Raw genomic sequence first — 57,671 nt, 5'->3', positions numbered from 1 at the left:
ACCGGCCCACCAGATCGCGAAGTCGACCAGTGTCCACTCGTAGCGGGTGCGCGAGAGGATGCCGACGCGATCGCCGGGCTCGATCCCCGCCGCCACCAGTCCCTTGGCCACGGCCCGGACCTCGTCGCGGAAGGCGCTCGCGGTCACCTCGACGGATCCGTGCGCGTGGAGGCGCTCGTAGAGCACAGGGTCCTGCGGGGAGTCCGCGCGCTGGACGAGCAGGTCCGTGATCCGCTGGGCCTGCAGCTCGGCGACGACGGCGGGCTCGGTTTCGATGGTCAAGGTCATCCTCCTGGGCTCGTGCGCGTTCGTGATCTCGTCGATGGGGGAGTCAGGTGCCGCGGATCAGACCTGGGCGCCGTCGTCGTAGTCGCTGCGATCCTCGGGCAGAGCCTGGAACAGCGAGACCAGGCTGCCGAGGATCAGCGCCAGACCGGGGACCCACAGCCACCAGGGGAGGCCGTCGAGCAGGAACCCCAGGACCAGCAGCGCTGCGGCGACGCCGAGCAGCACGGCCCAGGCCATGATCGTGCCCGGGCGCATGCCTGCCGTCACCGGCCCGGGGTCCTGCGGCTGCCAGTCGTCGTCGAGGAGCTCCGGCTCGTCCGTCTCCGGAGCCAGCTCGAAGTCGCGGGGTCCGCGGGCCCGGTCCTCGAGCTCGATCGGAGCCTCGTGGCTGCGGACCTCCTCAACGGGCGCGCCGTGGGCCGGGGCTGCCTCGGCAGCCGCGCTGTCGGCGGGGGCGTCGTCTTCCTGGAGCCGGCGGACGAGGTCGTCCCAGGCGCGGGCGTCGCTGTCCGGATCTCGCTCGGGCGGGGTCATGGCGTCATCCTCTCACTGTCTGCGCGCCCGATCCCCATCGGGTGCGCGCCGACCGCTCGCACGGCTGTCCTTCATGCGACAATCACTGCGCGGCGGGGCTCACCGCCGCTGCAGGGGTCCGTCGAGCACCGCGCACGGGCCGTTCCAGATCCAGCCACGATGCCCGCGAACCGGGCCACGAGGAGAGCAATACGCCATGGTCTACATGTTCCTGAAGGACTGGATCGTGACCCCGCTGGTCAACGCCGCCTTCCGGCCGGAGGTCGAAGGCGCCCACCATGTCCCGGACCAGGGGGCGGCGATCCTGGCGAGCAACCACCTCTCCGCCGCAGATCACATCTTCATGCCGATCGCGGTGCAGCGGCAGATCTTCTTCCTGGCGAAGTCCGACTACTTCACGGGCCGCACGCTCAAGGGCCGGGCGATCGCCGCGTTCTTCCGCGCGATCAACCAGATCCCCATGGACCGCTCCGGCGGGCGCAAGTCCGCTGCCTCCCTGTCGGCCGGCGGTCGCAAGCTGGCCGAGGGCGAGCTGCTCGGCATCTACCCGGAGGGCACGCGCTCCCACGACGGCCGCCTGTACCGCGCCAAGATCGGTGTGGCCCGCCTGGTCATGGAGTCCGGCGCACCGGTCATCCCGATCGCCATGATCAACACGGACGTCGTCCAGCCCCTGGGCACGCCCTTCCCCGCTCCGTGGCGGCAGAAGGGCAAGCGCGTGAAGACGATCTTCGGCGAGCCGCTGGACTTCTCCGAGTACAAGGGCCGCACCGGCGACCGCGTGGCCGCCCGGGAGATCTCCGACCGCATCATCCAGGCGATCCAGGAGCTGTCCCACCAGGAGTACGTGGACGTCTACGCCGCCGACGCCCGCCGCGACCTCGAGCGCGGGGCCTCCTGAGCCGAGGACCCCGATCACAGGGAATCTCCCGCCCTGCGATAGCGTTGCCTGCGGTGGCCGCAGTCGGTGCGGTGCCCTGCAGCCACGCTGCTGGCGCCTGTCCGGCTGTCCTTGCCGCACCCGCGCAAGCCCGGGCCGCCGCCGACCTGATCTAGACGAGGGACGATCACCGTGACCCAGCCGCTGTCCGCCGACGAGCCCACCCCCTTCATGCCCGGCCCCAAGCCGAGCACGAAGGACTATCAGGGCCTGGACGACTGGCGCAGCCTCAGCGCCGACCAGCAGCCGGACTGGGCTCAGCACCCCGAGTTCGAGCGCGTCATGGGCGAGCTGAACACCGTGCCGCCCCTGGTCTTCGCCGGCGAGGTCGACACCCTCAAGCTCCGCCTGGCCGAGGTGGCCGAGGGCCGAGCCTTCCTGCTGCAGGGCGGCGACTGCGCCGAGACCTTCGAGGGCGCCACCGCCGACCGCATCTCCGCGCGGGTGAAGACGCTGCTGCAGATGGCCGCCGTGCTCACCTACGGCGCCTCCATGCCCGTCGTGAAGATGGGGCGCATGGCCGGTCAGTTCTCCAAGCCGCGCTCCTCGAACGACGAGACCCGCGGCGACGTCACGCTGCCGAGCTTCCGCGGCGAGATGGTCAACGGATTCGACTTCACCGCCGAGTCCCGCGCCCACAACCCCGAGCGGATGCTTCGCGGCTACCACACCTCCGCGTCCACGCTGAACCTGATCCGGGCCTTCACCGGCGGCGGCTTCGCCGATCTGCGCCACGTCCACTCGTGGAACATGGGCTTCGCCTCCAACCCGGCCCACGCCCGCTACGAGAAGCTCGCCAAGGAGATCGACCGCGCCGTGAAGTTCATGGCGGCCTGCGGCGCCGACTTCGACGCCCTGTCCACCACCGAGCTGTTCACCGGCCACGAGGCGCTGGTGCTCGACTACGAGCGCGCCCTGACCCGCATCGACTCCCGCACCCACCGGCCCTACGGCACGTCGGGGCACTTCCTGTGGATCGGGGAGCGCACCCGCGGGATCGACGACGCCCACGTGGACCTGCTCTCGCGCCTGCAGAACCCCATCGGCGTGAAGCTCGGGCCCAAGACCACCGGCGAGGACGCGCTGCGCCTGATCGACAAGCTCGACCCGAACCGCGAGCCCGGCCGCCTGACGTTCATCACCCGCATGGGCGCCAAGAGCATCCGCGAGGCGCTGCCACCGGTCGTGCAGGCGGTCCAGGACTCCGGGGCCAAGGTCGTGTGGGTCACCGACCCCATGCACGGCAACACGGTCTCCACGCCGTCGGGGTTCAAGACGCGTAACTTCGACGACGTCATCGACGAGATCAACGGCTTCTTCGAGGTGCACCGCGCCATCGGCTCGCACCCCGGCGGAATCCACGTGGAGATGACCGGCGACGACGTCGCCGAGTGCCTGGGCGGGGCGGACGCGATCGAGGAGGCGCACTTCGCCGATCGCTACGAGTCGCTGTGCGATCCGCGCCTGAACCACATGCAGTCCCTCGAGGTCGCGTTCCTGGTCTCCAGCTACCTCTCCGGAGAGCAGAGCTGATCCGCTGATCCGCTGACGACGAAGGGCCCGGCTCCTGCAGGAGCCGGGCCCTTCGTCCGTGCGCCGAGGCACTGCCGGTTCAGATGACGCGCAGTGTGATCGTCGTGCCGTCCTGGCTCTGGGTGACGACGCGGTTGAGGTTCGCACCGGCGACCTCCTCGATCTCGACCGTGAAGCCGAGGTCCTCGAGCTGCTCGCGGGCGTCATCGGCATTGCTGCCGACCACGCGCGGCACTTCCTCGGGCTCGGCGCCGGCGGAGACGACCAGGTCCACGGTGCTGCCCTCCTCGACCCTGGCGCCGGGGGAGGGCGACGCGGAGACGACGCTGCCCTCCTCCGAGTCGTCGAACTGCTCGGAGACGGTGCCGACGTCGAGGCCGGCGGAGCTCAGCTGCGATTCGGCATCGGACTGCGACATGCCCTCGACCGCGGGGATCTCGACCTGCTCGGGTCCGGTGGAGACCGTCAGCACGATCTGCTCGCCCACTCGGGTCTCCGTGCCCGCGGCGGGCGAGGACTCGATGACGCTGCCCGCCGGGACCTCCGTGCTGGGCTCCTCGTGCACCGTGACGTTGGAGAAGCCCTCGGTCTCCACCGCGTCGATGGCCAGCGGCTGGGTGGTGCCCACGACCTCCGGGACCACTGCGGTGCGGAAGCTGCCGGAGCCCAGCAGCCATCCCAGGAAGCCGGCCAGCGCCACGAGCAGGGCTGCGAGGGCCACGGCGACGGCCGCCTTCAGCGGATGGGTCTGCTGCAGCCGCACCGTGGGCTTGGACGGGTCCACCGGCGCCGACTCGTGCAGCCGACCGCGACGCGGCTCGGTCTCCTGCTCGGCCGTCTCGCCGTCCGAGTCCGAAGGCTCGTCGAAGGCGGCCAGCCGGTCCACGCTGGGGCCCCTGCGCTGCAGGTCCGGATCCACCGAGGCACCGAGCGCCGTCCCTGCCCCTGCGGCACCCACGGCGGTCGAGCCGGTGCCGGGCGCCGCGGCAGCTGCCGCCGCGCCTGCGACGGCTGTCCCTGCGACGCCGGCGGCACCCGCTGCACCGGCGCCGCTGCGCATGGGCGGCAGCACCGAGGTGCGCTGATCGTCATCCTGGTCGGCGGAAGCCCCCTGCCAGCGGGGCAGCGCCTCGGTCGGGGCGGATCCGGCGGACGCGGAGTCCGATGATGCCTCGGCGAAGCGCGGCATGGCGTCCGTGGGCGCATCGGGACCCTCCGCGCCGGAGCCCGGTCCTGGCATGGCCTCGGTGGGGGCCTCGTCGACGGGATCCTCCGACTCCAGGCCCCGCCCGCCCTCGGCGCCCAGCGGAACGCGCAGCACCTGCGTGGTCGGTGGGATCTCGCCGTCGGCGGTCTCGGGGGCGTGAGCGGAGCCGTCGGGGGAGGCCTCCGCCGTGCCGTCCTGCTGATCGGAGACCGGGGCTGCGCTCGAGCCTCCTCGGCGCAGCTCGTCCACGGCCTCCAGATCGATCGGCCCGGTGGCCGGGGCGGTGCCGGGCAGGGTCGTGGCCCCCGGATCCTCGGGCCGCGGCGCGGCCGGACCCGGTCCCTGCTCCCAGCCCTCCGGGAGGTGGTCCAGGGCATCGAGGCTCAGCTCGCGACGCAGCTCGCCGATCGAGGCCAGCAGCTCAGCGCCGTCCGACGGGCGCTTCTGCGGGTCCTTGGCGGTCCAGCCGGCCACGGCCTCGGCGAGCTGGGGATCGATCCCGGGGACCGCTTCGAGCAGGGAGGGAACGGTCTTCTCGGCGTGGGCGCGGGCGACCGTCCACGGGCTGCCGTCGAAGGGGCGGCGGCCGGTGAGCATCTCCCAGGCCATGATGCCCAGCGAGTACAGATCGGAGCGGGCGTCGACACGCCGCTCGGTGACCAGCTCGGGGGAGGCATAGGCCACCGTGCCGAGCACGGCCCCGGAGGTGGTGTGCTGATCGGCGGCGCGGGAGAGGCCGAAGTCGGCAACCTTCACCGTGCCGTCCGGGCGCATGAGCACGTTCTCGGGCTTGATGTCGCGGTGGATCAGCCCAGCCTGATGTGCCGCCGAGAGCCCGGCGGCCACCGAGGAGAGGATGGTCAGCGCCTCGCCGGGGCGCAGGAACTCCTTGCGGCGCAGGACGTCGCGCAGGGTCCCGCCCTCCACGTACTCCATGACCAGGAAGACATGGCCGTCATCGGTGCGGCCCTGATCCAGCACCGCGACCACGTTCGGGTGCGACAGGCGAGCGGCCGCACGGGCCTCCCGGGCGAAGCGCTCGACGAACGAGGGGTCCTCCGTCAGGTGCGCGTGCAGGATCTTGACGGCGACGGTGCGCTCCAGGCGCTGATCGACAGCGCGATACACACCGCCGGTGCCGCCGCGCGCCAGGCGCGGTCCGACGGTGTACCGGCCTTCCAGGACCGAGCCGGTCAGATGATCATCCACGGGCTTGTGCACGAGCCCCACAGTAGGGGAGCGGACTGGACTGCGGCTGGATGACGACGGGCGTGGTTGCGATCGTGACGCCCTCGGGACCTGTGTCCGGGCGGGCTCAGCGCAGGTGCGTCCAGGCCGAGATCCGGGCCTTCACCTGGTGGACGTAGGTCTTCGTGTCGTCGTACATCCCGTACTCCTCGACGCCGTAGGCGCCCTGGTAGTACGACGCGATCCCGCGGTCGAGATCCTCCGCCGAGCGCTGGTTCGCGCGGATGATGGCCACGCCCGCCGTGACATTGTCCTGGGGGTCCAGCAGGTCGAGATCGCGCCCCACCAGGGCGGAGGCCCACTCGCCCGACGACGGCAGCACCTGCATGGTGCCCACGGCATCGGCCGGTGACACGCTGCGGTGCACGAAGCCCGACTCCTGCTCGGCATGGGCCAGGGCCAGAGCCGGATCCACGCCCATCTCCTGAGCGGTGGTGCGCACCAGACGCTGCATCTCCTCGGCCGAGGGCGACGGGCGCTCGTAGAGCTGATCGAGATGGCTCTGCGCGGAGGCCAGGGTCTCGTCGTCGTAGTCGTAGCCGGGGAAGTCGTCGCGGATCCGCGGGGCCTCGGCGGCTTCGGCGGGGGCTGCGACCGGGGCCGCGTCGTCCTGCGCGGCAGGTGCCGTCTCGGCTGCGGGGATCTGCAGCGTCTCGCCCTCGCGCAGCGGGGCGGCGACGTCCAGGTCGTTGGCCTCGATCAGGGCCTGGACCGTGATGTCGTGGCGCTGCGAGATCGCCCACAGGCTCTCACCCGCGGCTACGCGGTGCTCGGTGCTGCGCGGCGCGGTCTCTGCGGCGGCTGCCGGGGTGGCGGGGTCCTGGACGCGGGTGGCTTCGTCACCGGGCTTGGGGGAGTCATCGGCCTTGGCGGAGGGGGCCTCCTTCGCCGGAGCCGACAGGCGCAGGGTGTCGCCCGGGGCCAGCGAGGCATCGCCGGACAGCCCGTTCCACTCCATGAGGTCCTCGACCGACAGGCCGTTGGCCGTGGCCACCGACCAGATGCTGTCGCCGGGCTGGACGGTGCGCGCGGGGCCGTCGACGGCCTCGGGGCGCTCATCCGGGGCCGAGCCCTCCGGCTGGCCCACCGCGTGGGCCGCGGGCGTCCCGGAGGCGCCGAACACGGCCAGCGCGGCCAGTGCCGCGGCGGAGCGGCGGGCGCGCGAGCCGCTGGGGGCCGGATCCGAGTCCTGGGGGCGGGGATCCTGAGGGGTGTGCTGCATGCTGGCGAAGACCTCGGGCTGGGAGATGCGCTGATCAGGGGGAAGTGCTGAAGCGCTGCTGCCTGCAGGGTACCCGGTGCCTGGGCAGGGGCATCGGTGGCGGCGCATCACGGCGGTTCGTGGCACCCTGGATCCGTGAAGAAGTCTGAGATGAATCCCGCGCAGCCCACCCTCGAGCAGTTCGAGGCCCTCGACGCCCTGGTCGGCGAGTGGACCACGTTCCCGGACGTGGCCGAATCCACTGGGATGATCGTGACCCGCGTGCACTCCATGGCCGAGGACGGCACGCTCGTGGCCTTCCGCGACCCCCGCGACGGCGTCCGCCGCATCCCGGCGGAGTTCCTCATGGACGGCCAGCCGATCGATGCGCTGCGCGGGACCATGACCGTGCTGCGGGACAACCTCTATACCGACCTGGAGGCCGTGACCTGGCTGTTCACCGAGGACGAGTCCCTGCCGGGTCGGCCCATCGACTTCCTGCGCGCCGGGCGCAAGGCCGAGATCCGTCGTCGGGCGCAGACCCTGGACTGGTGACGGCGGCGCCGTGACGCGCACGAGCGCCCGTCCCCGATCGGTGGCGGGCGCTCGTCTGCCAGGCTCGGCTGCGTCCGGAAGCGGCGGCTTCGGCCCCGGGCGGCCTCCCGGTCAGCGGGAGCGGCGGACCAGGGCGTCGGCCATCTGCTGCAGACCGGCCCGCGGCAGGCCCTCGATCCGCATCTGCGCCAGAGCCTGCTCGGTGCGCTGCGACAGCTCGTCCACGATCTGCTCGGTGCGCTGGAGGGCGCCGCTGCGGCGCAGGGCTTCCCTCAGGTCCTCGATCTGAGCGTCGTCGAGCGACTGATCGCCCAGGGCCCGGGCCACGAGCTGCGCGTCCTGCGGCTCGGCGTCGCGCAGATGCTGCCCGATCAGCACGGTGCGCTTTCCCTCGCGCAGATCGTCGCCGGCCGGCTTGCCCGTGGTGACCGGATCGCCGAACACGCCCAGGACGTCGTCCCGGATCTGGAAGGCCTCGCCCAGCGGCAGGGCGAATCCGCGGCACGCCTCCACGAACGACGACGGCGCCGCCGCCAGCAGGGCCCCCAGGGCCGCCGGGTGCTCCGCCGAGTACTTGGCCGACTTGTAGCGCAGCACCTCGAAGGCGCGCTCGATGGCCTTGTCCGGCGGAAGGGTCTGCGCGGCGACCTCCGCGTGGATGTCCAGGTACTGCCCGAGCATCACCTCGGTGCGCATGCGCGTGAAGTCCGCGGCAGCGCCGGCGGGGTGCCCGGCCAGTGCGACGGCCTCGCCGAAGATCTGCTCCGACCAGGTCAGGGCCAGATCGCCTGCCAGGACGGCGGCAGAGGTGCCGAAGTGCGCGCTGTCCTGGCTCCAGCCGCTGTCGCGGTGGCGATCGGCGAACAGGACGTGGATCGAGCGCATGCCGCGACGGGTCGCCGAGCGGTCGATGATGTCGTCGTGGATCAGAGCGGCCGTCTGGAAGAGCTCGATCCCGGCTCCTGCCAGGCGCGGGATGCGGGAGTCCGCGTCTCCGCCGGCTGCCCGCCAGCTCCAGTAGAGCAGCTGGGCGCGGGTGCGCTTGCCGCCCGTGGACAGCCCGGCGATGGCTTCGACCATGGGGCCGGCCGCCTCGGAGATGCCGTCGGCCACGGTGCGCTGGTCCTGGAACCAGGACTGCAGGACGGCGTCGACGTCGTAGCGGAAGGCCTCGGACTCGGCGGCCGCCACGCGTGAGAGCTCGGGGCTCGAGCTGTCGGAGTCGGGTGCGAAGCTGGGGTCGGTCAAGGGGCTCCTGACGGTGGCGGTTCTCGCGGCGCGGCCGGTGGGACAGCGCCTCCGGTCAGGGTAGCCCGCGGCCTTCCGGACGGCGGACCAGCACCCGGTCCGCGATCATTCGCAGCGGCTTCTTCAGGAGAGGGGATGAGCATGAGCGGCGAGCAGCTCGAGCAGTGGCGAAGCGCGGCCATCATGCACGTCGATCTCGACATGTTCTTCGTGGCCGTCGGGCTGCTGGAGCGCCCGGATCTGGTGGGCAAGCCGGTGATCGTGGCCCGGGATTCCGGGCGCTCGGTGGTCCTGTCCGCCTCCTACGAGGCGCGCGCCTTCGGGGTGCGCTCCGGCATGCCGGTCTCCCGCGCCCGAGCCATGTGCCCGCAGGGGATCCTGCTGGATCCGTCGTATGCGGACTACCCGGGCTACTCCGAGCAGGTGATGGCCATGTTCCACGACCTCACGCACCTGGTGGAGCAGATCAGCGTGGACGAGGCCTTCCTGGACGTCTCCGGAGCCATCCGCAGGCTGGGCTCGCCGGTGCACATCGCTCGGCAGCTGCGCGCCCGCATCCATCGGGAGACCGGGCTGACCGCCTCGGTGGGCATCGGCGCCACCAAGACCGTCGCCAAGATCGCCTCCACCCGCTCCAAGCCGGACGGACTGCTGCTCGTGCGCGCCGAGGACACCGTGGCGTTCATGGCGGAGCTGCCCGTCGGGGCGCTGTGGGGCGTCGGCAGGCGCACGGAGGAGACGCTGCAGCGCTCGGGGATCCGCACCGTGGGGGAGATCGCCCAGCGCACGCCGCAGCAGCTGGCCCGCATCGTCGGCCCGGCTGCGGGTGCGCACCTGCATGCGCTGGCCCACGGCGTGGATCCCCGCCCGGTGACTCCGGAGCGCGAGGAGAAGAGCCTGGGGGCGGAGCAGACCTTCCAGACCGACGTCAGCGACATCGACGCCCTGCGCCGCGAGCTGCTCGGGCTGTCCCATCGCACCGCCGCGCGACTGCGCCGCCACGGGCTGCGGGCCCGGCGGGTGGGACTGAAGCTGCGGTGGGAGGACTTCACCACCATCTCTCGCTCGCGGACGGTGAGCCATCCCTTCACCTCCGGGCACGACCTCTACACGCATGCCGAGGAGCTGCTGACGTCGGAGCTGCCGCTGCCCAGCGCCGTGCGCCTGATCGGAGTGCGCGCCGAGTCCCTCGAGGACGCCGATTCCGCCATGCAGCTGAGCATCGACGGCCGCGAGGAGGAGTGGGCCACCGCCGAGTCGGCCATGGACCGGGCGCGCGAGCGATTCGGCGGCGCCGTCCTGGGGCCGGCCTCCATGCTGAGGCCTCCGCGAGGCACGGTGGGGCGCAGCGAGCTGCGCGCCGGCCACCGCGATGATCCTGCGCCGGGAGGCGCAGGGCGGGCCCGGTCGCAGCCGCGCAGATGAGCGGCGGATCGTCATGTGACGACCGGGTGCTCCGCAAGGGGCCTTGCGGGTAGACTGGAGCAACCGCAGGGACGCGGCACGTGTCCCTGAACTTTGAAGCAGACCCCCCCAGGAGGGACGTCGTGGCCCTTTCGGAGCGCGAGCAGCAGCTGCTGGCTCAGCTGGAGCAGCAGCTCAATGCGGAGGATCCGAGGTTCGTGAGCCAGATGGACTCACGACCCGTGAAGCCCACGTTCTCCACGCGCGCGCTCGTGCTCGGAGCCGTGATCGGCGTGGTCGGCCTGGGCATCGTGGTCGGAGGTGTGGCCCTGGACTCGATCCTGGTGGGCGTCCTCGGCTTCCTGATCATGTCGTTCGGCGTCTACTGGGCCTCCACCCGCTCCTCGGGCGCCAAGGAGGCGGGGGAGTCGAGCTCTTCCCGCGGCGGTGCCAAGGCCAAGCCGGCCGCTGCCAAGAAGCCGCAGTCCAGCTTCATGCGCAATCTCGAGAACCGCTGGGACGAGCGCCGCAACGGCAGCTGATCCCACCGCACCGACGTCAACGAGGCCCCCGCTCCGTCAGGACGGGGGCCTTCGTCATGCCCGCGTGCCGCCTTGCTCCGCTTCCGCCCGCGGGGAGTCTCGTGCGCCGGTCTTCGCGCGTGGATGGTTCGCACCGGCGACTCCTCGCGAGCATGAGCGAGGACTGCGGGCGGCCTCCACTTCGCTCCCCACTCCTCTCCCCGGGGACGCACCACTTCCCTCCACGGTCAACGCCGGCTACCTCGAGGCGTCGCTGAGAAGCGGACGGATCCCCGTGATCATGGGGATCTCCGTGCCCGATCAGCGCGGCGGCGGTCCGTGGGCCTGTCGCGTGACCACGCGAAGGGCGAGGGCTCCGGCAGCGGTCAGAGAAATCCCCTCCCCATCGCCCCACTTCGCCTCCCGGGTCGCCTCCACCTCGCAATGACAAGGGCGAACGCGGCTGATCCTGTGGGCAGGATCTCTTCGGAATCGCCTCGGAACGCGCCTGGAACCACCGACCGTGATTGACGGTGGAGGAAGGTGGAGTAAAGTGGGGGTCACGAGAGCGAATCAGAAGTCTCCGGATCCGAACGGCGGTGGGCATGTTCCTCGGAACGCACTCCCCCCGCTTGGACGAGAAGGGGCGGCTGATCCTTCCGGCCAAGTTCCGCGAGGAGCTGGCGGACGGACTGGTCCTCACCAGAGGCCAGGAGCGGTGCCTCTACGTCTTCAGCGCAGCTGAGTTCGAGAGGGTGCACGAGCAGATGAGGGCGGCCCCGCTGTCCTCCAAGCAGGCTCGCGACTACATCCGCGTGTTCCTCTCGGGTGCCTCGGACGAGGTGCCGGACAAGCAGGGTCGGGTGACCGTCCCTGTGCCGCTGCGTCAGTACGCGGGTCTGGATCGAGAGCTCGCCGTCGTCGGCGCGGGCTCCCGGGCCGAGATCTGGGACGCCGCGGCATGGCAGCAGTACCTGGAGGAGCAGGAGGCGGCCTTCTCGAACACCGAGGAGGAGGTCATCCCCGGACTCTTCTGAGACGACCTGGACCGCCGAGAGGCGGACCGCAGACGCGGCGCCAAGAGCACTGCATCGGGATCTCCCGGATGGGATCTCCACCCGCACTGCCATCACCGTCCTGACTCACCTTCCCCTGAGCCAGGCCGGATTCGAGGGATGGTCAGCGGTTGGGGTTCTCGCCCTGGAGCCGCCGATGCGGTGCTCGTCGTCGTTGCGGGCCCGATCGCACGGTGCGCCGATCGGGCGCACCGTGGCGGCGCGGGTCATGGCCGTCCCCGGCCCCGCCGCGTCGGGGCCTGCCGCTGCGCCCGATAGGGTGGGCGGTCGTCGGGATGCCAGCACGAGCACCCGGATGAGGCGCGCCCCGCGCGCATCGCCGAGCACCAGGAGGACGAGCCATGGACGATCTCGAGCGCCCCGCCGGCGACCGGCACGTCCCCGTCCTGCTCGAAGCCTGCCTGGACCTGCTGGCCCCCGCCCTGGAGGGCCCCGCCCCCGTCGTCATCGACGCCACGCTCGGCATGGGCGGGCACAGCGAAGCGATCCTGCGCCGCTTCCCGGACGTCCGCCTGGTGGGTATCGACCGCGACCCCCAGGCCCTGCGCCTGGCCGGGCGGCGCCTGGAGCCGTGGGCCGATCGCTTCTTCCCGGTCCACACCACCTACGACCAGATCGAGCCCGCCCTCGCCCAGGCCGGCTTCGAGGCCGCCGACGGCATCCTCTTCGACCTCGGCGTCTCCTCCATGCAGCTCGATGAGCGCGAGCGCGGCTTCGCCTACTCCTACGACGCTCCGCTGGACATGCGCATGGACTCCACGGCCGAGCTCACGGCCCGGGACATCGTCATGGAGTACTCGGAGCAGGACCTGCGGCGGATCCTGCGCGACTGGGGCGAGGAGCGCTTCGCCCAGCGCATCGCCCGCGGGATCGTGCAGGCGCGCGAGCAGCGGGAGCTGACGACCACCGGGGAGCTCGTGGAGATCGTCCGGGCCGCCAAGCCAGCGGCGGCCCTGCACAAGAAGGGCCACCCGGCCAAGCAGACCTTCCAGGCGCTGCGCATCGAGGTCAACCAGGAGCTCGAGGTCCTGAGCCGCGCTGTGCCGAACGCCCTGGATGCTCTCAGGCTCGGAGGGCGAGTCGCTGCCATGAGCTACCACTCGCTCGAGGACAAGATGGTCAAGCAGGAGCTCGCCGGACGCTCGCGCTCCTCGGCGCCCAAGGGCCTCCCGGTCGAGCTGGAGGAGCACAAGCCGACCTTCCGCATGATCACGCGCGGCACGCACACGCCCACGGCCGAAGAGATCGAGGCGAACCCGCGAGCGGCCTCCGCGCGGCTGCGCGCCGCGGAGCGGATCAGATCGGACAGCAGGCACGGAAAGCACTCATGAGCACATCAGCGGGCAGGACGGCACGGGGCGGGCGGCTGCGCCTGCCGCGTCGTCGTCCCAGGGTCTCCGACCGCCAGCGCGCGTCCCGTCGGGCCATGTGGTCGCGGCTGCTCCCGGTCGCAGCGGCGGTGCTGGCGGTGCTCGGGACCTTCGCGGTGATCCTGCTGATGACCGTGCGGATCACCGACGGGCAGTACCGGCTGGTCGAGCTGCGCAACCAGGAGCAGGCCCTCGAGCTCGAGAACGAGTCGCTGACCCAGGACCTCGAGTTCCATCAGGCTCCGCAGAACCTGGCCCGCAGCGCCCAGGAGGAGGGCCTGGTGCCCGCACCGACCGAGCAGGGCGTGGTCGACCTGAGCACCGGCGAGGTGACGGGGGAGGCCGTGCCCGCTCCGAAGGCTGATGACGACGAGGTCGACACGGCCATCCCGGTGCCCATCCAGGTGGGCTCCTCGGCCGCCGAGCAGGCCCAGAAGGAGGAGCGCGCCCGTCGCGATGCACTGCCCTCCTCGGAGTCCGAGGCGGAGGACCAGCTCGACAGTGCTCGCAAGGCGGAGGCGGACGTCGAGCTGCACGGCGGCACGATCCCCGCACCGCAGCAGCGCGGCGACAGCTCGGCCGACGACGCAGCGCAGGACGAGCAGTCGAGCGGGGACGGCAATCGAGAGGCCCCCGAAGGGCACACCCCGCTGAGCGGGCCGGCGCAGACCCCGCAGACGGACTCGGCAGACGCCGCCGGAGCAGGCGCGGCCGACGACGCAGCGCAGGATGGGACCGCACAGGGCGGCACGGCACAGGAAGGAGCAGATCAGTGAGCGGCAGCACGCGCGATGACAGCGGCAGCGCAGGCGGCATGGGCCGTCGCGAGTTCGTGGGCCTGCTGATCGGCCTGCTGGCCCTGGTGCTGCTGGCGCTGCGCCTCGTGTGGGTCCAGGGACTGGATCTGCGCGGGCAGGCGGCCAGCGCCGAGGCCAGTCGTCTGCGCGTCCAAGTCATCCCGGCCCGGCGCGGCGAGATCCTCGATCGCACGGGCGCCGTGCTGGCGCGCAGCATCCAGCGCTACGACATCGCGGTGGATCAGACGATCGTGCAGGACCTGGTCGTGCAGAACCCGGACGGCTCGACCGAGGAGCTCACCGTCCTGGAGGCGATCCGCAGCCTGGCCGACATCCTGGGGATGCCGGATCAGGAGGTCAAGGACAAGCTGCAGGGGGACGCGGACGTCCCGGTGGGGGAGCGCAAGAACTTCGAGTACCTGTTCCGGGACGCGACCCCCGAGCAGTGGAGCCGCATCGAGGACCTGCGCGCGGGCTACGTGACGGGCGAGCCCGTGTCCCAGCGCAGCTACCCCAACGGCTCCCTGGCCGGTTCCGTCGTCGGGTTCGTCGGGGGAGAGGGCGAGGCCCTCGGCGGCATCGAGCTGACCCAGGACGAGCACCTGCGGGGCATCGACGGCGAGCGCAGCTTCGAGATCGGCGCCGACGGCGTCCGCATCCCGGTGGCGCCCCAGGACGAGACGGCCGCGCAGGACGGCTCGTCGATCGAGCTGTCCCTGGACCGCGACGTCCAGTTCTACGCCCAGCAGGCCATCGCCCGCCGCGTGGAGGAGCTCAGCGCCGAGTGGGGCACGGCGATCGTGATGCGGATCTCCGACGGCGCGGTGCTGGCGCTCGCGGATTCGTCGATGGTCGATCCCAACGACACCGGGCGCACCGAGGACGAGGGCGACTTCCAGCCGCGCAGCGTGGCCTCGGCTGTGGAGCCCGGCTCGACCCAGAAGATCCTGACGGCGGCCGCTGCGATCGACACGGGCAACGCCGACAAGCTCTCCGAGGTCGCCGTGCCCTCGGAGCTGGAGATCGACGGGCAGACGATCACCGACGCCTTCGAGCACGAGGACGAGGACCGCACCTTCGCGGGCGTCATCGCCGACTCCATGAACACCGGAACCGTGCTGGTGGGCTCGCGCCTGGATCGGCAGGGCCGCTACGACTGGATGAAGAAGTTCGGCGTGGGCGAGCTCACGGGCATCGAGCTGCCCGGTGAGTCCCCGGGGCTGCTCCCCGCGTGGGAGGACTGGGACATTCGGCAGCAGTACACGGTGCTGTTCGGGCAGGGAGTCTCCCAGTCGCCGCTGCGCACCGCCACGATCTTCCAGGCGGTCGGCAACGACGGCCTGCAGATCGAGCCGCGCCTCCTCCAGGCGATCATCGACCCCGACGGCACCCGCACCGAGATCGAGCGCCCGGAGGGCCGTCAGATCTTCTCCGCGCAGACCGCCGAGCAGCTGCGCGAGATGATGGAGTCCGTGATCACCGTCGGCGGAGCTCCGGATGCGGCCACCGACGGCTACCGCGTGGGCGGCAAGTCCGGCACGGCCGAGGCCGCCAGCGCCGACGGCGGCTACGACGGCTACACGACCTCGTTCGCGGGCATCGGTCCCATGGAGGACCCGCAGTTCGTCGTGGCCGCCACCGTCCACAAGCCGCAGGGCGCCGTCGCCGCGATCGGGGCGTCGGCGGCCTTCTCGCAGATCATGGGCCAGGTGCTGCGCCACTACGGCGTGCAGCCCTCGACCGGCGGCGCGGTCGGTCTGCCCAAGTTCTACGGGAAGGACGAGGACCGCAACGAGAAGCTGCCGGACACGCCGACCGGCATCGCCTGAGTGGACGCCGCGCGGTCGATCTCGTCCTGCTGCTTCGGTTGCCGGACTAGACTCGCCACGTCCGGAATACGGCTCTTCCCCGCCGTCCTCGAGGTCGGGCGTCCTCGGCGGGCAGGGGAAGCGCTGCCTCCGCGACCGATGGGTCCCGAACGTGGCCCGCATCGAGGGAACGGCCGGCTCCCACCGGCCGATCCGAGGAAGGATGACATGCAGAACCTGCCCGAGCCCGGTCTCGACGCGGCCCGTCTGCGGCCCCGCAGCGCTGCCTCGCTGCCGGCCGCCGAGCTGGCGCAGCTGATCGGCGCGCGACTGGAGCTCCCGGAGGCGCACGGCGGTGCGCAGGAGCCGGCTTCCGTGCGCGGCATCAGCATCGACTCCCGATCCGTGCAGCCGGGCGACCTCTACGCGGCCCTTCCCGGTGCTCGGTTCCACGGCGCGGGCTTCGCCGCTGCCGCGATCGGCTCCGGTGCGGCCGCTGTGCTCACCGACCAGGCTGGACTGCAGCTCATGCTCGACGAGGGCCCTCTCAGCGTCCCGGCGATCGTGGCGGCCGTGCCGCGCGAGCACATGGGGCAGATCTCCGCCGCTCTCTACGGCGGCAGCGAGGACGAGCGCGCCCGCATGCCGCTGTTCGGCGTGACCGGCACCAACGGCAAGACCACCACCACGTACTTCCTCAACTCGATCCAGAAGGCCCTGGGCCGCACCACTGGGCTGATCGGCACGATCGAGATCCTGGCCGGCGATCAGCGCATCCCGTCGCTGCTGACCACGCCCGAGGCGCCGTCCGTGCACGCCCTGCTGGCCGTGATGCGCGAAGCCGGCATGACCGGAGCCTCCATGGAGGTCTCCTCCCACGCGCTCGAGTTCCACCGCGTGGACGGCGTGCACTACGACGTCACCGGCTTCACCAACCTGACTCAGGACCACCTGGACCTGCACGGGTCCATGGAGGCCTACTTCGAGGTCAAGGCCCAGCTGTTCACCGCCCGGCGCACCGACCGCGCCGTGATCGTCGTGGCCGATGACCAGGACGAGTGGGGCCTGCGCATGGCCCGCCGATCCCGCGAGGAGCTCGGCGCCGAGAAGGTCGAGGTCATCGCCCTGCGCGGCGGGATCGTCGAGGATCGCGACTCCGGCCCGCAGCGCCACGGAGCCGACTGGACGCTGCGCTCGCTGGCCCGGCGCGGGGTGGGGCACCGCTTCGAGCTGGTGCACCGCGACGGCCGTCGGCTGCGCGTCTCGACCGGGCTGCCCGGAGAGTTCAACGTGGCCAACGCCGCACTGGCCGTCGTCATGGTGCTGGCCTCCGGCGTGCCGCTGCAGGTGCTGCAGGACGTGCTGGACGATCAGGACCCGCTGACCACCGATGTCCCCGGGCGCATGCAGCTGATCGCCAGCGAGCCGACCGCCGTCGTGGACTTCGCGCACAACCCGGACGCCCTGACCCGCGCCCTGGAGGCGGTCGATCCGCCCGAGGGCGACGGCCGCGTGATCGTGGTCTTCGGCGCCACCGGGCAGCGCGACACCACCAAGCGCCCGCTCATGGGCCGGATCGCTGCACAGGGTGCTGACGTGGTGATCGTCACCGACGACGACCCGCACGACGAGGACCCCGCCGGGATCCGGGCCGAGGTCATCGCCGGAGCCCGCCAGGCCCGCGACGAGGGCGCGGCGCGGGCCACCGAGATCGAGGAGATCCACCCGCGGGCCACGGCCATCCGCACGGCGGCCGCCATGGCCGGTCCGCGCGATTCGATCCTGGTCGCCGGACGAGGCCACGAGACCACGCAGGAGATCGCAGGAGTCGACCATCCCCTGGATGATCGGCAGGAGCTGCGCGACGCGCTCCACGACACGCAGGAAGGACGGTGGGGGCGCTCGTGATCCCTCTCAATGCCAGGCGCATCGCCGAGATCGTCGGAGGCGAGCTGCTGGGGCTGGATCCGCAGCAGGACGGCCCCGTCGTCGAGCACGTGACGACCGATTCTCGGGAGGCGGGGGAGGCGACCCTCTTCGTCGCCAAGCCCGGTGAGGTCACGGACGGCCACCGCTTCGTGGCCGCGGCCTTCGCCGCCGGCTCCCCGCTGGCGCTCGTGGAGCGCGAGGTCGCAGCCGACGACGGCTCCGTGCACCCCTCGGTGCGCGTGCCGGACGTCGTGGAGGCCATGGGCACGCTGGCCAGCTGGGTCGTGCGGCAGATGCGCCAGGACAACGGCCTCAAGGTCGTGGCGGTCACCGGCTCGGTCGGCAAGACGACCACCAAGGACCTGCTGCGCGCGATCTTCTCCGAGATGGGCCCCACCGTGGCCCCGCAGGGCTCCTACAACGGCGAGGTCGGCGTGCCGCTGACCGTGTTCCGCACGGATGCGACCACCGAGTACCTGGTCGTCGAGATGGGCGCCACCCACATCGGCAACATCTCGTACCTGTGCCGCATGGTCTCCCCGGACGTCGGCACCGTGCTGTGCGTGGGCTCCGCGCACGCCGGCGAGTTCGGTGGCGTGGAGAACATCGCGATCGCCAAGGGGGAGATGGTCGAGTCGCTGTCCGCCGACGGCGTGGCGATCCTCAACGACGACGACGACCGCGTGCGCCGGATGCACACGCGCACGCAGGCGCCCGTCGTGTTCTTCGGCACGGGGGAGACCAGCACGCTCCCGGAGGTCCCGGCCGCCCGCGTATGGGCAGACCGGATCTCCACCGACGACGACGGCCACCCGTCCCTGGACCTGCACTTCCCGGACGGGACCGTGCACCGGGTGGTCTCCGGGCTGATCGGCGAGCACCACGTCTCCAACATCCTGGCCGCGGCCTCGGCCGCCTTCATGGCCGGCGTCCCGTCCGAGACGATCGCCGGTGTCCTGCAGGGCCTCGGCCCGGGCAGCCGCTGGCGCATGGAGCGCACCGAGCGCCCCGACGGCGTGACGATCCTCAACGACGCCTACAACGCCAATCCGCAGTCCATGGCCGGGGCGCTGCAGACGCTGGCGCGCATGGGCGGGCCGCAGGACTCCCCGCGGCATCGCCGCACCTGGGCCGTGCTCGGCGAGATGTACGAGCTCGGGGACTCCTCGGTCGAGGAGCACAACCGCCTGGGCTCGCTCGTGGTGCGCTACAACATCTCCCGGCTGCTGGCCGTGGGCCCGCTGGCCCGCCCCACCTACGTCACGGCGCTGCTCGAGGGCTCCTGGGGCGAGGAGGCCGCCTGGGTCGAGGACCTGGAGGCCGCTGAGGCCTTCCTGGCCGAGAACCTGCGCGCCGGAGACGTCGTCCTGTTCAAGTCCTCGAACTCCGCGGGGCTCAAGACGCTCGGCGATCGGGTCGCCGCTGCGGGCCAGGGAGGTCGAGCATGATCCAGATCATCGTCGCCGCTGCACTGGGCCTGATCCTCTCGATCCTGGGCACCCCGCTGTTCATCCGCTTCCTGGCCAGCCGCGGCTACGGCCAGTTCATCCGCGAGGACGGGCCCTCGAGCCACCAGACCAAGCGCGGCACGCCCACCATGGGCGGCGTGGCCATCCTGGGCTCGGCCGTGATCGCCTACCTGGTCTCGCACACTGTCGTGGGCCTGGTCACGGGGGAGTGGACCGGTCCCACCGCCTCCGGGCTGCTGGCCGCGTTCCTCATGCTCGGCATGGGCTTCGTCGGCGGGATCGACGACGCCAAGAAGATCACCAAGAAGCAGAACCTGGGCCTGAGCCCGGGAGGGAAGATCGCCCTGCAGGGCACGATCGGCACGGTCTTCGCGCTGCTCACGCTGATGCTGCCCGATGCCAGGGGCCGCACACCCGGCTCCACCGAGGTCTCGCTCACCCGCGACACGGGGCTCGACCTGGGCCTCGGGCAGCTGGGAGGCGGGCTCGTCGAGGCCCTGACCTCCGAGCGGACCATCGTCCTCGTGATCCTGGGCCTGATCCTCTACGTCGTGTGGGTCAACCTCATCGCGACCGCCACCACCAACGCCGTCAACCTCACCGACGGGCTGGACGGGCTGGCCACGGGCGCGTCGATCCTCGTGTTCTCCGGCTATCTCCTGATCACCCTGTGGCAGTCCGACCACCTGTGCGGCGAGGGCGGGCCCGGGCTGTGCTACACCGTGCGCGACCCCTCGGACCTCACCGTCCTGGCGGCGGCGCTGGTGGGCGCGCTGATCGGCTTCCTGTGGTGGAACACCTCCCCCGCCAAGATCTTCATGGGCGACACCGGCTCGCTGGGCCTGGGCGGCGCCCTGGCGGCGTTCGCCATCCTCACCCGCACCGAGCTGCTGCTCGTGCTGATCGCCGGGCTGTTCGTGCTCATCACCGTCTCGGTGATCCTCCAGGTGGGCTGGTTCAAGCTCTCCGGCGGCAAGCGCATCTTCAAGATGGCGCCCCTGCAGCACCACTTCGAGCTCAAGGGATGGCAGGAGGTCACGATCGTCGTGCGCTTCTGGATCATCGCCGGGCTCTTCACGGCCATCGCGCTCGCGGTGTTCTACGGCGAGTGGCTCATCTCCAACGGAGGCGCGTTCCTGTGATCCATGCCAGCAATGACAACCCCATCCTGGACGATCCCCGGCTGGCGTCGCTGACCAGCTGGGACGCCGACTGGGCGGACCTGCGCGTGGTCGTGCTGGGCATCGGCATCTCGGGCTTCGCCGCCGCGGACACGCTGATCGAGCTCGGCGCCCGCGTGGTCGTGATCGACGGCCGGGACTCGGAGGCCAACCGGCAGAAGGCCGAGACGCTGGGCATCGTGGGCTCCGCCGACGTCCTGCTGGGCGCCCAGGCCGTGGCCGGGCTGCCGCAGGTCGACGGCCAGGACCCGCAGCTCGTGGTGACCTCTCCGGGCTTCCGCCCCGATGACCCCGTCCTGTCCGAGGCCGTCGCGCGCGGCATCCAGATCTGGGGCGACGTCGAGCTGGCCTGGCGCATCCGCGAGCGCGCGGGGCGCCCCGCCGCTGCGTGGGTGTGCATCACCGGCACCAACGGCAAGACCACCACCGTGCAGATGGCCGAGGCCATGCTCCAGGCCGGCGGGCTCAAGGCCCTGGCCGTGGGCAACGTGGGCACCCCGATCCTCGACGCCCTGCGCGATCCGGTGGACTACGACGTCCTGGCCGTCGAACTGTCGAGCTTCCAGCTGCACTGGGCGCACTCGCTGTCCCCGCTGGCCGCGGTGTGCCTCAACGTGGCCGAGGACCACGTGGACTGGCACGGCGGCTTCGAGAACTACGTGGCGGACAAGTCGCGGATCTACGAGAACTGCCAGGTCGCCGCCGTGTACAACGTCAGCGATCCCCGCACCCGGCAGATGGTCGAGGAGGCGGACGTCGTCGAGGGCTGCCGGGCCATCGGCTTCACCGCGGGCAACCCGGACGTCTCCATGCTGGGCGTGGTCGAGGACCTGCTCGTGGACCGGGCCTTCCTGGACGACCGCCGCAACCAGGCGCTGGAGGTCGGGCTGGTGGAGTCCATCAAGCCCGTGCCGACCCCGCACGGCGTGACCAATGCGCTGGCGGCTGCCGCCCTGGCCCGAGCCGCAGGCGTCTCCGGCGAGGACATCGCCAAGGGTCTCGCCGCATGGGAGCCTGGCGGGCACCGCATCCAGCCCGTGGCCAAGACCTTCGGGGTGGTGTGGGTCGATGACTCCAAGGCCACCAACCCGCACGCCGCCGCCGCCTCGCTGTCGGCCTTCGACCCGGTCGTGTGGATCGCCGGCGGCCTGGCCAAGGGCACGGACAGCTCCGCCCTGGTCGCCGCCCACGCGCGCCGCCTGCGGGCGGTGGTGCTGATCGGCACCGACAACGACCGGCTCGAGGCCGCTCTGGCCGCTTCTGCTCCCGACGTGCCGATCCTGCGCGCCGCCGACGGCCTCGAGGACGCCTCCGACGGCGAGGCCGTCATGCGCGCCGCCGTCGAAGCCGCCCACCGCGTGGCCGTGGACGGGGACACCGTGCTGATGGCCCCGGCCGCGGCCTCCATGGACCAGTTCCGGGACTACGCCCACCGCGGGGACGCGTTCGCGCGCAGCGTGGCCGATCTCGTGGAGCGCCTGTCGTGAGCCCGCGGACCGCAGCCGCGGCCACCCGGCTGCGGGACCGGATCGACGAGCGGTCGGGCCCGCTGCGCGGGGTCGAGCACCGTGTCCGCAGCGGCCCGCTGCTGCAGTCGTACTACGCGCTGGCCGTGTGCGCCGTGCTGCTCTTCGCGATCGGCGCCATGATGGTGCTCTCCGCCTCGGCGGTCGAGTCGATCTCCGCCGAGCAGTCGGCCTACGGACTGTTCGTGCGCCAGCTGATCTTCGGCGCGCTGGGGCTGATCGCCATGTTCGCGCTCTCGCGCGTCCCGGCCCGGGTCATGCGGCGGCTGGCGATCCTGGCGTTCTGGGTCTCGGCGGTCATCCTGGCGCTCGTGGTGCCGTTCGGCGTCGAGGTCGGCGGCAACCGGAACTGGCTGTCGGTCGGCGGCTTCACGCTGCAGCCCTCGGAGATCGCCAAGCTGACCTGCATCCTGGCCCTGGGCGTGTGGCTCGGCCGCGTGGCGGGGCGCATCCGCACGCTCAAGGACGCGCTGTGGCCCTCGGCCGTGGCCGTCGTCGTGCCGGTGCTGTTCGTGATGTACGGCCGCGACATGGGCACGGCCGGCATCTTCCTGCTGATCTACCTGGCCGCCGTGTTCTTCGCCGGCATGCCCATCCGCTGGATCCTCACGGCCTTCGCCGCCGGTGCCGCGGTGTCGGTGCTCTTCGTGATCTCCGCGCCCCACCGCATGGAGCGCGTGACCTCCTGGCTGACCGGCGACTGCGACCCCTCCGCGGGCTGCTACCAGGCCATGCACGGGCTTTCCGCGCTGGCCACCGGAGGCTGGTGGGGAGTCGGGCTGGGGCAGTCGCGCTCCAAGTACAACTACGTCCCCGAGGCCCACAACGACTTCATCTTCGCGATCATCGGCGAGGAGCTCGGACTGCTCGGCACCGTCACCATCCTGGTGCTGTTCGCCGTGATGGCCGTGGCCATGGCCCGGATCCTGATGCGCTCCACCTCGGGCTTCGAGCGCATCGTGACCGGCGGCGTCCTGGCCTGGCTGATCGGGCAGGCCTTCGTGAACATCGGCATGGTCACCGGCGTGCTGCCGGTGATCGGGGTGCCGCTGCCGTTCATCAGCTACGGCGGCTCGTCGCTGCTGATGTGCCTGTCCGCCGTGGGCGTCGTGATGTCCTTCGCCAGGCAGCCCTCGGTCGGGATGGTCGAGGCGATCCCGCAGCCGCGCTCGCGCCCCGTCGCCGCCCGACGGCCGCTGCCGGGCGACGATGCGTACGATGCCTACGACCACGAGGGCCGCTACGACGACCTCATGGACGATGAGCGCGAGCCCATCGCCGAGGTCCACGACATCCGCCGCGGAAGGGTCCTCCGCAGCCGCGGCGATTCGTGAGCCCCCAGACCCGAACGCACGTCCCGTACACCGCAGGAGCAGCCGCATGAGCGACCACGACGTCCACCCGACCGAGTCCCAGCGCCCCGTGAACGTGGTGCTGGCCGGCGGAGGCACCGCGGGGCATGTCTCGCCGCTGCTGGCGATCGCAGCGGCGGTGCGTCGCGCCGAGCCCGCAGCGCAGGTCACCGCGGTCGGCACCGCCTCGGGCATGGAGACCCGCCTGGTCCCGGCCGCCGGTCTGCCGCTGGAGACCATCGACCGCGTTCCGCTGCCCCGCCGACCCTCCGTGGATCTGCTCAAGCTGCCCGTGCGCCTGCGCGGGGCGATCGGCCAGGCCGGGCGGATCATCGACGAGAGCCGCGCCGACGTGGTGGTGGGCGTGGGCGGCTACGTCTGCACCCCCGTGTACCTGGCGGCCCGCCGTCGCGGCGTCCCTGTCGTGATCCATGAGGCCAACGCCCGCCCCGGGCTGGCCAATCGCGTCGGAGCCCGCTTTGCCGCCGTTGTGGCCACCGCCTTCCCGAACACGCCGCTGAAGGGTGCCCGCACGGTGGGGATGCCCATGCGCCGGGAGATCTCGCAGCTCGACCGCGCGGCCGCCCAGAGCGGGGCCCGGCAGCGCCTCGGCCTGGACCCGGAGCGCACCACCGTGATCGTGACCGGCGGCTCCTCCGGGGCGGTGGCCATCAACCGCACGATCCAGGGGATCGTGCCGGGGATCGCCGAGCAGGGCTACCAGCTGCTGCACATCACCGGCCGCGACAAGCCCGTGCTCACCCCGGACCTGCGCCCGCTGGAGGCCGAGGGCTATCGGCAGGTGGAGTACGTCGACGGCATGGAGGACGTCTACGCCGCCGCCGATCTGCTGATCGCCCGCGCCGGGGCCGCGACCGTCTCCGAGGTGGCCGCCGTCGGACTGCCCGCGATCTTCGTGCCGCTGCCGATCGGCAACGGCGAGCAGGCGCTCAACGCCCGCTCCCTCGTGGAGGCCGGCGCCGCCCGGCTCGTCGAGGACTCCGACTTCACCCCCGAGTGGTACCGCGCGAACGTGCTGCCTCTGCTCACGGCCCCCGAGGGCCTGGCCGAGATGACCCGTGCGGCACGAGGGGCAGGCGTGCGCGATGCGGACGCGACCATGGCTGAACTGATCCTGCAGGAGGCACGACGTGAGCACTGATCCCGGAACCGGGTCCCCGAACGAGTCCATGGGCGTGGACACCGATCCCGCCGAGCTGGGGCCCACCCACCTGATCGGCATCGGGGGCGCCGGCATGTCCGCCGTCGCCCGCCTGCTGCTGGCCCACGGGGTGAGCGTCTCCGGATCGGATGCCCAGGAGTCCCGCGGGCTCGCCGCGCTGCGCGAGCGCGGGGCCCGCATCAGCATCGGGCAGGCGGCCGAGAACATCGCCGACGCCCGGACCGTCGTCGTCTCGACCGCGATCCGCGAGACCAACCCCGAGCTGGCCGCGGCTCGGGAGGCCGGGCTGCGCGTGCTGCACCGCTCCCAGGCCCTCGGGGTGGCCATGCACGGCTCCCAGGTGGTCGCGGTCGCCGGCACGCACGGCAAGACCACCACGTCGTCCATGGCGGCAGTGGCGCTGCAGGAGTGCGGGCAGGAGCCGTCGTGGGCCATCGGCGCGCACGTGGCCGATCTGGGCACCAACGCCCACCTGGGCCGCGGCCGCTGGTTCGTGGCCGAGGCCGACGAGTCCGACGGCTCGTTCCTCTCCTACGCGCCCACGATCGCCGTGGTCACGAACATCGAGCCCGACCACTTGGATCACTACGGCTCCGAGGAGGCCTTCTTCCAGGCCTTCGAGGACTTCGCGGACACCCTCCGCCCCGGCGGCACCCTGGTGGCATGCCAGGACGATTCCGGTTCGCGCCGGCTGGCCGAGGCCGTGCGCCGCCGCGGCGGCAGCGTGGTCACCTACGGCACCGATGCCTCCGCGCAGATCCGCGTGAGCGAGATCCGCACCGAGGGCATCGGCGCCACCGCCGAGCTGAGCCTGGGGAGGGCGCCGACCTCCGCAGCCATCGCATGCGCCTGGAGGTCCCCGGCGAGCACAACGTGCTCAACGCGGCAGCGGCCTTCGCCGTCACCCAGATCGTCGGGGTCCCCGCGGAGGACGCCCTGCGGGGCCTGGCCGGTTTCCACGGCTCCGACCGCCGATTCGACCTCAAGGGAGAGGCCCGCGGCGTGCGGGTCATCGACGACTACGCCCATCACCCCACCGAGGTCCGCGCCGCGCTGACGGCCGCACGGCGCGTGGCGGGGGAGGACCGCGTCCTGGTGCTCTTCCAGCCCCACCTCTTCTCCCGCACGCAGGCCTTCGCGGGCGAGTTCGCCCAGGCCCTCGAGATCGCCGACGACGCCTGGGTCCTGCCGATCTACGCAGCGCGCGAGGACCCGGTCGAGGGCGTCTCCTCGGATCTGATCGCCGATGCCGCCGGGGACTCGGTGCGCAGCGCCTTCGATCCCCAGGAGGCGATCGCTCAGATCGCGGCCCAGGCACGGGAGGGAGATCTGGTGCTCACGGTCGGCGCCGGGGACGTCACCGCGTTCGGCCCCCGCCTGCTCAGCGCACTGGAGGACTCCGGGCAGGCCGGGGCCTCGGCCTGATGGCGGGCGGACCCCGACCCCGCCAGCCGCGCTTCGGCGGCACATCCGGCTCCTCCTCCACGCAGCGCGGACGCGAGCACGAGCCGGTCGAGACCGCCGGCGGGGCAGAGTCCCCGTCGTCCGCCGGTGCCGAGACCCCGCGCGTGCGCGTCAACAGCCGGGACAAGGTCGCAGCGCTCGACGAGCAGCGCGAGTCCGAGTTCGAGCCCGTGCCCACAGGAGGCGGGCGATTCAGCGACTGGCGGCGCACGCTGCAGCTGGGCTCGTCCCGCTCGGGATCCAGGGGCTCGGCGCGCGACGGGCACGACGGCGATGACAGTCGTCGGCTGTCCCCGGCGCTGCGCCGCCTGGTGCGTCTGGCGGTGGCCGTGCTGATCGTGGTCCTGATCGTGTGGGGCGTGTTCTTCTCCCCGCTGTTCTCGGTGCGCTCCCTGCAGGTCGAGGGCCTCTCCCTGACCGACCAGGGGGCCGCCGAGGAGGCGCTGCAGCCGCTGGAGGGCAAGTCCATGACCCGCATCTCCTCCGAGGAGGTCGAGTCCCTGCTCACGCAGTTCCCGGCAGTCGCCTCGGTGGACACCAGCGCCAGCGGCAGCGGGACCCTGCGCGTCGAGGTCCAGGAGCGGATCCCGGTCGCTGCGGTCGAGGACGGCGACGGCTGGCAGCTCGTGGACCGCGAGGGCACACAGCTCGAGCAGCTCACCGACAGCGAGCAGATCCAGGTCCCGGTGATCGCCGGCGGCACCGACGTGCTGGGCAGCGAGGACTGGGACACGGTCAGCTCGGTGCTGGCCTCGCTGCCCTCGTCGCTGCTCGAGCAGGTCCAGACGGCCCGAGCCGAATCGGGCGGGGTCGTGATGCTCGAGCTGCAGGACGGGGTCACGGTGCGCTGGGGCGATGACACCGACAGCGCCCTGAAGGCCGAGGTCCTGGCCGAGCTCGTGGACGCCTCGGAGGCCACCGGCGCGGTCGAGGTCTACGACGTCTCCGCTCCCCGTCATCCGGTGCTGGAGTAGTCGTCCGGAGTGATTTCCTTCGACCCTCAGGTGAGTGTTGAAGGGGTGTCCCCGAATCGGGGACTCAATGCGCACAACACGCGCCGCGAACTCGTGGCGACGCCTCCTCGGTTGTTAGGCTGACTCGGAAATCACAGCATGAGCCCTCAGACATATATATCGACCTTGGATTGAAGGTTGAGACTGAGGGGTCAGCGCGGACCCCACCGTCGATACAGGTCGGCGGCCCCGAATCAAGACAGGGTGATCATGGACACCACGCCCCAGAACTATCTGGCCGTCATCAAGGTCGTCGGCATCGGCGGCGGCGGCGTCAACGCCGTCAACCGCATGATCGAGGAGGGACTCCGCGGTGTGGAGTTCATCGCGATCAACACGGATGCCCAGGCGCTGCTGATGTCGGATGCCGACGTCAAGCTCGATGTCGGCCGTGAGCTGACCCGCGGCCTCGGCGCTGGCGCCAACCCGGATGTCGGCCGTCAGGCCGCCGAGGACCACCACGAGGAGATCGAGGAGGTCCTGAAGGGGGCCGACATGGTCTTCGTGACCGCCGGCGAGGGCGGCGGCACGGGCACCGGCGGCGCTCCGGTCGTCGCGCGCATCGCCCGCTCGCTGGGCGCGCTGACCATCGGCGTCGTGACCCGTCCGTTCACCTTCGAGGGCCGTCGCCGCTCGAACCAGGCCGAGAACGGCATCGAGACCATGCGCGACGAGGTCGACACCCTCATCGTCATCCCGAACGACCGCCTACTGTCCATCTCGGACCGCAACGTGTCCATGCTGGATGCGTTCAAGTCCGCGGACCAGGTGCTGCTGTCGGGCGTGCAGGGCATCACCGACCTGATCACCACCCCGGGTCTGATCAACCTCGACTTCGCGGACGTCAAGTCCGTCATGCAGGGCGCGGGCTCCGCGCTCATGGGCATCGGCTCGGCGCAGGGCGAGGACCGTGCGGTCAAGGCCGCGGAGCTGGCGATCGCCTCGCCGCTGCTCGAGGCCTCGATCGACGGCGCCCACGGCGTATTGCTGTCCATCCAGGGCGGCTCGGACCTCGGCCTGTTCGAGATCAACGAGGCCGCTCGCCTGGTCCAGGAGGTCGCCCACCCGGAGGCCAACATCATCTTCGGCGCGGTCATCGACGACGCCCTGGGCGACAGCGCCCGCGTCACCGTGATCGCGGCTGGGTTCGACTCCCTGTCGCAGGAGACCAACGCCAACGCGAACTCGCCGGCCGCGCAGCGGGCCGCCTCGACCCGCGCCGCCTTCGGTGCAGGTGCCGGCGCTCCGTCCACCGCCTCCAGCTCCTCCGCTCAGCGCGGCGGCCAGAGCTCGGGCTTCGGCGGCTCGCAGTCGGGCTCGTGGGGCTCCAGCCCGGCGTCCTCTGCCCCGTCGAACGACGACGTCCCGGACGACGCCGGCTTCGACGTCGACCTCCCGCCGGAGAGCGGTGCACCCAAGTCCTCGGGCCGCAAGGACTCGCTGGACTTCCCGGACTTCCTCAAGTGAGGTCCTGACATCGCGGATCCCGCGATGTCGTGAGCAGGAGGGCGGCGCCCCGACCGGTCGGTCGGGGCGCCGCCCTCGTCTTGTCCCGGCCCGAGCCGTCGCACGGTCAGCAGAGTCGCCGTGGCCCGCTGAGGTCCCCGAGAGCCCACCTGGGGGGGGTCGGCCACTTGTGGCACTTGGGCTCCGCGAAACAGCCGCCGGACCTCCGCGGGAGATGCCGCCGCCCGTCAAGTGGCGTTCTGGTGTTCCCTCTGCCGTCGAGCGGCATGGGCGCAGCGGGGTCGAGCTCTCGCTGCTGTGACGAAGCGGCCACTCGGTGTCCACCGTGTCGTCAGGTGCGTGCGATTAGGGTCGGGCCCATGTACTGGCATTCGTCTCAGCGCCTCGGCGTCCGCACCGTGTTCACCGACAGGGACCTCGGCAATCTGGGCCTTCATGTCCCCGACGACCCCCAGGCGGTGCGCGCTCGTCGTGACCGCGCGGCCATCGATCTCGGCGTGGATCCCGCCTCCGTGCTCTATCTGGATCAGGTGCACGGCACCCACGTGGTCGATGCCGATGCGGCGGCCCCGGGCGAGGTCTGCACCGGCGACGCCGCGGTCTCCACCGCAGGACGCCCGCTCGCCGTCATGGTCGCCGACTGCGTGCCCGTGGTGCTGGTCGGCGAGCCCGGGCGCGCCGGCACCGCGCCGTTGACCGCCGTCGCCCATGCGGGTCGGCGCGGGCTGCTCGACGGTGTCCTTCCGGCGGTCGTCGAGGCTCTGCGCGCGCGCGGGGCCCAGCGCATCAGCGCGCAGATCGGCCCGTGCGTGTGCGCGCAGTGCTATGAGGTGCCCGAGCAGATGGCCGAGGAGTCGGAGCAGAGCCTTCCCGGCATCCGCACCACGACCCGCTGGGGCACCCCGGGGCTCGACCTGCCCGGCGCTGCCGCGCGCCAGCTGGAGCAGCTCGGAGTGCAGGTCGAGGTCGTGGCCGAGGACAGCCCGCGCTGCACGCTCGAGAACGAGGGACTGTCCTCCCATCGCCGCGATCCCTCCAGCGGCCGGATCGCCGGCATCGTCGTCCCCGTGTCCTGAGCCAGGCTGAACGCAGCCTCGCCGCACTGGGCGGCGCTGGCCGTGTCCTGGGTCGCACTCCGGGCATCCGACCGGCACGTCTGACGTGGCGCTGCAGGGGAGTCGGGTAGCCTGGCGGTCGACCTCCCCGCCGCTGATCCTTCCGGGTCCGGCGGCATCGGGCCGAGCCCCCCGCAGGACGCGAACCGCGCCCTGCCGATGCGGACCGCCGGGACGGTCGGAGTCGAAGACCATCATCTGCACCGCGGTGCAGATCAGAGCGAGGAGGGTCGCGCGTGAGCCAGTCGATGCGCCGAGCCATGATCCGTCTGGGCCTGGCCGAGCCCGAGGGCCACGACGAGGACTACGACCGATCGCCCGCCCCGCAGCGGCCCGAGCGCCGTTCCGCCCCGGCGCAGCCGCGCGAGGACCGCCCCTCCCTGGACGACGGTCCCCGCCGCGCGTCCGAGGACCGCGGATCCGATGGTCGCGGCGAGCCCGCCGATCGCGGTCCCCGCGACGGCGAGTCCGCGTCGCAGCTCCGCGGTGCCGAGCAGTCGCGCACCCGGCCCGCGCGCGAGCATCGCCGTGACTCCGAGTACCGAGCCCCCGTCACGCCGATCAAGCGTGCCCCCTCGACATCCCGAGAGGATGCAGACGACATGCGCACCATCACCACCGTCCACCCGCGCTCCTACAACGACGCGAAGTCGGTGGGCGAGTCCTTCCGCGACGGCACTCCCGTCATCATGGACCTGAGCGATCTGGCCGAGGCCGAGGCCAAGCGCCTCGTGGACTTCGCCGCCGGGCTGGTCTACGCCCTCCACGGCTCGATCGAGCGCGTGACCGCCACGGTGTTCCTGCTCACCCCGTCCTACGTCGAGGTCGTCGACTCCTCGGTCGGCCCGGACGAGGACCTCGACGCCGCAGAGGCCTGAGCGCCATGACGGTCGTCTTCGCGATCCTCTACCTGCTGGTGCATGTCCTGATCCTGGCCGTGCTCGGCAGGTTCGCCGTGGACATGATCCAGTCCTTCGCGCGCGGCTGGCGCCCCCAGGGGGCTTCCCTGGTGCTGGCCTCGAGCATCTACGCCGTGACGGATCCGATCCTGAACCCGCTGCGGCGGCTGATCCCGCCGCTGCGCCTCGGCGGGATCGCCCTGGATCTGTCGTCGATGATCCTCATCTTCGGGCTGGTCATCCTCGAGAGCGTCTGCATCTCCCTGCTGGTGTCGGCCTGAGATCATCCGGTTCGCGTCGTCGCTCGAGTGCGCTCAGATAGGCCGCAGATCGGGTTCAGCTGACAGTTGGGCCACAATCAAAACCGTGGACGGGTCCACCAGTCTCCGGGCCCTGCCGAGCATGTAGTCTGATCCGTCGAAGGCCCCCAGTGTCGGGGCACGTCGCGCTGAGGCATGTCCTGCAGGGCTAGCAGGTACCGGACCCGCGGATCTCGTTGTCCGAAAGCGGGTTCCCCGGCTCGTGCGGCGGAACTCGACCCCATTGCTATGAGGAGAGGCAGATTCCATGGCTCTGACCCCGGAAGACGTCATCAACAAGCGTTTCCAGCCGACCAAGTTCCGCGAGGGCTACGACCAGGACGAGGTCGATGACTTCCTGGACGAGATCGTCGTCGAGCTTCGTCGGCTGAATCAGGAGAACGCCGAGCTGCGCGAGCGCCTGGAAGGTGCGGACGCCCCGACGGCCGCATCGGAGGCTGAGACCTCGAGCGCCGTCTCGGCTCAGGACTCCGCGCAGGAGCAGGAGACCGTCGAACCCGTCAGCGCTCCGGTCGCCGAGCAGCCCGAGGCCCCCGGCGACGCTGCGGCCCTGGCCGAGGAGGCCCCGGCTGCTGCCCAGCCCGCTGAGGATCCCTACGTCGCCCCGGCCGAGAGCGCGGCCGGCGTGCTCGCCATGGCCCAGAAGCTGCACGACCAGTACGTCAGCGAGGGTCGCGCCGAGCGCGATCGTCTGATCGACGAGGGCCGCACCCGCGCCGACGAGCTCGTCTCGGAGGCCGAGACCACCAAGTCCCAGGTCCTCTCTTCCCTGGAGGAGGAGCGCCGCGATCTCGAGGTCAAGGTCTCGGACCTGCGCAGCTTCGAGTCGTCCTACCGCGAGCGTCTGGCCGAGTTCATCGGCGGGCAGCTCGAGGAGATCAGGACCGCCCCGTCGCTGGCCCCCGAGTCCTCCTCCGACCTGCGCTGATCCGAGCAGACGCCGCGCACCTCCCCGCACGGGGATGGTGCGCGGCGTCTGCTCGTCGTCGTACCCGTCCGGCTGACCCCGGACCGTCCCCGATCCGCCTCCCGCGAGAGAGCCCGGTGCACAACCCATGTCCTCACCCGCCTCTGGGCAGCGCCCACGCAGCACCGCCGCACGAACGCGGGGCCGGGGGGCTGCGCTGATCCTGGCGCTGCTGTGCGCCGCTGCGGTCTACGGGCTGGATCAGGGGACCAAGGCGCTAGTGGAGCGGACCATGACGCTGGGCCAGCAGATCCCCGTGATCGACGGGCTGCTGCAGTGGCACTACATCCTCAACCCGGGTGCCGCCTTCTCCATGGGCGAGGGCTTCACCTGGGTGTTCACGGCGATCATGGCGATCGTCTCGATCGGCATCCTGATCTATCTGCCGCGAGTCCGCTCGCTGGTCTGGGCGGTGAGCCTCGGCCTGGTGCTCGGGGGCGCCGCCGGCAACCTCACGGATCGGCTGCTGCGCTGGCCCGGGTTCCCCAACGGGCACGTGGTCGACTTCATCCACGTCCAGGGCTTCGCGGTGTTCAACGTCGCCGACTCCGGCGTGGTCGTGGGCGTCATCCTGACTGCGGCGCTGATCCTCTTCGGCCGCGAGCCCGACGGCACCCGCTCCGGGCGCGATCGCCCCGGGATCGAGGGCACGGGATCCGCCGAAGCTCCCCGCACCGGCTCAGCTCAGAATCGCGTCGTCGACCACGACTCCTCCGCCGGCGATGCCTCCAGTGAGGGGGCTGCCCGATGAGCGCGGCGTCTCAGTCCCCGCAGCGCGAGTCGCGTGAGCTGCAGGTCCCGGCGGAGCTGGCCGGTGCCCGGGCAGATGCGATCGTGGCCCAGCTCAGCGGGCTGTCGCGCACCGCGACCGGCAGGCTCTTCGAGGCCCAGGAGGTCGAGGTCGACGGCGCGCCGATCGCCAAGTCCCGCAAGCTCGCTCAGGGAGCTGCGGTGCACGTCCTCATGCCCGAGGAGATCGACCTGTCGGTGATCGTGCCGGAGACCGTCGACGGCTTCTCCGTGCTCCACGCGGACGACGACATCGTGGTGATCGACAAGCCCGCAGGCGTCGCCGCGCATCCGTCGCCGGGATGGTCCGGCCCCACTGTGCTCAGCGCCCTGGCCGGCGCCGGGATCACCGTGAGCACCTCCGGGGCGGCAGAGCGCCAGGGCATCGTCCATCGCCTGGACGTGGGGACCTCAGGTCTCATGGTCGTAGCCCGCTCCGAGCGGGCGTACGCGGCGCTGAAGCGGGCGTTCAAGGAGCGCACGGTCGAGAAGATCTACCACACGGTCGTGCAGGGCATGCCCGATCCCATGAGGGGCACGATCGAGGCGCCGATCGCCCGGCACCCCGACTACGAGTGGCGCTTCGCGGTGATCGAGGGCGGGCGCGATTCCGTGACCCACTACGAGACGCTGGAGTCCTTCGGGCGCGCCACGCTGCTGGAGGTCCACCTGGAGACGGGGCGCACGCACCAGATCCGCGTGCACTTCAGCGCCCTGAAGCACCCCTGCGCCGGGGACCTCACCTACGGCGCCGATCCCGCCCTGTCGGCGGGCCTGGGCCTGACCCGCCAGTGGCTGCACGCGCACCGTCTGGGCTTCGAGCACCCGGGGACGGGGGAGCGGGTCACGTTCACGTCCGAGCCTCCCGCGGATCTGAGCTGGGCGCTGGAGACCCTGCGCGACGGCGGACCGCGCTGAGGCCTGCTGGCCTCCTGCCTCGGCGGGGCCGTCGTCGTCCGGGGCGGCGCCGCACGAGGGGGGCGTGATCAGCGGCACCGGTGTCGGCCCCTGTCGCGTCGGAGGCTGCGGATAGGATCCTCGCGATGACTCAGGGCAAGGGATTCACGCATCTGCACGTGCACACCGAGTACTCCATGCTCGACGGCGCCGCTCGACTCGACGATCTGTTCGAGGCCTGCCACGCCCAGGGGATGGACTCGCTGGCCACGACCGACCACGGCTTCGTCTTCGGCGCCTACGACTTCTGGTCGCGGGCGAACAAGGCCGGGATCAAGCCGATCATCGGCGTGGAGGCGTACCTGACCCCGGGCACGGCACGCGCCGATCGCACGCGCGTGAAGTTCGCCGACGGCGGCCGCAACGACGTCTCCGGTGCCGGCTCCTACACCCACATGACCCTGCTGGCCGAGACCACCGAGGGCATGCAGAACCTGTTTCGGGCCTCGAGCTACGCCTCCCTGGAGGGCCAGCTCTACAAGCCCCGCATGGACCGGGATCTGCTCAACCGCTACGGCAAGGGCCTGATCGCCACGACCGGCTGCCCGTCCGGGGAGATCCAGACCCGTCTGCGGCTGGGTCAGTACAAGGAGGCGATCGACGCCGCCGCCGAGTTCCGGGACATCTTCGGCCCCGAGAACTTCTACTGCGAGATCATGGATCACGGCCTGGGGATCGAGAAGGACGTCCACCAGGACCTCATGAAGCTGGCGAAGGACCTCCAGCTGCCCCTGGTCGCCACGAACGACCTCCACTACACGAATGCCGAGGACGCCAAGGCGCACGCCGCCCTGCTGTGCGTGCAGTCCGGCTCCACGCTGGCCGATCCCAAGCGCTTCAAGTTCGATGCCGACGAGTTCTACCTCAAGTCGGCCGCGGAGATGCGGGATCTGTTCCGGGACTACCCGGAGGCCTGCGACAACACGCTGGAGATCGCCGAGCGCTGCCACGTCGAGTTCGACGAGACCGTCGGCAAGTTCATGCCCGTCTTCCCGGTCCCGGAGGGCGAGTCGGAGGAGTCCTGGTTCGCCAAGGAGGTCGACCGCGGCCTGGAGTTCCGCTTCCCGGACGGCGTCCCCTCGGAGGTGCGCGATCAGGCCGAGTACGAGAAGGGGATCATCCTGCAGATGGGCTTCCCCGGGTACTTCCTGGTGGTGGCCGACTTCATCACCTGGGCCAAGGCCCAGGGGATCCGCGTGGGTCCGGGGCGCGGCTCCGGCGCAGGCTCCATGGTCGCTTACGCCATGCGCATCACGGAGCTGAACCCCCTGGAGCACGGGCTGATCTTCGAGCGCTTCCTGAACCCCGAGCGCGTCTCCATGCCGGACTTCGACATCGACTTCGATGATCGTCGCCGCCCGGAGGTCATCCGCTACGTCACCGAGAAGTACGGCGACGAGCGCGTGGCCATGATCGTCACCTACGGCACCATCAAGGCCAAGCAGGCGCTGAAGGACTCCTCGCGCGTGCTGGGCTACCCGTTCTCCATGGGCGAGAAGCTCACCAAGGCCATGCCGCCGGACATCATGGGCAAGGGCATCTCCCTGGCGGATGTCTACAACGAGGATGCCAAGCGCTACGAGGAGGCCGCCGAGCTGCGAGAGGTCCTGCAGGAGGACCCCGAGTCGCAGAAGGTCTTCGAGACGGCCCAGGGCCTCGAGGGGCTCAAGCGCCAGTGGGGCGTGCACGCCGCCGGCGTGATCATGTCCTCGGACCCGCTGATCGACATCATCCCGCTCATGCGCCGCGAGCAGGACGGGCAGATCATCACCCAGTTCGACTACCCCACGTGCGAGGGGCTCGGGCTGATCAAGATGGACTTCCTGGGGCTGCGCAACCTCACGATCATCTCCGACGCCCTGGAGAACATCACCCACAACCGCGACGGCTTCGTCCTGGACCTCGAGGGGCTGGCTCTCGACGACAAGGCCTCCTACGACCTCTTGGCCCGCGGCGACACGCTGGGCGTCTTCCAGCTCGACGGCGGCCCCATGCGCCAGCTGCTGAAGATGATGCGCCCGGACCAGTACGAGGACATCTCCGCTGTGCTGGCGCTCTACCGCCCCGGCCCCATGGGCGTGAACTCGCACATCAACTACGCCCTGCGCAAGACGGGCCAGCAGGAGATCACCCCGATCCACCCGGAGCTCGAGGAGCCGCTGGCCGAGATCCTGGACCTGACCTACGGCCTGATCGTGTATCAGGAGCAGGTCATGGCCGTGGCGCAGAAGGTCGCCGACTACACCCTGGGCCAGGCGGATCTGCTGCGCCGGGCCATGGGCAAGAAGAAGAAGTCCGAGCTGGACAAGCAGAAGGACTTCTTCTTCGGCGGCATGGAGAAGAACGGGTACTCCCGGGAGGCCGCCGACACCCTGTGGCACGTCCTCGAGTCGTTCTCCGACTACGCGTTCAACAAGGCGCACACCGCCGCCTACGGACTGGTCTCCTACTGGACGGCCTACCTCAAGGCGCACTACCCGGCCGAGTACATGGCCGCGCTGCTGACGTCGGTGGGCGATGACAAGGACAAGCTCGCGCTCTACCTCAACGAGTGCCGCCGCATGGGCATCACCGTGCTGCCACCGGACGTCAACGAGTCCGTCGTGAACTTCACGCCCGTGGGGGAGGACATCCGCTTCGGCATGGCCGCGGTGCGCAACGTGGGCGCCAACGTGGTGGAGGCGATCGTGCGCGCTCGCACGTCGGAGGGGGCCTTCACGTCCTTCAACGACTTCCTCTCCAAGGTCGAGCTCGTGGTGTGCAATAAGCGAACGATCGAATCGCTCGTGAAGTCGGGGGCCTTCGATCAGCTCGGGCACACCCGCCGGGCGCTCGTGGACGTCCACGAGCAGGCCATCGACGACGTCGTGTCCCAGAAGAAGAACGAGGCCAAGGGCGAGTTCACCTTCGACATCTTCGCCATGGGCGGGGACACCGCCGAGTCGGAGGGCGAGGGGCTGCAGGTCGAGGTCCCTGACCTGCCGGAGTGGGAGCGCAAGGACATGCTCTCCTTCGAGCGCGAGATGCTCGGGCTCTACGTCTCGGATCACCCCCTGCGCGGGCTGGACCAGGCGCTGGCCGAGCACTCGGACACCTCGGTGCAGCAGGTGCTCTCCGAGGACGGCGGCAAGCCGGACGGGGCGATCGTCACGGTCGCCGGCATGATCACCTCGGTCCAGCGCCGGATCGCCAAGTCCTCGGGCAACGCCTATGCCCGGATCGAGCTCGAGGACCGATCCGGCTCCGTCGAGATCATGTTCTTCGGCAAGGTCTACGCCCCCATCGCGGGAGTGCTGGCCGAGGACCTGATCTGCTCGATCAAGGGCCGCGTGCAGAAGCGCGACGACGGCTCCGTGTCCATGTCCGCCATGGAGCTGACCCTGCCGGAGATCCACCCGGAGGGCCACGCCGGTCCGGTCACGATCACGGTGCCGGAGCGCCGGCTCAACGAGCAGACCGTCGGGGAGCTCGCCTCGGTGCTGCGCAGCCACCGCGGCGATTCCGAGGTCCGGCTTCGGGTCGGCACCCAGCGGGCCACGCAGGTCTGGCAGCTGCCGCCGCAGTACCGGGTCGAGGCCGGACCGGCGTTCTTCGGCGATCTGAAGGTCCTGCTGGGCCCCGCCTGCCTGGAGGGCTGAGCCCGTCGCAGAGGGAGCCGGTGCTCCCGGGGCCGTCATCGCCCGGGGCCTAGAATGGACGCCGTGAACGCGAATCCTGAGAACCCCGTGCCCTCCGCCGACCCCGCTGCTGCGGCCTCGTCCCAGGACCGCGCCGGGAACGGGGCCGGTCCCGTCCTGCGCACGATCGATCTGCGCGGCCAGGACCTGGCCTGGGCGCAGCTGCGCGCCGTCGTGCCTCGGCAGACCGACGTCGCCCGTCAGGACGCCGACGACACCGTCCGGGCGATCATCGCGGACGTGCGCGAGCGCGGCGCGCAGGCCCTGCGGGACTACGCCCAGCGCTTCGACGGGGTCGCCCAGGAACGCCTCAAGGTGGATCCCGAGCAGATCCAGCAGGCCGTGCGCGAGCTCGATCCGGCCGTGCGCGCGGGTCTCGAATCGGCCATCGAGCGCTGCCGCGCCTTCGCCGCCGCTCAGCGCCCGGCCGATGCCGAGATCGAGGTCGCTCCCGGAGCACGACTGGTCCACCGATGGACCCCGGTGCAGCGCGTGGGCCTCTACGTCCCGGGCGGTCTGGCCGTCTACCCCTCGTCGGTCGTGATGAACGTCGTGCCCGCGCAGGCCGCCGGCGTCGAGTCGGTCGTGCTGTGCACGCCGCCGCAGGCCGAGTTCGGCGGCCTGCCGCATCCCACGATCCTGGCCGCCGCCGGGCTGCTCGGCGTGGACGAGGTCTGGGCGATCGGCGGGGCCCAGGCCCTGGCCGCCATGGCCCACGGCGTGGTCGACGAGGGCGAGGACCGCCGTGACGTCCTGGAGCCCGTGCACACGATCACCGGGCCGGGCAACCTGTTCGTGGCGACCGCCAAGCGCCAGCTGCGCTCGGTCGTGGGCGTCGATGCCGAGGCCGGCACCACCGAGATCGCCGTGATCGCCGATGAGACCGCTCAGCCGCGCTACGTGGCCGCCGATCTGATCTCCCAGGCAGAGCACGACCCGCTGGCCGGGTCGGTGCTGATCACCCACAGCCCGCGGATCGCGCAGCAGGTCGCAGAGGCCATCGTGGAGCTGGCCGGCACGGCGCGCCACGCCGAGCGCATCCGCACGGCGCTGGAGGGCGAGCAGTCCGGCGTGGTGCTCACCGACAGCCTCGAGGCCTCGATCGCCGTGGCCGATGCCTACGCCGCCGAGCACCTCGAGATCCACACCGAGGATCCGCGCGCCGTGGCGGCCAGGGTGCGCAATGCCGGGGCGATCTTCGTGGGCCCGTACAGCCCGGTGCCGCTGGGGGACTACGCGGCCGGTTCCAACCACGTGCTGCCCACGGGTGGCTCTGCCGTGCACGCCCAGGGACTGTGCACCACGAGCTTCATGAAGGCCGTGCAGATCATCGAGTACGACCGGGACGCCCTGCTGCACCTGGAGCCGGCGATCTCGGCGCTGGCCGTGGCGGAGGACCTGCCCAACCACGGCGTGGCCGTCACGGTGCGCGCGCAGGATTCCGCCGAGCCCGCCGCCGACACGGAGGGCTGAGCATGCACTGCCCGTTCTGCCGCCACCCCGACTCCAAGGTCGTGGACTCGCGCACCACCGACGACGGCGCCGCGATCCGGCGCCGCCGCCAGTGCGCCGCGTGCAAGCGGAGATTTTCCACCATGGAGACCACCACCATCTCGGTGATCAAGCGCTCGGGGGTCACCGAGCCGTTCGAGCGCCAGAAGATCGTCTCCGGCGTGCGCAAGGCATGCCAGGGCCGGCCGGTGAACGAGGACGACCTGGCCAAGCTGGCTCAGGAGGTCGAGGAGTCGGTTCGCGGGGCCGGGATCGCCGAGATCGAGGCCGACGAGGTCGGGCTGGCCATCCTCAAGCCGCTGCGCCGCCTGGATGTGGTGGCCTATCTGCGCTTCGCCTCCGTGTACCAGGCTTTCAGCGACCTGGACGACTTCGAGAACGCGATCGAGGTGCTGCGCTCCGAGCGCGCCGCCCAGTCCAACGGCCAGCAGGCGCTCGTGGATGACGGGGTGGCCGCGCCGCGGCGCTCCAAGCGGCGCGCCTCCGCCGAGCGGCGCACGTCGGCCGAGCGCAGGCGGGCCGCTCAGCCTCCGGAGACCGAGCAGAGCCCCGAGCAGGAGCGACTGCTGTGACGGGAGCATCCCGGGCCTGACCTGTGGCTGCGCCGCGGGTTCCGCCCTCGGCGATCACCGCCTTGCCGGGGATCGGAGACGGCCTGTATAGTGAATGCATAAGGCCCGTCAGGGGTTGCGGAGGGGAAGCCGCGAACCCTGACGGGCCTTTGTACTGCCCGGCTGCACTGCCGGGCAGTCTCTCAACCTAGGCCGGGAGGCTGCCGGGCCGGATCAGGGCTCAGTCGTCCGCGTGGCGGCGCTGATCCTCCTCGGCCCACAGGGCGGCGCCCACGATGCCCGCGTTGTTGCGCAGCTGAGCCACCTCCACGGGGGTCTCGAGCTCGAGCAGCGGCAGGAACTTGTCCGACTTCTTGGACACGCCGCCGCCGACCACGAACAGGTCGGGGGAGAACAGCATCTGCACGTGCTCGAAATAGGGCTGCAGGCGGTGCGTGGCCCACTTCTTGAAGGACAGCTCCTGCCGCTCGCGCGCCACGGCAGAGGCCCGGGTCTCGGCGTCGTGGCCGTCGAGCTCCAGGTGCCCGAGCTCGGCGTTGGGCACCAGATGCCCGTCCATGATCAGGGCGGCACCGATGCCCGTGCCCAGGGTGATCATGATGACCAGTCCGTCGACGCCCCTGCCGGCGCCGTAGCGGGCCTCGGCCAGACCGGCGCCGTCGGCGTCGTTGAGGGCGGCGATCGGACGGCCCAGCGTCTCGGAGAAGGTCTCGGCGATGTTCGCCCCGACCCACGACTCGTCGATGTTGGCCGCCAGCTTGGTCACGCCGTTCTTGACGATCGACGGGACGATCACGCCGATGGGCGATCCCGGCTCCGGGGCACCCTCGCGGTCCTGCAGCACGGCGACGATCTCGCCGATGACCTTGCCGACGGCTTCCGGCGTAGCCGGCTGCGGCGTGGGGATGCGGTAGCGCTCCCCGATCAGATCGCCGACCTCCAGGTCGACGATCCCGCCCTTGATGCCGGTGCCGCCGACATCGATCCCGATGAAGCGACGCGCGCTCGAGGCCGAGCCCGCGGACGGGGCCGGGGGAGTGGTGTCATCGTCGCGGACTCCCGAGTCCTTGACGACGTCCTCGGCGGTGATCTTCTCCGCGGGCTTGGCGTGGGTCTTCTTGGCGGCCATGTCGGCTCCCTTCGATGGACGGTGCAGGCTCAGGCGGCCGTGGGCAGCGTCAGGACATCCACGCCGTCCTCGGTGACCACCATGGTGAGCTCGAACTGGGCGGTGCGCCGCCTGTCGGCGGTCGTGATCGTCCAGTCGTCGTCCCACTGCTCCCACTGGATGGATCCGAGGGTGAGCATGGGCTCGATGGTGAAGATCATGCCCGGAACGATCTCCGTGGCATAGGAGGGCGCGGCATCGTAATGCGGGATGATCAGCCCGGTGTGGAATTCGTGGCCCACTCCGTGGCCCGTGAAGTCGCGGACCACGCCGTATCCGAAGCGCTGGGCGTACTTCTCGATGACCCGTCCGATGACGTTGATCTCGCGGCCCGGACGCACTGCCTTCATGGCGCGGTTCAGCGACTCCCGTGTCCGCTCCACGAGCAGGCGGGACTGCTCGTCGACCTCGCCCACCAGGAACATGGCGTTCGTATCGCCGTGCATCCCGTCCTTGTAGGCCGTGACGTCGAGGTTGATGATGTCGCCGTCCTCGAGCACGGTGGAATCCGGGATGCCGTGGCAGATGACCTCGTTGAGCGAGGTGCAGATCGACTTGCGGAAGCCGCGGTAGCCCAGGCAGGACGGATACGCCCCGTGATCGCACATGTACTCGTGGGCGATCCGGTCCAGCTCATCGGTGGTCGTGCCCGGCACGCAGGCCTTCCCGGCCTCCTGCAGGGCGTCGGCGGCGATCGTGCCGGCGGCCCGCACCAGCTCGATCTCCTCCGGGGTGTATATGTTCGAGCACTTGCCCTCGTCGGGATCCTGCTTGCCCACGTACTCGGGTCGGACGATGCCGCCGGGCACCTGGCGCGACTTCCCGATGGCTCCGGGGCGCAGGCGCCCGAGCGGCGCGGCGCCGGGCTCGGCGGGGAGGTTGTGGGACGGGCTGGACACGGGGATCGGCGCTCCTTCTGGTCAGGGGTTCTCGACGGCGCTGCGTCGGGTGGTCTTCCCCCCAGCCTAGTTCTCCGGGCCGACGCCGCTGCGGGACCGGTCGACCGGGTAACGGGGCGGCGTGCCGCGGACGGAGCAGGCCGTGCGGATCACGGTGGGGGATACTGGGCAGCGGAAGCGCTCGCGCCGCGAGCCGGCCGCAGGGCCCTGGAGCCATGCGGCCGCACGACGACACCGGGAAGGCGGGTCGCCTCATGGAGTACTGGTACAACCTCAGCAGCGGTCAGATCGAGCAGGGCCAGCAGTCGGACTACAGCCAGCTGCTGGGCCCGTACGCCTCGGAGGCCGAGGCGCGCAAGGCGCTGGAGACCGCGGCGGCCAAGTCCAAGGCCTGGGACGAGAAGGAGCGCGAGTTCCGCGACGACTGAGCGGGCTTCGTCTGCTCCGAGGCCGTGGACGGGCCCCGACGGCAGCGCTGCCGTCGGGGCCCTCGTCGTCCCGTGCCTCGCAGCTCAACTCTCAGGCCACGTGCCTGGCCGGCTCGGACCTGCTCAGGGGCAGCTTCAGAAGGTGTGCTCGGGGCCGGGGAAGGAGCCGTCGCGGACGTCGTCGGCATAGCGGGTCACGGCGTCGGTGATCGTGGAGCGCAGAGCGGCGTACTGACGCACGAACCGCGGGACGCGTCCGCCGTTGAGACCCAGCAGGTCCTGCCACACGAGCACCTGCCCGGTGGTCGCAGCCCCTGCGCCGATGCCCACGGTCGGCACGTCCAGAGCGGCGTCGACCTCCTGCGCGGTCTGCGCCGGGACCATCTCGAGCAGCACGGAGAACGCCCCGGCCTCCTGGAGGGCCAGAGCGTCGTCGAGGACCCGTCGGGCCGCCTCGCCGCGGCCCTGGACGCGGTAGCCGCCCAGGGCGTGCTCGGACTGCGGGGTGAAGCCCACATGGCCCATCACGGGGATCCCCGCGCGCGCCACGGCGCGGACGTGCTCGGCCAGCGCGACGTCCGCCTCGATCTTCACCGCGTGGACCCCTCCCTCCTTGAGCAGCCGCACCGCCGAGCGCACGGCCTGCTGCGGGGACTCCTCGTAGGAGCCGAAGGGCAGGTCGGCGATCACCAGGGCACGACGGGCGGAGCGGGAGACCGCAGCCGAGAGCATGATCATCTGCTCGGGTGTCACCGGCAGGGTCGAGGACTCCCCGAAGACCGTGCTCCCGGCCGAGTCGCCGACCAGGAGGGTGTCGATGCCCGCGGAGTCGAAGATCTCGGCGAGCATGGCGTCGTAGGCCGTGAGCATCGTGAAGCGCTCGCCGGTCTCCTTGGCCTCCTGCAGGTGCCGGGTGCGCACCCGGCCCACGCTGCGCAGCCCCGGTGCGCTGCGCTCGGCGGCGCCCGCGGGAACGGAAGCGCTGTTGGGGTAGGGCGCGGTGTCCGGGCGATCTGCGGCGTGATCCGAGGAAGCTGCATCAGTCATGCGACTCAGGGTACGCGCAGGACACGGCGCGCCCCCATCGCCGTCCGAGCCGGCCGATAGGCTGTAATCCGGCACCGCACCGGGTCGTCATCGGCGACGGCCCCTCGCCTTCGCGGGCAAGCTCTCGAGCCTAAGGAGACCCCATGGACCGTCAGCAGGAGTTCGTGCTGCGCACCATCGAGGACCGCGACGTCCGCTTCGTGCGCATGTGGTTCACGGACGTGACGGGCACGCTCAAGTCCGTGGCGCTCGCCCCGGCGGAGGTCGAGTCGGCCTTCGAGGAGGGACTGGGCTTCGACGGCTCCTCGATCGAGGGCTTCTCGCGGGTCACGGAGTCGGACATGCTCCTTCAGCCGGATCCCTCGACCTTCCAGATCCTGCCGTGGCGCGGTGAGGATCAGCCCACGGCCCGCATGTTCTGCGACATCCTCACCCCGGACGGCGAGCCGTCCATGGCGGATCCCCGCGGCGTGCTCAAGCGCGTGCTGGCCAAGGCCACCGAGCAGGGCGTCACCTGCTACACCTCCCCGGAGATCGAGTTCTACCTCCTGGAGTCCTCGCGCCTGGATCCTGCCACGGGTGAGCCCACGCCGGTGGACAGCGAGGGCTACTTCGATCACACCCCGGGCGGCGTGGTGCAGAACTTCCGCAGGGACGTCGTGCTCATGCTCGAGGAGGTCGGCATCTCCGTCGAGTTCTCCCACCATGAGGCCGGCCCGGGCCAGAACGAGATCGACCTGCGCTACGCCGATCCGCTGCAGACCGCGGACAACATCATGACGTTCCGCACGATCGTCAAGGAGTCGGCGCTCAAGCACGAGTCGTACGCGACCTTCATGCCCAAGCCGTTCGGCAATCACCCCGGTTCGGGCATGCACACGCACTTCTCCCTGTTCGAGGGCGACACCAACGCGTTCTTCGAGGCGGGTGCCGAGTTCCAGCTCTCGCGCGTGGCCGGGCACTTCATCGCCGGCGTGCTGCGCTACGCCCCGGAGATGGCGATCCTGACCAATCAGTTCGTGAACTCGTACAAGCGGCTGTGGAGCGGGGATGAGGCTCCCTCCTACGTCTCCTGGGGCCACAACAACCGCTCCGCACTCGTGCGGGTGCCGCTGTACAAGCCGGACAAGGTGCAGTCCGCGCGCATCGAGTACCGCGGCCTGGACTCGGCGGCCAACCCGTACCTGGCCTACGCCGGCGTGCTGGCCGCCGGCCTGCGCGGGATCGAGGACGAGCTGGAGCTGCCTGAGGTCGAGTCGGACGATCTGAGCGCCATGTCCAGCGCCGAGCGCCGCGTGGCCGGGCACGAGCCCATGCCGGGCTCCCTGCACGAGGCGATCCGACTGGCCGAGGAGTCCGAGTTCATGGCCGATCTGCTCGGCGAGCAGGTCTTCGGGCACATCATGCGCAACAAGCGCGCGGAATGGGACTCCTACCGCACGGTGGTCACCCGCTACGAGCTCGAGACCAATCTCGGCCTGCTCTGAAGAACGGAAGGCGCTCGCACATGAGCCAGGAACAGGACGCTCCCACCGCCCTTCCGGAGGCGCTCGAGAAGCTCGCGGACCGGCGCCTGGTCAAGACCGGGTTCGACGACGTGCGCACGGCCCGGCGCTGGCTCGGCTTCGGCGAGCTGAAGGGCGTGGAGCTCGAGCCCCTGCTCGGGCAGCTCGAGCAGACCGGCTCCCCGGACGCCGCCGTGCGCTGCCTGGTGCGACTGATCGAGGCCGAGCCCCGGGCCGCTGCCCGTCTGAAGGACCCGCAGCAGGCGCAGACGCTGATCCGCCTGCTGGGCTGCTCCGAGGCCCTCGGCGGCTTCCTCGAGTCGCACCCGCAGCACCTGGACCTGCTCGATGGTCCCCTCGACCCCGAGCCGGAGGAGATCTCCGCCGACGAGCTGCGCTCGAGCCTCCTGCGCAGCGTGGGCGCCGACCCGGAGGCGGACACGCCCGTCGCGCAGTCCATCGGCGATGACGGCGCGGCAGCCCTGCGCGTCGAGTACCGCCGCCAGCTCATCCGCATCGCCCTGGGCGATCTGGGCGCCGCCGATCCCGTCGAGCACCTGCCGGCCGTCGGGCGGCAGCTCGCGGATCTGGCCGCAGCGGCCATTGAGGCCGCACTGGCCGTCTCCCGAGCCGAGATCCACGCCGGCAGCGGGTCCACCCAGGCGGACCCGGAGGAGCTCGAGCGCATCCGGCTCAGCGTCATCGGGATGGGCAAGTGCGGGGCCCGGGAGCTGAACTACATCTCGGACGTGGACGTCGTCTACGTCCACGACATCGTCGACCCGTTCGGCGGCGAGGACGGACACGAGCCGATCGACGACGACCGCGCAGCCGTGCTGGCCACGGCCCTGGCCAGCGGGACCGCCCGAGCTGTGATGTCCAACGGCCCGGAGGCCCCGCTGTGGGAACTCGACGCCAACCTGCGCCCCGAGGGCAAGGACGGGCCGCTGTCGCGCACACTGGACTCCCACGTGCGCTACTACCGCAAGTGGGCCAAGTCCTGGGAGTTCCAGGCGCTGCTCAAGGCCCGGCCCATGGCGGGGGACCAGGAGCTCGGCCGCCGCTACTCCGAGGCGATCTCGCCCATGGTGTGGGAGTCGAGCCAGCGCGAGGGCTTCGTGTCCTCGGTGCAGGCCATGCGCCGGCGCGTCATGGACAACATCCCCTCCGAGGAGCGGGACCGCCAGGTCAAGCTCGGCCCCGGCGGCCTGCGCGACGTCGAGTTCACCGTCCAGCTGCTGCAGCTGGTGCACGGCCGCGGCGATGAGTCCGTGCGCACCCGTGCCACCACAGACTCCCTGGCGGCCCTGGCCAACGCCGGGTACATCGGCCGTGAGGATGCCGAGGAGTTCGGCGCCCAGTACCGGTGGCTGCGCCTGCTCGAGCATCGCATCCAGCTCTTCCGCATGCGTCGCACCCACCTGATGCCGACCTCCACCGCGGAGCTGGCCGTGATCGCCGCCGCCATGCACCCGCCCAGGGCGGGTGCCCGCACCGGCGGCGACGACCTGATGGAGCGCTGGCACAAGACGCGCAGGGCCGTGCGCGGCATGCACGAGCGGATCTTCTACCGCCCGCTGCTGGCCGCGATCACCAACACCTCCTTCGAGGGCGTCGAGCTGAACCAGGACCAGGTCCGAGACCGCCTCAAGGCGCTGGGCTACCGCGACCCCAAGGCTGCCCATCGTCACCTCGAGGCGCTCACTCGGGGCGTCAGCCGCCGGGCCAGCATCCTGCGCACGCTGCTTCCGGTGCTGCTCGAGTGGTTCGCCGAAGGCGTGGATCCGGATGCCGGGCTGCTCGGCTTCCGGCGCGTGTCGGAGGAACTGGGCACCTCGCCCTGGTACCTGCGGATGCTGCGCGATTCCAACACCGGGGCGCAGCGCCTGTGCCACGTGCTCTCCTCCTCGCGCTACATCTCGGACATGCTGGAGACGCTGCCGGAGGCCACCGCGTGGCTGGGCACGGACGCCGAGCTCAAGCCCCGGACCTTCGCCACATTGTGGGCGGAGACGCACGCGCAGATGGGCCGTCACCCGGATGCCGAATCCGCAGTGCGCATGATCCGCTTGATGCGGCGCAGGGAGTCGCTGCGCGTGGCGCTGGCCGACACCGCCGGGCTGATCGATGTCCAGCAGGTCGTCGCGGCGCTGTCGGACATCGACCGCGCTGCGGTGCTCGGCGCCCTGTATTCCGCCGAGCGGGAGCTGCACCGCGAGCAGGGAGTGCCCTGGGCGACCGACGTCCTCGTGGTCGCCATGGGGCGCCAGGGCGGTCGCGAGATCGGTTACGGCTCCGACGCTGATGTCCTCTACGTCTACGTCCCCTGCGAAGACGGCCACGAGCATCCTGACCGCCATGAGCACGGGCTGATCTCCCGACCGGACGATGCCGCGGCCCCCGAGGCGGCCGATGCTGCGGAGGACGCGGAGGACGCGGAGGACGCGGAGGACGCGAGCACCGACGACACCGCGGAATCCGACGATGCATTGTCGGGCGCCTCCGACGAGGCTGCGGCCTCCGATGACGCCCCGGACTCCGAGGCCGCCGCCCAGGATGCCCCGCCGCAGCAACCGGGGGCGCAGGCGGCGCGGGTGATCGAGCGGATGGTCCAGCTGCTCAAGCGGCCCTGCGACCCGCCGATCGTGGCCGAGCGCGTGCTGGAGATCGACAACGATCTGCGTCCCGAGGGGCGCTCCGGTCCCATGGTCCGGTCGCTGGAGTCCTACGCCGAGTACTACAGCCGCTGGGCGGACACCTGGGAGTTCCAGGCGCTCACCCGAGCCCGGCCCATGGCGGGGTCGGATCTGCTCGCTGAGCGGTTCACCGAGCTGATCGATCCCTACCGCTACCCGGCGGAGCTTACCGAGCGCCAGCTCAATGAGATCCGACGCATGAAGGCTCGGGTGGAGAACGAGCGCCTGCCGCGCGGTGCCGACCCGTCCCGGCATGTGAAGCTGGGTCGCGGGGGTCTCTCGGACGTCGAATGGCTCGTGCAGACCCTGCAGCTGCAGCACGCCCACCAGCATCCCGGCCTGCGCACCACCTCCACCCTGGACGGGCTCGAGGCCGCGGTGCAGGCCGAGCTGATGGACTCGGAGGACGCCCACGCCCTGGCCAAGGCCTGGAAGCTGTGCACGGCCATCCGCAACGGCAACGTGCTGCGCACCGGCCGAGCCTCGGACGTGCTGCCCTCGGCGGGCCAGGACATGGAGGCCGTCGCGCGGTGGTGCGGCTATCCGCCGGGCAGCTCCGAGCTGCTCGAGGATGACTACCTTCGCACCACGCGCCAGGCCCGCGCTGTCTTCGAGCGGCTGTTCTACGGCCTCTGAGCAGACCGCACCCGATCGTCGGCGAGGGTCTAGCTCCGTCGGCCGTCGGGCCCGCGGGGTCCTCAGCAGCAGCTGATGCGCCGGCTCGTTCGCAGAAAGCAACAGGGGCCGCGATCGCCTCGACGATCGCGGCCCCTGCCGTGGTGCTGCTGAGGGATCAGACTCCGTAGTAGAGCTTGAACTCGAGCGGGTGCGGGACGAGCGAGAGCGGCTTGAGCTCCATCTCGCGCTTGTACTCGATCCAGGAGGACAGAGTGTCCTCGGTGAAGACATCGCCCTGCAGCAGGAACTCGTGGTCCTCCTCCAGCGCCTGCAGCGCCTCCTCGAGCGAGCCCGGAGCCTTCTTGATGTCCTTGGCCTCCTCGGGCGGCAGCTCGTAGAGGTCCTTGTCGATCGGATCCGCCGGCTCGATGCGGTTGCGGATGCCGTCCAGGCCGGCCATCAGCTGCGCGGCGAAGGCCAGGTACGGGTTGCAGGAGGGATCCGGGGCGCGGAACTCCAGGCGCTTGGCCTTGGGGTTGGTGCCGGTGATCGGGATGCGGATGCCGGCGGAGCGGTTGCCCTGCGAGTAGACCATGTTGACCGGGGCCTCGAAGCCCTTCACCAGGCGGCGGTAGGAGTTCACCGTGGGGTTGGTGAAGGCCAGCACGGACGAGGAGTGCTCGAGCAGCCCGCCGATGTACCAGCGAGCCAGGTCGGAGAGCCCGGCATAGCCCTTCTCGTCGTAGAACAGCGGCTCGCCGTTCTTCCACAGCGACTGGTGGCAGTGCATGCCGGAGCCGTTGTCGTTGAAGACCGGCTTGGGCATGAAGGTGGCGGTCTTGCCCCAGGCTGCTGCGGTGTTCTTCACGACGTACTTGAACTTCTGCAGGTCGTCGGCCGCGTGGGTCAGGGTGTCGAAGCGGTAGTTGATCTCCGCCTGGCCGGAAGCGCCGACCTCGTGGTGGGCGCGCTCGACCTCCAGGCCGACCTCGTCCAGGGTCACGGAGATGGCGTCGCGCAGATCCGCCTGCTTGTCCGTGGGGGAGACCGGGAAGTAGCCGCCTTTCACGGACGTCTTGTTGGCCAGGTTGCCGCCCTCCTCCCGGCGACCGGAGTTCCACGGGGCCTCGTCGGAGTCCACGGCGTAGAAGGAGCCCTGCGGCTGGACGTCGTAGCGGACGTCCTCGAAGATGAAGAACTCGGCCTCGGAGGCGAAGTTCGCGGTGTCCGCGATGCCAATGGAGCGCATGTAGGCCTCGGCGCGCTCGGCCACGCCGCGGGGATCGCGGTGGTAGGGCTCGCCGCTGCGGGGGTTGACGATCGAGCAGGTGACGTTGAGCGTCTTCTCGATCCGGTAGGGGTCCACGAACGCCGTGGCCACGTCCGGGATGAGCTGCATGTCGGACTCGGCGATGCCGGCGAAACCGCGGATAGAGGAGCCGTCGAAGAGCTGCCCGTTCACGAAGAAGTCGTCGTCGACGGCCTTGGCGGGGAGGTTGAAGTGCTGCTGGACCCCCGGCATGTCGGTGAACCGGACGTCGACGAAGACGACGTCCTCCTCCTTGATGAAGGCGAGGACCTCTTCTGCTGTCTTGAACACTGCGTACTCCTTCATGGTGTGGGGCGGCCGCCCTGTCAGCGGTCTTCCGCACGACGGGCCGAGCCCCTAGCGGATCGTCTTCGACCCTACGGAGGCGCCGTTGCCCAGCCGTGACCCTCGTGTTTCGCGGGTGTTTCGGATCTCATCCTATCGGCCGAGCCTCCGAGCACGCCCGAAGCGCGCAGTATCCGCCGGAGCCGCCGCGGCTGCCCCGGTAGGCTGAGCGGATGACCGAGCACGACGACGTCCGCCGCCCCAGCGCCCCTGCCGACGCAGAGACGGGCTACCCGGGACAGGGTCTGGGGCGACCCCAGGACGGGCCCGGCTCGATTCCCAGCCTGATCCGCCGCGTGGGAGGCCTGTGCATCGACTGGGGCATCGCGGTGGCGCTGGCCTGGGCGCTGCTGCCCTACGAGTGGGTCAACCTCGGCATCACCGGGATCTGGCTGGTGCTCACGATCCTGGCGGTGGGGTTCATGGGCCACTCGGTGGGCCACCTGGTCCTGGGGATGCAGGTCCAGACCCTCGATGGCCGCCCGATCGGCTTCGCCAGGGCGTTCGTGCGCACCGTGCTCCTCGCCCTGGTGATCCCGGCGCTGATCATGGACCGCGACCAGCGCGGGCTCAACGATCGCCTGATCGGCACGGTGCTGGTGCGCATCCGCTGAGCACGACCACGCGAAGAGGCCCCGGACGTCGGTGACATCCGGGGCCTCTTCGCGCGTTCGGAGCGGGATCAGCGGCCGCGCAGCGCCTTGTGATCGGGGCGGGCGCGCATGGGGTCCACGCCCTTGGGGATCGGCAGCTGGTCGGAGCGCAGGGTCGACAGGCGCTGGTGCACCGCCGAGACCTCCTGCTTGGTCAGCTTGTTCTCCAGCTTGCGGATGTGCTTGGAGACCTGGTTCAGCGGCACCTGATCCTCACGCGGGCCGGCGGCGATGATGTGGATCGGGACATTGCGCACGCGCGGTCCCACGCGGCGGCGCTCCTTCTCGGCGAGCTTGCGGGCGCGGCCGGTGGGGCCCTCGGTCACCAGCACCACACCGGGGCGGCCGATGGCGCGGAAGACCAGGTCGCGATTGCGCGGATCGATCTGCACCGGCTGCTCCTCGACGATCCATCCGCGGCGCAGCGTGGACAGAGCCGCGCCCGTGGCGCCCGGCTGATCCTCGATGCGGGCGAAGGCGGCCTTCTCCGCCCGTCGGGACAGGAACCAGAAGCACAGCAGGATGGCGAACGGGATGCCGATCAGCAGCCAGGTGATCCAGTTGTTGAGCAGCAGGCCCAGCAGCAGGAAGACCACCAGCACGCCCAGCCCGAGGGCGATGAGCTTGAGAGTGATGTTCGGGTCCTGCTCCTTGGTGATCTGGAAGACCTGCTTGATCTGGGCGAAGGGCCCGGGACCGCGCTCGGCCTTCCGCTTGGCCTTGGCCTCGCGCTGCTCCTGCTTGGCCTTGGCCTTGGCGGCCTTGGGATCGGCAGCGGAGGCGCCCTTGCTGCGGGAGGGAGTGCGATCAGACACGGATGGTTCCTCGTGGTCGGGATGCTGCGGGTGGCCGCCCGGTCGAGACGCTGGTGAGCGAAGGGCGGCGGAGCGGGGCCAGTCTAGCGGCTGAGGGAGGCGGCAAGGGCCCGCCCGACGCGATGCGTCGGCGGGCCCTTGCCGGACCGACGGTGCGCTGCAGACACCGGCAGCTCGGACTCAGCGGCCGAGCTTGGCCATGAGGGTCGAGGCCTCCTGCGCGGCGGAGCCCTCATCGGTGATGTGGGCCAAGTGCTCGGGGATCTCGCGGTCGAGCTTCTTCATGGCGCGGGCCCACAGGCGCCCGGAGCGGTAGGAGGAGCGGACCATGGGTCCGGCCATGACGCCCAGGAAGCCGATCTCCTCGGCCATCTCGCTGTACTCCACGAACTGCTCGGGCTTGACCCAGCGGTCGATCGGGTGGAAGAGCTTGGACGGGCGGAGGTACTGCGTGAGGGTGATGATGTCGCAGCCGGAGTCGCGCAGGTCGCACAGCGCCTCGTAGATCTCCTCGTCCGTCTCGCCCATGCCCAGGATCAGGTTGGACTTGGTGATCAGGTCCTGGTCCTTGGCGAAGTTCAGGACCTCGAGGGAGCGCTCGTAGGTGAAGGCCGGGCGGATCTTCTTGAAGATGCGCGGCACGGTCTCCAGGTTGTGGGCGAAGACCTCCGGCTGGGCGTCGACGACCTCCTGCAGGGACTCGGGGCGGCCCTTGAAGTCGGGGATCAGGATCTCCATGCCGGTGTTCGGGGAGATCTCGTGCACGGCGCGGATGGTCTCCGCGTAGAGCCACGACGCGCCGTCCTCCTGGTCATCGCGGGCCACGCCGGTGACGGTCGCGTAGCGCAGGTCGAGGTCGCGGATGGACTCCGCGACCTTGCGGGGCTCCTCCGGGTCCAGCGGCTCGGGACGGCCGGTGGAGATGTCGCAGAAGTCGCAGCGACGGGTGCACACCGAGCCGCCGATGAGGAACGAGGCCTCGCGGTCCTCCCAGCACTCGTAGATGTTGGGGCAGCCGGCCTCCTCGCACACCGTGTGCAGGCCCTGGCTGCGGGCCATGGACTTCAGCTTGGTGTACTCCGGACCGGTGCGCGCGGTGTTCTTGAGCCAGTCCGGCTTCTTCTCGACCGGGACCTCGGCATTGCGGGCTTCGACGCGCAGCAGGCGGCGGCCTTCGGGGGCGATGGTCATCGGCGTTCTCCTCGTCTGTTGTCCTGGGTGAGGACCGGGTCAGTCTGTCGGTGCTCGGTCCGCGCGGTGGCGCGGGCTGATGCGTCTCAGGCCGCGCTCGCGGCGGGCCAGGGCAGGGGTACGGCGTCTGCGGGGATCTCGGAGACCTCGCACAGATCGGCCTCGCGGAGGATCAGCTCGTCGATCACGAGGTCCTTGACCTCCGACGGCGTCACGGTCCGGCCGAGCTCGCGGCTGATCGTGGTCACGCCGGCGTCCGAGATCCCGCACGGGATGATGCTGCGGAACGCCTCGAGGTCGTTGCTGCAGTTGATCGCGATGCCGTGCATGGTGGTGCGCTTGGAGACCTGCACGCCGATCGCCGAGATCTTGCGATCGGCGCCGCGCTCGTCGGCGAGGATCCAGGCTCCGGAGCGGCCCTCGACCGTGACGGCCTCCAGCCCGAGCCGTCGCAGCACGGACAGCACGAGCTGCTCCATGTTCCGCACGAACTTCACGACGTCGATCGGGGTGGTCAGCTTCATGATCGGGTAGACCACGAGCATCCCGGGGCCGTGCCAGGTGATCTTGCCTCCGCGGCCGATCTCGACCACTTCGGTCCCATCCGTGGGGTACTCCTCGGCGGCGGCTCGCCGACCTGCCGTGTAGACCGGCTCGTGCTCGCACAGCAGGACCGTGTTGGCCCGGGTGCCCGCCACGACGTCGCCGTGGACGATCCGCTGCAGCTCCAGCGCGGGTCGGTACGGAACCAGGTCCGGAGCCATGCCAAGAGACTCGATGGAAAGGGACATGTCACCAGGGTACGCCTGGTGCTCGGATGTGGATAACTCGAGACGTCCTTTCGCTGACAGCATGCTGGGCGCATGGATGAGAACCAGACGGGCACCGCTCAGGACCACGATCCGTTCCGGGAGCTTCTGTGCTCCGATGGCCCGTGGGCGCCGACCGGCGGGCAGCGGCTCACCCACCTGCAGACCGGAGAGTCCTTCGGACGGCTCGCGCTGGCGGACGCGCACGACGCCTCTGACTGGGCCGAGCTCGTAGAAGCACTTGCAGACCTGGACAGCGAGCGGCTCGTGCTCCCGCGGGCGGTGATCGACGACGGCGCCGCCGTGCTCTACTCCGGGCCCGACGACCTCGGTGAATCCTTTGCGAGCCTGCTGGAGGCTTCCGGGATGGTCGAGCAGGACGAGACCATGCGCATGGCAGCCGATCTCGCCCTCGCCCTGCGGCAGCTGCACTCCTCCGGCGCAGTGCTCGGGCGTCTGCGGCTGCAGGACGTGCTCAGGTCCGGTGACGGAGGGTGGGCGCTGCTGGTCTCTCCGTCCTCCGGCGCCCACACGGCGGCTGGGGCTGAGCTGGCGCGGCTCAGCCGCGCTGACGTGGTCCTGCTCGCCTCGGCCGCTGTCACGGTGCTCACCGGGCGACGCCCCAGCGCTGCGCGCACTCGTGCGCCGCTGCGCAGCACCCACCCGCTGCTCGATCCGGAAGCCGCTGACGCCCTGGACCTCGTGCTCGACCGGGCGGCTCAGCAGGAGGGGGAGGGCTCAGCCGGGACGGGGGAGCGCGCCGGGTCGACGGCTCGTGCCGGTACCGGGATGGCCACCGGCTCAGGGATGCTCACGGCCTCGGAGCTGGAGCTGCTGCTGCGGCCTGCAGCGTCGTGCTCGGCGGGGTTCGAGCTGACGGAGGCCGAGGCGACAGGGGATGAGCCAGCGCGCTCCGGCCCCACAGGGGCCGGGCCTGCCGACGTGACGCGGATGGGCCGGCCCGCTGTCGAAGGACCGATTGCGGCGAAGGGCGCGGGCGACTTCGGCCCTCTGTCCGCAGATGAAGCCGAGCCCCTCCCGGAAGGACAGGAGCGCGATGATCCCACCGTCCGGCTGCTGCGTGCCGAGGCACGTGAGCCGGAGAGATGGCGGCGCAGCGCTCGAAGTCTCCGAGGAAGCACTCGACGAGGTGACGGCGGTGCCCAGCACACCAGCGGTGGCGGGGAGCAGGGCAGGGGCGGCGGGCCTCAGCTCGTGAGCAGCGATCGTGCGGACCGGGGCAGGGCTCGTCCGGCCCGAGGTCGTGCGCGTCCGTCAGCCGCCGCGTCTGAGGAATCGCGACGCCCGCGTCGCGTGCTCGCCGGAGCGGCCGCGGTCGTGATCGGTGCCGCTGCCCTGGCCGGGTGGCAGGTCGTCACCGGGCCGCCAGACGAGATCCCCAGCGCCGTCGGCTCGGCCGAGCAGGTTCCGGGCGCTGCTGTCGGAGACCAGCCGGCTGCCGGCGGCGATGACCCGACGCAGGCAGCACCGGGGGAGTCCGTCTCGTCCGAGACCGGAGCGGCGACCGAGCCGGAAGCCGTGAGCGCTCAGCACAGTCCGGAGTACGCCGCGGCCGCGCTGATCGCCTTGCGAGCCGATGCGCTGCGCACGGGAGATCGCGACCTGCTGGAATCGGTCTACCTCCCGGAAGCGGCCGATCTGGCCGATGACCTGGAGACCCTGGACCAGGCGAGATCGTCGGGAGCGTTCGAGGACCTGCAGATGGCGCTCGCCGATGCGCAGCCGTCGGCCTCGGACCCGAGCGCCGCCCGCGCCGAAGCCAGTCCACCCGAGCGAACCGCCACGGTCACCGGCACGGTGGAGGCCACGGGCAGCGGCCTGGATCCGGAGGCCGCCGGTGAGGCCACGCTGCGCCAGGACGTGAGCATCGAGATGGTGGGAGGCGACGACGGCGCCTGGCGCCTCCTCGACGTCACGCCGATGTGAGCCGGAGATGCCGGAGGCCCGAGATCGCCTCGAGCCGGAGGCGGCGGCGACTCTGTGATGACGGCGAGCCGGGACCGATCTGCTCGGTCCCGGCTCACGGGTGCCCTGCTCAGCGGGGCTCGTGTGCCCGCGTGCGGCTCACCAGAGGACGGCGATCACCATGTTGATCAGGGCCGAGCCGCCCACGCCGTGGGCGATGCCGGTCGAGACCGGCTCGCCCTTGGCGATCTTCCGGCGACCGATCAGGGCCGCGGCGAAGACCGCGATGGCGATGATCAGCTTGATGGTGAGCTTGAGGTGGTTCACGGGGCCGTCCCCCATCTCGAGCAGCCCCATTAGGAGCAGACCGGAGACGAGCATGGCCACGGACGACCAGAACTGCCAGCCGGTCACCGTCGGCTTGCGGAACGTGGCGATCCAGGTGCCGATGATCACGGCGGCGCCGAAGAGATGGACGAGGACCAGGAGGGAGTACACGAATGCCATGGAATCCACACTAACCGCAGTTTGACGACACCCTGTCACCGATTCCTCGAGGCAGCCGGTGATCTCAGCCACCCGTCGCGATGCGGGAAGGCCCCGCACCGTGGGACGGTGCGGGGCCTTGCAGGAGACGCTCGCTCGACGCGCTGCCGAGCGGGGGCGGACTCAGCTCACAGGCCGAGCGAGCCCTCGAAGCGGCCCTCCTCCAGGCGGGCCTTGAGGCCCTGGAGGAAGCGGCCGGCGTCGGCGCCGTCCACGATGCGGTGGTCGTAGGTCAGCGACAGGTAGCACATGTGGCGGATGGCCACGACGTCGTTGCCGTCGGCGTCCTGGATGACCATGGGGCGCTTCACGATCGTGCCCGTGCCCAGGATGGCGACCTGGGGCTGGTTGATGATCGGGGTGTCGAACAGCGCGCCGAAGGAGCCCAGGTTCGTGATCGTGAAGGTGCCGCCGGTCAGGTCGTCAGGGCTGAGCGAGCCGTCGCGACCGCGGGAGCCGAGGTCGGCGATGTTCTGGGCCAGGCCCGGAAGCTGCATGTCGCCAGCCTCCTTGATGACCGGGACCAGCAGACCGCGCGGGGTGTCCACGGCGATCGCCAGGTTCTCGGAGCCGTTGTAGACGATCTCCTTCTCGTCCTCCTTGAACGTGGCGTTCAGGGCCGGGTTGGCCTTGAGCCCCTCGGCCACGGCCTGGGCGAAGAAGGGGAGGTAGGTCAGCTTGGCGCCGTGCTTCTCCTGGAACGGGGCCTTGGCCTTGTTCCGCAGAGCGGCCACGCGGGTCATGTCGACCTCGGTGACCTGCGTCAGCTGAGCGGACTCCTGCAGCGACTCGCGCATGCGCTTGGCGATCGTCATGCGGATGCGCGGTGCCTTCTCCGTGGTGCCGCGCTTGTCCGAGACGGGCTGGATGGTGGTCGGCTCGCCGTTGTCGGCGATCTGCGCACCACCCTGCTGGGCCGAGCCGGAGGAAGCCGGGGACTGGGCGCCCGACTCCGCAGCGGCCAGAACGTCCTGCTTGCGGATGCGACCACCCACGCCGGTGCCCTTCACGGAGGCGAGGTCCACGCCCTTCTCGCGTGCGAGCTTGCGCACGAGCGGGGTGACGTAGCCGGAGGCCTCACCGGAGCCGGAGGCCGCGGAGGATTCCTGCTTCGGAGCCTTCTGCTGCGCGGGCTCGGTCTTGGCGGCCTGCGCCTTCTCGGACCTCTGGTCCTGAGCGGACTTCTCGTCCTTCTTGGCCTCGCCGGAGGTCTTGTCCTCGGCGGCCTCGTCGGTGGCCTCGGGGGTCGACGACGACGTCGCGGCGTCCTCGATCTCCTCGGCGGACTTCTCCTCGCTCTTGCCCTGATCGGAGGAGTCACTGGAGTCGTCGGAGGACTCGGCGGCGTCTGCGTCGCCGATCACGGCCAGGACCTGGCCGACCTCGGCGTCCTCGTCCTCCTGGACGCGGATCTCGAGCAGGGTGCCGGCCACCGGGGAGGGGACCTCGGTGTCGACCTTGTCGGTGGAGACCTCGAGGAGGGGCTCGTCGACGGCGATCTCCTCGCCGATCTCCTTGAGCCAGCGGGTCACGGTGCCCTCGGTCACGGACTCGCCCAGGGCGGGCAGGGCGACCTCGGTGCCGGAGCCGCCGGAGGACTTCTTGGCCTCGGCCTTCGGAGCCTCCTCGGAGGGCTTCTCCTCGGACTTCTCCTCAGCCTTCGGCTCCTCCTTCTCGGCGGAGTCATCCGCGGAGTCGCTGGAGTCGTCGGAGGACTCGGCGGCGTCTGCGTCGCCGATCACGGCCAGGACCTGGCCGACCTCGGCGTCCTCGTCCTCCTGGACGCGGATCTCGAGCAGGGTGCCGGCCACCGGGGAGGGGACCTCGGTGTCGACCTTGTCGGTGGAGACCTCGAGGAGGGGCTCGTCGACGGCGATCTCCTCGCCGATCTCCTTGAGCCAGCGGGTCACGGTGCCCTCGGTCACGGACTCGCCCAGGGCGGGCAGGGCGACCTCGGTGCCGGAGCCGCCGGAGGACTTCTTGGCCTCGGCCTTCGGAGCCTCCTCGGAGGGCTTCTCCTCGGACTTCTCCTCAGCCTTCGGCTCCTCCTTCTCGGCGGAGTCATCCGCGGAGTCGCTGGAGTCGTCGGAGCTGCCGGAGCCGGAGCCGTCGCCGATGACGACCAGCGGAGCGCCGACCTCGACGTCCTCGTCCTCCTGGACCAGGATCTCCTCGATCACACCGGCGACCGGGGAGGGGACCTCGGTGTCCACCTTGTCGGTCGAGATCTCGACGATGGCCTCGTCGACGGCCACCTCGTCGCCGACCTCCTTGAGCCAGCGGGTCACGGTGCCTTCGGTGACGGACTCACCGAGTGCAGGAAGGTTCACGGTTTCAGACATGTTCAGATTCTCTTTCTGACGTCAGGTCGATGCAGTGCTGGTGATCGGCCGGCGACGCTGTCAGCAGCGTCGCCGGCCGAGGTGGCCTGATCAGCCGTGCAGCGGGATGCCCGCCAGGCCCATGGCGGCCTCGCCGAGGGCCTCGTTCTGGGTGGGGTGCGCGTGGACGAACTGCGCGACGTCCTCCGGGTAGGCCTCCCAGTTGACGATGAGCTGGCCCTCGCCGATCTGCTCCGAGATGCGCTTGCCGAT

Annotated in this window: 46 protein-coding genes and 1 pseudogene (2 of these 47 cut by a window edge); 32 read left to right on the top strand and 15 right to left on the bottom strand. The window is 70.9% G+C overall.

Translation table 11 applies throughout. The features are described 5' to 3' along the window. Nucleotides 1-288, bottom strand: partial view of an AMP-dependent synthetase/ligase gene (locus tag OVA15_RS05370; protein WP_442786724.1) — the beginning only. Its footprint begins 1,770 nt before the window's first position; 288 of the gene's 2,058 nt are visible here — the first part of the coding sequence; it begins with the start codon at nucleotides 286-288; the stop codon falls past the left edge of the window. Between the two features lie 57 nt (nucleotides 289-345). Then, entirely contained in the window at nucleotides 346-822 is a 477-nt protein-coding gene (locus OVA15_RS05365) for a hypothetical protein (RefSeq protein ID WP_024290272.1), read from the bottom strand. Between the two features lie 196 nt (nucleotides 823-1,018). On the opposite strand from OVA15_RS05365, the gene OVA15_RS05360 reads away from it, so the two are divergent. Together OVA15_RS05360 and OVA15_RS05355 are read left to right on the top strand one after the other, a co-directional pair. Continuing rightward, the gene (locus OVA15_RS05360; protein ID WP_024290273.1) at nucleotides 1,019-1,723 is read left to right on the top strand and encodes a lysophospholipid acyltransferase family protein; all 705 of its coding nucleotides are present in this window, start codon (nucleotides 1,019-1,021) and stop codon (nucleotides 1,721-1,723) included. A 210-nt stretch (nucleotides 1,724-1,933) separates the two neighbouring features. After that, on the top strand, nucleotides 1,934-3,295 hold the full coding sequence (locus tag OVA15_RS05355) for a class II 3-deoxy-7-phosphoheptulonate synthase (protein ID WP_053448271.1): 1,362 nt from the start codon (nucleotides 1,934-1,936) through the stop codon (nucleotides 3,293-3,295). Nucleotides 3,296-3,374: 79 nt separating this feature from the next. On the opposite strand, the gene OVA15_RS05350 is transcribed toward OVA15_RS05355, so the two are convergent. After that, on the bottom strand, nucleotides 3,375-5,723 hold the full coding sequence (locus OVA15_RS05350; protein ID WP_268143591.1) for a protein kinase domain-containing protein: 2,349 nt from the start codon (nucleotides 5,721-5,723) through the stop codon (nucleotides 3,375-3,377). 94 nt (nucleotides 5,724-5,817) lie between these two features. Further along, entirely contained in the window at nucleotides 5,818-6,972 is a 1,155-nt protein-coding gene (locus OVA15_RS05345) for a lytic transglycosylase (RefSeq protein ID WP_053447517.1), read from the bottom strand. A 150-nt stretch (nucleotides 6,973-7,122) separates the two neighbouring features. Between OVA15_RS05345 and OVA15_RS05340 the strand changes: the two genes are divergently transcribed. After that, nucleotides 7,123-7,506: an Rv2175c family DNA-binding protein gene (locus OVA15_RS05340; RefSeq protein WP_024290277.1), complete on the top strand. Its 384-nt coding sequence runs from the start codon at nucleotides 7,123-7,125 to the stop codon at nucleotides 7,504-7,506. A gap of 111 nt (nucleotides 7,507-7,617) precedes the next feature. On the opposite strand, the gene OVA15_RS05335 is transcribed toward OVA15_RS05340, so the two are convergent. Continuing rightward, a complete protein-coding gene (locus OVA15_RS05335; RefSeq protein ID WP_053447516.1) occupies nucleotides 7,618-8,754 on the bottom strand; it encodes a polyprenyl synthetase family protein in 1,137 nt (378 codons plus the stop codon). Nucleotides 8,755-8,889: 135 nt separating this feature from the next. On the opposite strand from OVA15_RS05335, the gene dinB reads away from it, so the two are divergent. The 24 genes and pseudogenes from dinB (at nucleotide 8,890) to nrdR (ending at nucleotide 39,122) form a co-directional block, all read left to right on the top strand. Then, a complete protein-coding gene (gene dinB, locus OVA15_RS05330; RefSeq protein WP_268143588.1) occupies nucleotides 8,890-10,179 on the top strand; it encodes a DNA polymerase IV in 1,290 nt (429 codons plus the stop codon). A gap of 122 nt (nucleotides 10,180-10,301) precedes the next feature. Then, a complete protein-coding gene (locus OVA15_RS05325) occupies nucleotides 10,302-10,700 on the top strand; it encodes a DUF3040 domain-containing protein (protein ID WP_053447514.1) in 399 nt (132 codons plus the stop codon). Between the two features lie 584 nt (nucleotides 10,701-11,284). Further along, nucleotides 11,285-11,716 carry a division/cell wall cluster transcriptional repressor MraZ gene (gene mraZ / locus OVA15_RS05320; RefSeq protein ID WP_024290281.1) on the top strand — a complete coding sequence of 144 codons (432 nt, stop codon included), beginning with the start codon at nucleotides 11,285-11,287 and terminating at the stop codon, nucleotides 11,714-11,716. 380 nt (nucleotides 11,717-12,096) lie between these two features. Further along, on the top strand, nucleotides 12,097-13,086 hold the full coding sequence (gene rsmH, locus OVA15_RS05315; RefSeq protein ID WP_006214826.1) for a 16S rRNA (cytosine(1402)-N(4))-methyltransferase RsmH: 990 nt from the start codon (nucleotides 12,097-12,099) through the stop codon (nucleotides 13,084-13,086). Further along, nucleotides 13,083-13,901 (top strand): hypothetical protein, encoded by an 819-nt coding sequence (locus tag OVA15_RS05310; protein ID WP_259870542.1) that lies wholly within the window; start codon nucleotides 13,083-13,085, stop codon nucleotides 13,899-13,901. The genes rsmH and OVA15_RS05310 overlap by 4 nt, the downstream gene beginning before the upstream one ends. Beyond that, the gene (locus OVA15_RS05305; protein ID WP_206390618.1) at nucleotides 13,898-15,751 is read left to right on the top strand and encodes a peptidoglycan D,D-transpeptidase FtsI family protein; all 1,854 of its coding nucleotides are present in this window, start codon (nucleotides 13,898-13,900) and stop codon (nucleotides 15,749-15,751) included. The genes OVA15_RS05310 and OVA15_RS05305 overlap by 4 nt, the downstream gene beginning before the upstream one ends. A gap of 207 nt (nucleotides 15,752-15,958) precedes the next feature. Then, on the top strand, nucleotides 15,959-17,638 hold the full coding sequence (locus OVA15_RS05300; RefSeq protein WP_268143583.1) for a UDP-N-acetylmuramoyl-L-alanyl-D-glutamate--2,6-diaminopimelate ligase: 1,680 nt from the start codon (nucleotides 15,959-15,961) through the stop codon (nucleotides 17,636-17,638). After that, nucleotides 17,635-19,107, top strand: coding sequence for a UDP-N-acetylmuramoyl-tripeptide--D-alanyl-D-alanine ligase (locus OVA15_RS05295; RefSeq protein WP_268143581.1), 1,473 nt, complete (start codon nucleotides 17,635-17,637; stop codon nucleotides 19,105-19,107). Before OVA15_RS05300 ends, OVA15_RS05295 begins: the two co-directional genes overlap by 4 nt. Then, a complete protein-coding gene (gene mraY, locus OVA15_RS05290; protein WP_053447509.1) occupies nucleotides 19,104-20,270 on the top strand; it encodes a phospho-N-acetylmuramoyl-pentapeptide-transferase in 1,167 nt (388 codons plus the stop codon). The genes OVA15_RS05295 and mraY overlap by 4 nt, the downstream gene beginning before the upstream one ends. Beyond that, nucleotides 20,267-21,796 (top strand): UDP-N-acetylmuramoyl-L-alanine--D-glutamate ligase, encoded by a 1,530-nt coding sequence (gene murD / locus OVA15_RS05285; RefSeq protein WP_268143579.1) that lies wholly within the window; start codon nucleotides 20,267-20,269, stop codon nucleotides 21,794-21,796. Before mraY ends, murD begins: the two co-directional genes overlap by 4 nt. Beyond that, entirely contained in the window at nucleotides 21,793-23,169 is a 1,377-nt protein-coding gene (gene ftsW, locus OVA15_RS05280) for a putative lipid II flippase FtsW (RefSeq protein WP_058872189.1), read from the top strand. Before murD ends, ftsW begins: the two co-directional genes overlap by 4 nt. A 46-nt stretch (nucleotides 23,170-23,215) precedes the next feature. After that, nucleotides 23,216-24,349, top strand: a complete 1,134-nt coding sequence (murG, locus tag OVA15_RS05275; protein ID WP_268143576.1) for an undecaprenyldiphospho-muramoylpentapeptide beta-N-acetylglucosaminyltransferase — start codon at nucleotides 23,216-23,218, stop codon at nucleotides 24,347-24,349. 28 nt (nucleotides 24,350-24,377) lie between these two features. Beyond that, nucleotides 24,378-25,795, top strand: a pseudogene (murC, locus tag OVA15_RS05270) (UDP-N-acetylmuramate--L-alanine ligase). Continuing rightward, a complete protein-coding gene (locus tag OVA15_RS05265; RefSeq protein WP_268143574.1) occupies nucleotides 25,795-26,808 on the top strand; it encodes a cell division protein FtsQ/DivIB in 1,014 nt (337 codons plus the stop codon). The pseudogene murC and the gene OVA15_RS05265 overlap by 1 nt, the downstream one beginning before the upstream one ends. A 249-nt stretch (nucleotides 26,809-27,057) precedes the next feature. Then, entirely contained in the window at nucleotides 27,058-28,314 is a 1,257-nt protein-coding gene (gene ftsZ / locus OVA15_RS05260; RefSeq protein WP_268143572.1) for a cell division protein FtsZ, read from the top strand. A gap of 359 nt (nucleotides 28,315-28,673) precedes the next feature. Next, nucleotides 28,674-29,390 (top strand): polyphenol oxidase family protein, encoded by a 717-nt coding sequence (locus tag OVA15_RS05255; protein ID WP_259870233.1) that lies wholly within the window; start codon nucleotides 28,674-28,676, stop codon nucleotides 29,388-29,390. A gap of 275 nt (nucleotides 29,391-29,665) precedes the next feature. After that, nucleotides 29,666-30,307, top strand: coding sequence for a cell division protein SepF (locus tag OVA15_RS05250; RefSeq protein WP_268143569.1), 642 nt, complete (start codon nucleotides 29,666-29,668; stop codon nucleotides 30,305-30,307). A gap of 5 nt (nucleotides 30,308-30,312) precedes the next feature. Next, a complete protein-coding gene (locus OVA15_RS05245; protein WP_268143567.1) occupies nucleotides 30,313-30,609 on the top strand; it encodes a YggT family protein in 297 nt (98 codons plus the stop codon). A 286-nt stretch (nucleotides 30,610-30,895) separates the two neighbouring features. Continuing rightward, the gene (locus OVA15_RS05240; protein ID WP_268143565.1) at nucleotides 30,896-31,576 is read left to right on the top strand and encodes a DivIVA domain-containing protein; all 681 of its coding nucleotides are present in this window, start codon (nucleotides 30,896-30,898) and stop codon (nucleotides 31,574-31,576) included. A 127-nt stretch (nucleotides 31,577-31,703) separates the two neighbouring features. Then, a complete protein-coding gene (gene lspA / locus OVA15_RS05235; RefSeq protein ID WP_268143563.1) occupies nucleotides 31,704-32,366 on the top strand; it encodes a signal peptidase II in 663 nt (220 codons plus the stop codon). Beyond that, complete coding sequence (locus OVA15_RS05230) at nucleotides 32,363-33,322, top strand: RluA family pseudouridine synthase (RefSeq protein ID WP_268143561.1); 960 nt, start codon at nucleotides 32,363-32,365, stop codon at nucleotides 33,320-33,322. The genes lspA and OVA15_RS05230 overlap by 4 nt, the downstream gene beginning before the upstream one ends. 125 nt (nucleotides 33,323-33,447) lie before the next feature. Further along, on the top strand, nucleotides 33,448-36,999 hold the full coding sequence (gene dnaE / locus OVA15_RS05225; protein WP_006214845.1) for a DNA polymerase III subunit alpha: 3,552 nt from the start codon (nucleotides 33,448-33,450) through the stop codon (nucleotides 36,997-36,999). 63 nt (nucleotides 37,000-37,062) lie between these two features. Beyond that, nucleotides 37,063-38,511 (top strand): histidinol dehydrogenase, encoded by a 1,449-nt coding sequence (gene hisD, locus OVA15_RS05220; RefSeq protein ID WP_082331084.1) that lies wholly within the window; start codon nucleotides 37,063-37,065, stop codon nucleotides 38,509-38,511. A gap of 2 nt (nucleotides 38,512-38,513) precedes the next feature. Beyond that, the gene (nrdR, locus tag OVA15_RS05215; protein ID WP_053447501.1) at nucleotides 38,514-39,122 is read left to right on the top strand and encodes a transcriptional regulator NrdR; all 609 of its coding nucleotides are present in this window, start codon (nucleotides 38,514-38,516) and stop codon (nucleotides 39,120-39,122) included. Between the two features lie 220 nt (nucleotides 39,123-39,342). On the opposite strand, the gene ppgK is transcribed toward nrdR, so the two are convergent. Together ppgK and map are read right to left on the bottom strand one after the other, a co-directional pair. Then, the gene (ppgK, locus tag OVA15_RS05210; RefSeq protein WP_259904034.1) at nucleotides 39,343-40,251 is read right to left on the bottom strand and encodes a polyphosphate--glucose phosphotransferase; all 909 of its coding nucleotides are present in this window, start codon (nucleotides 40,249-40,251) and stop codon (nucleotides 39,343-39,345) included. A 29-nt stretch (nucleotides 40,252-40,280) separates the two neighbouring features. Then, the gene (gene map / locus OVA15_RS05205; RefSeq protein WP_268143556.1) at nucleotides 40,281-41,189 is read right to left on the bottom strand and encodes a type I methionyl aminopeptidase; all 909 of its coding nucleotides are present in this window, start codon (nucleotides 41,187-41,189) and stop codon (nucleotides 40,281-40,283) included. 215 nt (nucleotides 41,190-41,404) lie between these two features. On the opposite strand from map, the gene OVA15_RS05200 reads away from it, so the two are divergent. Then, nucleotides 41,405-41,617 (top strand): hypothetical protein, encoded by a 213-nt coding sequence (locus tag OVA15_RS05200; protein WP_024290304.1) that lies wholly within the window; start codon nucleotides 41,405-41,407, stop codon nucleotides 41,615-41,617. Nucleotides 41,618-41,752: 135 nt separating this feature from the next. Here OVA15_RS05200 and panB read toward each other — a convergent pair whose 3' ends face one another. Continuing rightward, complete coding sequence (gene panB / locus OVA15_RS05195) at nucleotides 41,753-42,664, bottom strand: 3-methyl-2-oxobutanoate hydroxymethyltransferase (protein ID WP_268143554.1); 912 nt, start codon at nucleotides 42,662-42,664, stop codon at nucleotides 41,753-41,755. A 143-nt stretch (nucleotides 42,665-42,807) separates the two neighbouring features. Between panB and OVA15_RS05190 the strand changes: the two genes are divergently transcribed. Continuing rightward, a complete protein-coding gene (locus OVA15_RS05190) occupies nucleotides 42,808-44,151 on the top strand; it encodes a glutamine synthetase family protein (RefSeq protein WP_053447497.1) in 1,344 nt (447 codons plus the stop codon). Nucleotides 44,152-44,171: 20 nt separating this feature from the next. After that, nucleotides 44,172-47,501, top strand: coding sequence for a bifunctional [glutamine synthetase] adenylyltransferase/[glutamine synthetase]-adenylyl-L-tyrosine phosphorylase (locus OVA15_RS05185; protein ID WP_268143551.1), 3,330 nt, complete (start codon nucleotides 44,172-44,174; stop codon nucleotides 47,499-47,501). Between the two features lie 157 nt (nucleotides 47,502-47,658). Here OVA15_RS05185 and glnA read toward each other — a convergent pair whose 3' ends face one another. Then, nucleotides 47,659-49,083 carry a type I glutamate--ammonia ligase gene (gene glnA, locus OVA15_RS05180; RefSeq protein WP_268143549.1) on the bottom strand — a complete coding sequence of 475 codons (1,425 nt, stop codon included), beginning with the start codon at nucleotides 49,081-49,083 and terminating at the stop codon, nucleotides 47,659-47,661. A gap of 227 nt (nucleotides 49,084-49,310) precedes the next feature. On the opposite strand from glnA, the gene OVA15_RS05175 reads away from it, so the two are divergent. Then, a complete protein-coding gene (locus OVA15_RS05175) occupies nucleotides 49,311-49,751 on the top strand; it encodes an RDD family protein (protein ID WP_053447494.1) in 441 nt (146 codons plus the stop codon). Nucleotides 49,752-49,819: 68 nt separating this feature from the next. Here OVA15_RS05175 and OVA15_RS05170 read toward each other — a convergent pair whose 3' ends face one another. The 3 genes from OVA15_RS05170 to lipB all read right to left on the bottom strand — a co-directional run bounded on the left by OVA15_RS05170 (nucleotide 49,820) and on the right by lipB (nucleotide 52,587). Beyond that, nucleotides 49,820-50,605: a DUF4191 domain-containing protein gene (locus OVA15_RS05170; protein ID WP_006214858.1), complete on the bottom strand. Its 786-nt coding sequence runs from the start codon at nucleotides 50,603-50,605 to the stop codon at nucleotides 49,820-49,822. A 180-nt stretch (nucleotides 50,606-50,785) separates the two neighbouring features. After that, nucleotides 50,786-51,796, bottom strand: coding sequence for a lipoyl synthase (lipA, locus tag OVA15_RS05165; RefSeq protein WP_006214859.1), 1,011 nt, complete (start codon nucleotides 51,794-51,796; stop codon nucleotides 50,786-50,788). 86 nt (nucleotides 51,797-51,882) lie between these two features. After that, nucleotides 51,883-52,587, bottom strand: a complete 705-nt coding sequence (lipB, locus tag OVA15_RS05160; protein ID WP_268143546.1) for a lipoyl(octanoyl) transferase LipB — start codon at nucleotides 52,585-52,587, stop codon at nucleotides 51,883-51,885. A gap of 72 nt (nucleotides 52,588-52,659) precedes the next feature. Here lipB and OVA15_RS05155 point away from each other — a divergent pair, with 72 nt between their 5' ends. Next, on the top strand, nucleotides 52,660-54,552 hold the full coding sequence (locus OVA15_RS05155) for a hypothetical protein (protein ID WP_268143544.1): 1,893 nt from the start codon (nucleotides 52,660-52,662) through the stop codon (nucleotides 54,550-54,552). 138 nt (nucleotides 54,553-54,690) lie between these two features. Here OVA15_RS05155 and OVA15_RS05150 read toward each other — a convergent pair whose 3' ends face one another. The 3 genes from OVA15_RS05150 to lpdA form a co-directional block, all read right to left on the bottom strand. After that, the gene (locus OVA15_RS05150; RefSeq protein ID WP_006214862.1) at nucleotides 54,691-55,038 is read right to left on the bottom strand and encodes a hypothetical protein; all 348 of its coding nucleotides are present in this window, start codon (nucleotides 55,036-55,038) and stop codon (nucleotides 54,691-54,693) included. 167 nt (nucleotides 55,039-55,205) lie between these two features. Next, entirely contained in the window at nucleotides 55,206-57,419 is a 2,214-nt protein-coding gene (gene sucB, locus OVA15_RS05145; protein ID WP_268143542.1) for a 2-oxoglutarate dehydrogenase, E2 component, dihydrolipoamide succinyltransferase, read from the bottom strand. A gap of 90 nt (nucleotides 57,420-57,509) precedes the next feature. Beyond that, nucleotides 57,510-57,671: the end of a dihydrolipoyl dehydrogenase gene (gene lpdA / locus OVA15_RS05140; RefSeq protein ID WP_006214864.1), read on the bottom strand. 1,206 nt of this gene lie beyond the right edge of the window; the window shows 162 of its 1,368 coding nt (coding positions 1,207-1,368); its start codon lies beyond the right edge, outside the window — the gene reads right to left on this strand; it ends in the stop codon at nucleotides 57,510-57,512.

The organism is Kocuria sp. SL71 (assembly GCF_026672465.1).
Lineage (GTDB): Bacteria > Actinomycetota > Actinomycetes > Actinomycetales > Micrococcaceae > Kocuria > Kocuria palustris.
The sequence above is the reverse complement of the archived record's forward strand: the minus strand, read 5'-3'. Positions and strand labels throughout refer to the sequence as shown.

Bases quoted from the DNA above. Each gene is read 5' to 3' on its own strand.
- OVA15_RS05310 (WP_259870542.1), top strand. From the start codon at position 13,083: ATGAGCACATCAGCGGGCAGGACGGCACGGGGCGGGCGGCTGCGCCTG.
- OVA15_RS05200 (WP_024290304.1), top strand. From the start codon at position 41,405: ATGCGGCCGCACGACGACACCGGGAAGGCGGGTCGCCTCATGGAGTAC.
- lipA (WP_006214859.1), bottom strand. From the start codon at position 51,796: ATGACCATCGCCCCCGAAGGCCGCCGCCTGCTGCGCGTCGAAGCCCGC.
- panB (WP_268143554.1), bottom strand. From the start codon at position 42,664: ATGACTGATGCAGCTTCCTCGGATCACGCCGCAGATCGCCCGGACACC.
- OVA15_RS05360 (WP_024290273.1), top strand. From the start codon at position 1,019: ATGGTCTACATGTTCCTGAAGGACTGGATCGTGACCCCGCTGGTCAAC.
- OVA15_RS05255 (WP_259870233.1), top strand. From the start codon at position 28,674: ATGTACTGGCATTCGTCTCAGCGCCTCGGCGTCCGCACCGTGTTCACC.
- OVA15_RS05185 (WP_268143551.1), top strand. From the start codon at position 44,172: ATGAGCCAGGAACAGGACGCTCCCACCGCCCTTCCGGAGGCGCTCGAG.
- rsmH (WP_006214826.1), top strand. From the start codon at position 12,097: ATGGACGATCTCGAGCGCCCCGCCGGCGACCGGCACGTCCCCGTCCTG.
- OVA15_RS05365 (WP_024290272.1), bottom strand. From the start codon at position 822: ATGACCCCGCCCGAGCGAGATCCGGACAGCGACGCCCGCGCCTGGGAC.
- OVA15_RS05340 (WP_024290277.1), top strand. From the start codon at position 7,123: ATGAATCCCGCGCAGCCCACCCTCGAGCAGTTCGAGGCCCTCGACGCC.
- OVA15_RS05245 (WP_268143567.1), top strand. From the start codon at position 30,313: ATGACGGTCGTCTTCGCGATCCTCTACCTGCTGGTGCATGTCCTGATC.
- dinB (WP_268143588.1), top strand. From the start codon at position 8,890: ATGAGCATGAGCGGCGAGCAGCTCGAGCAGTGGCGAAGCGCGGCCATC.
- OVA15_RS05265 (WP_268143574.1), top strand. From the start codon at position 25,795: ATGGCGGGCGGACCCCGACCCCGCCAGCCGCGCTTCGGCGGCACATCC.
- OVA15_RS05150 (WP_006214862.1), bottom strand. From the start codon at position 55,038: ATGGCATTCGTGTACTCCCTCCTGGTCCTCGTCCATCTCTTCGGCGCC.
- OVA15_RS05155 (WP_268143544.1), top strand. From the start codon at position 52,660: ATGGATGAGAACCAGACGGGCACCGCTCAGGACCACGATCCGTTCCGG.
- mraY (WP_053447509.1), top strand. From the start codon at position 19,104: ATGATCCAGATCATCGTCGCCGCTGCACTGGGCCTGATCCTCTCGATC.
- OVA15_RS05175 (WP_053447494.1), top strand. From the start codon at position 49,311: ATGACCGAGCACGACGACGTCCGCCGCCCCAGCGCCCCTGCCGACGCA.
- nrdR (WP_053447501.1), top strand. From the start codon at position 38,514: ATGCACTGCCCGTTCTGCCGCCACCCCGACTCCAAGGTCGTGGACTCG.
- ppgK (WP_259904034.1), bottom strand. From the start codon at position 40,251: ATGGCCGCCAAGAAGACCCACGCCAAGCCCGCGGAGAAGATCACCGCC.
- dnaE (WP_006214845.1), top strand. From the start codon at position 33,448: ATGACTCAGGGCAAGGGATTCACGCATCTGCACGTGCACACCGAGTAC.
- OVA15_RS05230 (WP_268143561.1), top strand. From the start codon at position 32,363: ATGAGCGCGGCGTCTCAGTCCCCGCAGCGCGAGTCGCGTGAGCTGCAG.
- lspA (WP_268143563.1), top strand. From the start codon at position 31,704: ATGTCCTCACCCGCCTCTGGGCAGCGCCCACGCAGCACCGCCGCACGA.
- OVA15_RS05240 (WP_268143565.1), top strand. From the start codon at position 30,896: ATGGCTCTGACCCCGGAAGACGTCATCAACAAGCGTTTCCAGCCGACC.
- ftsZ (WP_268143572.1), top strand. From the start codon at position 27,058: ATGGACACCACGCCCCAGAACTATCTGGCCGTCATCAAGGTCGTCGGC.
- sucB (WP_268143542.1), bottom strand. From the start codon at position 57,419: ATGTCTGAAACCGTGAACCTTCCTGCACTCGGTGAGTCCGTCACCGAA.
- OVA15_RS05300 (WP_268143583.1), top strand. From the start codon at position 15,959: ATGCAGAACCTGCCCGAGCCCGGTCTCGACGCGGCCCGTCTGCGGCCC.
- OVA15_RS05345 (WP_053447517.1), bottom strand. From the start codon at position 6,972: ATGCAGCACACCCCTCAGGATCCCCGCCCCCAGGACTCGGATCCGGCC.
- mraZ (WP_024290281.1), top strand. From the start codon at position 11,285: ATGTTCCTCGGAACGCACTCCCCCCGCTTGGACGAGAAGGGGCGGCTG.
- murG (WP_268143576.1), top strand. From the start codon at position 23,216: ATGAGCGACCACGACGTCCACCCGACCGAGTCCCAGCGCCCCGTGAAC.
- lipB (WP_268143546.1), bottom strand. From the start codon at position 52,587: ATGTCCCTTTCCATCGAGTCTCTTGGCATGGCTCCGGACCTGGTTCCG.
- OVA15_RS05355 (WP_053448271.1), top strand. From the start codon at position 1,934: ATGCCCGGCCCCAAGCCGAGCACGAAGGACTATCAGGGCCTGGACGAC.
- OVA15_RS05190 (WP_053447497.1), top strand. From the start codon at position 42,808: ATGGACCGTCAGCAGGAGTTCGTGCTGCGCACCATCGAGGACCGCGAC.